The organism is Streptomyces actinomycinicus (assembly GCF_016741775.1).
GTDB classification, from domain to species: Bacteria; Actinomycetota; Actinomycetes; order Streptomycetales; family Streptomycetaceae; genus Streptomyces; species Streptomyces actinomycinicus.
In genome coordinates, this window is the sequence record NZ_JAERRK010000017.1 from 56014 (window position 1) to 113684 (window position 57671).

The 57671-nt window shown below is 71.7% G+C and carries 48 protein-coding genes and 1 tRNA gene (2 of these 49 only partly in view); 19 read left to right on the forward strand and 30 right to left on the reverse strand.

Annotated features, from left to right (window positions below; translation table 11 throughout):
• The 6 genes from JK359_RS27265 to JK359_RS27290 all read left to right on the forward strand — a co-directional run.
• Positions 1-1782 carry the 3' portion of a phosphatidylglycerol lysyltransferase domain-containing protein gene (locus JK359_RS27265; protein ID WP_201840970.1) on the forward strand. The gene continues 33 nt to the left of window position 1, outside the view, so only the last 1782 of its 1815 coding nucleotides appear in the window; its start codon lies beyond the left edge, outside the window; the stop codon is at positions 1780-1782.
• 73 nt (positions 1783-1855) lie between these two features.
• Positions 1856-2752: a dihydropteroate synthase gene (gene folP / locus JK359_RS27270; protein WP_201840973.1), complete on the forward strand. Its 897-nt coding sequence runs from the start codon at positions 1856-1858 to the stop codon at positions 2750-2752.
• The gene (locus tag JK359_RS27275; protein ID WP_201840976.1) at positions 2749-3285 is read left to right on the forward strand and encodes a nuclear transport factor 2 family protein; all 537 of its coding nucleotides are present in this window, start codon (positions 2749-2751) and stop codon (positions 3283-3285) included. The genes folP and JK359_RS27275 overlap by 4 nt, the downstream gene beginning before the upstream one ends.
• A 280-nt stretch (positions 3286-3565) precedes the next feature.
• Entirely contained in the window at positions 3566-3925 is a 360-nt protein-coding gene (gene folB / locus JK359_RS27280; RefSeq protein WP_201840979.1) for a dihydroneopterin aldolase, read from the forward strand.
• Positions 3922-4533: a 2-amino-4-hydroxy-6-hydroxymethyldihydropteridine diphosphokinase gene (folK, locus tag JK359_RS27285; RefSeq protein WP_201840983.1), complete on the forward strand. Its 612-nt coding sequence runs from the start codon at positions 3922-3924 to the stop codon at positions 4531-4533. The genes folB and folK overlap by 4 nt, the downstream gene beginning before the upstream one ends.
• Before the next feature lie 79 nt (positions 4534-4612).
• Positions 4613-5101 (forward strand): DUF3180 domain-containing protein, encoded by a 489-nt coding sequence (locus JK359_RS27290; protein WP_201840986.1) that lies wholly within the window; start codon positions 4613-4615, stop codon positions 5099-5101.
• Between the two features lie 25 nt (positions 5102-5126).
• On the opposite strand, the gene folE is transcribed toward JK359_RS27290, so the two are convergent.
• The 6 genes from folE to dacB form a co-directional block, all read right to left on the reverse strand.
• On the reverse strand, positions 5127-5732 hold the full coding sequence (folE, locus tag JK359_RS27295) for a GTP cyclohydrolase I FolE (protein ID WP_201840988.1): 606 nt from the start codon (positions 5730-5732) through the stop codon (positions 5127-5129).
• 134 nt (positions 5733-5866) lie between these two features.
• Positions 5867-7903: an ATP-dependent zinc metalloprotease FtsH gene (gene ftsH / locus JK359_RS27300; protein ID WP_201840990.1), complete on the reverse strand. Its 2037-nt coding sequence runs from the start codon at positions 7901-7903 to the stop codon at positions 5867-5869.
• Positions 7904-8097: 194 nt separating this feature from the next.
• Positions 8098-8658, reverse strand: a complete 561-nt coding sequence (hpt, locus tag JK359_RS27305) for a hypoxanthine phosphoribosyltransferase (RefSeq protein ID WP_030342680.1) — start codon at positions 8656-8658, stop codon at positions 8098-8100.
• An 87-nt stretch (positions 8659-8745) separates the two neighbouring features.
• Complete coding sequence (gene tilS / locus JK359_RS27310) at positions 8746-9804, reverse strand: tRNA lysidine(34) synthetase TilS (protein ID WP_201840991.1); 1059 nt, start codon at positions 9802-9804, stop codon at positions 8746-8748.
• A 192-nt stretch (positions 9805-9996) separates the two neighbouring features.
• Positions 9997-11133, reverse strand: a complete 1137-nt coding sequence (locus JK359_RS27315) for an Rv3626c family coenzyme F420 biosynthesis-associated protein (RefSeq protein WP_201840993.1) — start codon at positions 11131-11133, stop codon at positions 9997-9999.
• An 89-nt stretch (positions 11134-11222) separates the two neighbouring features.
• On the reverse strand, positions 11223-12869 hold the full coding sequence (gene dacB, locus JK359_RS27320) for a D-alanyl-D-alanine carboxypeptidase/D-alanyl-D-alanine endopeptidase (protein ID WP_372445491.1): 1647 nt from the start codon (positions 12867-12869) through the stop codon (positions 11223-11225).
• 79 nt (positions 12870-12948) lie between these two features.
• Between dacB and JK359_RS27325 the strand changes: the two genes are divergently transcribed.
• A complete protein-coding gene (locus tag JK359_RS27325) occupies positions 12949-13440 on the forward strand; it encodes an inorganic diphosphatase (RefSeq protein ID WP_184975399.1) in 492 nt (163 codons plus the stop codon).
• A gap of 136 nt (positions 13441-13576) precedes the next feature.
• On the forward strand, positions 13577-15232 hold the full coding sequence (locus JK359_RS27330) for a threonine/serine exporter family protein (protein ID WP_201840995.1): 1656 nt from the start codon (positions 13577-13579) through the stop codon (positions 15230-15232).
• Between the two features lie 24 nt (positions 15233-15256).
• Here JK359_RS27330 and JK359_RS27335 read toward each other — a convergent pair whose 3' ends face one another.
• Together JK359_RS27335 and JK359_RS27340 are read right to left on the reverse strand one after the other, a co-directional pair.
• The gene (locus JK359_RS27335) at positions 15257-16270 is read right to left on the reverse strand and encodes a DedA family protein (RefSeq protein WP_236678548.1); all 1014 of its coding nucleotides are present in this window, start codon (positions 16268-16270) and stop codon (positions 15257-15259) included.
• 212 nt (positions 16271-16482) lie between these two features.
• On the reverse strand, positions 16483-17247 hold the full coding sequence (locus tag JK359_RS27340; protein ID WP_201841000.1) for a MerR family transcriptional regulator: 765 nt from the start codon (positions 17245-17247) through the stop codon (positions 16483-16485).
• Between the two features lie 133 nt (positions 17248-17380).
• Here JK359_RS27340 and JK359_RS27345 point away from each other — a divergent pair, with 133 nt between their 5' ends.
• Both JK359_RS27345 and gad read left to right on the forward strand, forming a co-directional pair.
• Positions 17381-18667 carry an ion channel protein gene (locus JK359_RS27345; RefSeq protein WP_201841002.1) on the forward strand — a complete coding sequence of 429 codons (1287 nt, stop codon included), beginning with the start codon at positions 17381-17383 and terminating at the stop codon, positions 18665-18667.
• A gap of 27 nt (positions 18668-18694) precedes the next feature.
• Positions 18695-20101, forward strand: a complete 1407-nt coding sequence (gene gad / locus JK359_RS27350) for a glutamate decarboxylase (protein ID WP_201841005.1) — start codon at positions 18695-18697, stop codon at positions 20099-20101.
• A 52-nt stretch (positions 20102-20153) separates the two neighbouring features.
• On the opposite strand, the gene JK359_RS27355 is transcribed toward gad, so the two are convergent.
• From JK359_RS27355 to JK359_RS27365, 3 genes are all read right to left on the reverse strand, one after another.
• Positions 20154-20693, reverse strand: a complete 540-nt coding sequence (locus tag JK359_RS27355; RefSeq protein WP_201841007.1) for a DinB family protein — start codon at positions 20691-20693, stop codon at positions 20154-20156.
• Positions 20694-20869: 176 nt separating this feature from the next.
• Positions 20870-22330 (reverse strand): aldehyde dehydrogenase family protein, encoded by a 1461-nt coding sequence (locus JK359_RS27360; protein WP_201841009.1) that lies wholly within the window; start codon positions 22328-22330, stop codon positions 20870-20872.
• Positions 22331-22422: 92 nt separating this feature from the next.
• Complete coding sequence (locus JK359_RS27365; protein ID WP_504739958.1) at positions 22423-23259, reverse strand: Sco1979 family transcriptional regulator; 837 nt, start codon at positions 23257-23259, stop codon at positions 22423-22425.
• A gap of 332 nt (positions 23260-23591) precedes the next feature.
• On the opposite strand from JK359_RS27365, the gene JK359_RS27370 reads away from it, so the two are divergent.
• A complete protein-coding gene (locus JK359_RS27370) occupies positions 23592-24089 on the forward strand; it encodes an ATP-binding protein (protein ID WP_201841011.1) in 498 nt (165 codons plus the stop codon).
• Positions 24090-24224: 135 nt separating this feature from the next.
• Here the strand turns inward: JK359_RS27370 and JK359_RS27375 are convergent, their stop codons facing one another.
• The 4 genes from JK359_RS27375 to JK359_RS27390 all read right to left on the reverse strand — a co-directional run bounded on the left by JK359_RS27375 (position 24225) and on the right by JK359_RS27390 (position 25828).
• Positions 24225-24494, reverse strand: coding sequence for a DUF397 domain-containing protein (locus JK359_RS27375; RefSeq protein WP_201841013.1), 270 nt, complete (start codon positions 24492-24494; stop codon positions 24225-24227).
• A gap of 146 nt (positions 24495-24640) precedes the next feature.
• Entirely contained in the window at positions 24641-25102 is a 462-nt protein-coding gene (locus JK359_RS27380; protein WP_201841015.1) for an SRPBCC family protein, read from the reverse strand.
• Positions 25099-25446 (reverse strand): ArsR/SmtB family transcription factor, encoded by a 348-nt coding sequence (locus JK359_RS27385; RefSeq protein WP_201841017.1) that lies wholly within the window; start codon positions 25444-25446, stop codon positions 25099-25101. The genes JK359_RS27380 and JK359_RS27385 overlap by 4 nt, the downstream gene beginning before the upstream one ends.
• Positions 25447-25453: 7 nt before the next feature.
• On the reverse strand, positions 25454-25828 hold the full coding sequence (locus JK359_RS27390; protein ID WP_201841020.1) for a VOC family protein: 375 nt from the start codon (positions 25826-25828) through the stop codon (positions 25454-25456).
• A gap of 625 nt (positions 25829-26453) precedes the next feature.
• Here JK359_RS27390 and JK359_RS27400 point away from each other — a divergent pair.
• Together JK359_RS27400 and JK359_RS27405 are read left to right on the forward strand one after the other, a co-directional pair.
• Positions 26454-26921 (forward strand): hypothetical protein, encoded by a 468-nt coding sequence (locus tag JK359_RS27400; RefSeq protein WP_372445493.1) that lies wholly within the window; start codon positions 26454-26456, stop codon positions 26919-26921.
• Positions 26922-27109: 188 nt separating this feature from the next.
• Positions 27110-27625 carry a DUF4232 domain-containing protein gene (locus JK359_RS27405; protein ID WP_201841197.1) on the forward strand — a complete coding sequence of 172 codons (516 nt, stop codon included), beginning with the start codon at positions 27110-27112 and terminating at the stop codon, positions 27623-27625.
• 3 nt (positions 27626-27628) lie between these two features.
• Here the strand turns inward: JK359_RS27405 and JK359_RS27410 are convergent, their stop codons facing one another.
• Positions 27629-28738 carry a DUF2786 domain-containing protein gene (locus JK359_RS27410; protein WP_201841024.1) on the reverse strand — a complete coding sequence of 370 codons (1110 nt, stop codon included), beginning with the start codon at positions 28736-28738 and terminating at the stop codon, positions 27629-27631.
• A 150-nt stretch (positions 28739-28888) separates the two neighbouring features.
• Here JK359_RS27410 and JK359_RS27415 point away from each other — a divergent pair, with 150 nt between their 5' ends.
• Together JK359_RS27415 and JK359_RS27420 are read left to right on the forward strand one after the other, a co-directional pair.
• Complete coding sequence (locus JK359_RS27415) at positions 28889-29635, forward strand: Clp protease N-terminal domain-containing protein (protein WP_201841027.1); 747 nt, start codon at positions 28889-28891, stop codon at positions 29633-29635.
• A gap of 280 nt (positions 29636-29915) precedes the next feature.
• A complete protein-coding gene (locus tag JK359_RS27420; protein WP_201841030.1) occupies positions 29916-31604 on the forward strand; it encodes a bifunctional 3'-5' exonuclease/DNA polymerase in 1689 nt (562 codons plus the stop codon).
• A 19-nt stretch (positions 31605-31623) separates the two neighbouring features.
• On the opposite strand, the gene JK359_RS27425 is transcribed toward JK359_RS27420, so the two are convergent.
• Both JK359_RS27425 and JK359_RS27430 read right to left on the reverse strand, forming a co-directional pair.
• A complete protein-coding gene (locus JK359_RS27425; RefSeq protein WP_236678529.1) occupies positions 31624-35061 on the reverse strand; it encodes an AfsR/SARP family transcriptional regulator in 3438 nt (1145 codons plus the stop codon).
• Between the two features lie 407 nt (positions 35062-35468).
• Positions 35469-36362, reverse strand: a complete 894-nt coding sequence (locus JK359_RS27430; protein WP_201841033.1) for a glycosyltransferase family 2 protein — start codon at positions 36360-36362, stop codon at positions 35469-35471.
• Positions 36363-36503: 141 nt separating this feature from the next.
• On the opposite strand from JK359_RS27430, the gene JK359_RS39355 reads away from it, so the two are divergent.
• On the forward strand, positions 36504-36785 hold the full coding sequence (locus JK359_RS39355) for a GntR family transcriptional regulator (RefSeq protein WP_236678553.1): 282 nt from the start codon (positions 36504-36506) through the stop codon (positions 36783-36785).
• Positions 36786-36880: 95 nt separating this feature from the next.
• Here the strand turns inward: JK359_RS39355 and JK359_RS27440 are convergent, their stop codons facing one another.
• On the reverse strand, positions 36881-37468 hold the full coding sequence (locus tag JK359_RS27440; protein ID WP_201841036.1) for a TetR/AcrR family transcriptional regulator: 588 nt from the start codon (positions 37466-37468) through the stop codon (positions 36881-36883).
• 123 nt (positions 37469-37591) lie between these two features.
• Here JK359_RS27440 and JK359_RS27445 point away from each other — a divergent pair, with 123 nt between their 5' ends.
• Positions 37592-38617 carry a hypothetical protein gene (locus JK359_RS27445; RefSeq protein WP_201841039.1) on the forward strand — a complete coding sequence of 342 codons (1026 nt, stop codon included), beginning with the start codon at positions 37592-37594 and terminating at the stop codon, positions 38615-38617.
• Between the two features lie 85 nt (positions 38618-38702).
• Here the strand turns inward: JK359_RS27445 and JK359_RS27450 are convergent, their stop codons facing one another.
• Together JK359_RS27450 and JK359_RS27455 are read right to left on the reverse strand one after the other, a co-directional pair.
• Positions 38703-39632 (reverse strand): NmrA family NAD(P)-binding protein, encoded by a 930-nt coding sequence (locus tag JK359_RS27450; protein WP_201841041.1) that lies wholly within the window; start codon positions 39630-39632, stop codon positions 38703-38705.
• A 334-nt stretch (positions 39633-39966) separates the two neighbouring features.
• On the reverse strand, positions 39967-40797 hold the full coding sequence (locus JK359_RS27455; RefSeq protein ID WP_201841042.1) for an alpha/beta fold hydrolase: 831 nt from the start codon (positions 40795-40797) through the stop codon (positions 39967-39969).
• Between the two features lie 204 nt (positions 40798-41001).
• Between JK359_RS27455 and JK359_RS27460 the strand changes: the two genes are divergently transcribed.
• Both JK359_RS27460 and JK359_RS27465 read left to right on the forward strand, forming a co-directional pair.
• On the forward strand, positions 41002-41205 hold the full coding sequence (locus JK359_RS27460; protein WP_201841044.1) for a hypothetical protein: 204 nt from the start codon (positions 41002-41004) through the stop codon (positions 41203-41205).
• Between the two features lie 230 nt (positions 41206-41435).
• Entirely contained in the window at positions 41436-41891 is a 456-nt protein-coding gene (locus JK359_RS27465) for a tyrosine-type recombinase/integrase (protein ID WP_372445492.1), read from the forward strand.
• Between the two features lie 717 nt (positions 41892-42608).
• On the opposite strand, the gene JK359_RS27470 is transcribed toward JK359_RS27465, so the two are convergent.
• The 9 genes from JK359_RS27470 to JK359_RS27510 all read right to left on the reverse strand — a co-directional run.
• Positions 42609-42685, reverse strand: a tRNA-Thr gene (locus JK359_RS27470).
• Positions 42686-42792: 107 nt separating this feature from the next.
• Positions 42793-44394, reverse strand: a complete 1602-nt coding sequence (locus tag JK359_RS27475; protein WP_201841048.1) for an alpha/beta hydrolase — start codon at positions 44392-44394, stop codon at positions 42793-42795.
• 115 nt (positions 44395-44509) lie between these two features.
• Positions 44510-45715, reverse strand: a complete 1206-nt coding sequence (locus tag JK359_RS27480) for a DNA polymerase III subunit delta' (protein WP_201841050.1) — start codon at positions 45713-45715, stop codon at positions 44510-44512.
• Between the two features lie 409 nt (positions 45716-46124).
• A complete protein-coding gene (gene tmk / locus JK359_RS27485; RefSeq protein WP_201841052.1) occupies positions 46125-49844 on the reverse strand; it encodes a dTMP kinase in 3720 nt (1239 codons plus the stop codon).
• A 345-nt stretch (positions 49845-50189) separates the two neighbouring features.
• The gene (gene topA, locus JK359_RS27490) at positions 50190-53006 is read right to left on the reverse strand and encodes a type I DNA topoisomerase (RefSeq protein WP_201841055.1); all 2817 of its coding nucleotides are present in this window, start codon (positions 53004-53006) and stop codon (positions 50190-50192) included.
• Positions 53007-53265: 259 nt separating this feature from the next.
• A complete protein-coding gene (locus JK359_RS27495) occupies positions 53266-53463 on the reverse strand; it encodes a hypothetical protein (protein WP_201841058.1) in 198 nt (65 codons plus the stop codon).
• 377 nt (positions 53464-53840) lie between these two features.
• A complete protein-coding gene (locus JK359_RS27500; RefSeq protein WP_201841060.1) occupies positions 53841-55361 on the reverse strand; it encodes a N5-glutamine methyltransferase family protein in 1521 nt (506 codons plus the stop codon).
• A gap of 202 nt (positions 55362-55563) precedes the next feature.
• Positions 55564-56202: a small secreted protein gene (locus JK359_RS27505; RefSeq protein WP_201841062.1), complete on the reverse strand. Its 639-nt coding sequence runs from the start codon at positions 56200-56202 to the stop codon at positions 55564-55566.
• Positions 56203-56398: 196 nt separating this feature from the next.
• Positions 56399-57671, reverse strand: partial view of a sodium-translocating pyrophosphatase gene (locus JK359_RS27510; protein WP_201841064.1) — the 3' portion only. 1133 nt of this gene lie beyond the right edge of the window; only the last 1273 of its 2406 coding nucleotides appear in the window; its start codon lies off the right edge, out of view; it ends in the stop codon at positions 56399-56401.

The window sequence follows — 57671 nt, forward strand, 5'->3', positions numbered from 1 at the left end:
GCGCGGCGCGTGCTGCGCGGCCCGCGCCCCGAGGCTGTTCCCGCTCTGGTCGGCCGGGCGGCCGCTCTCGTGGGCCTCCTGGACATCGCCGGGGGTGTGTTCCCGCGCTTCCGTCACAGCCGTATGCACGCCATCGCCGAGGTGCTGCCAGGCTCCTTCGGGCCCTTCGCCGCGGCCCTCTCGCTCAGCGCCGGCGTGCTGTTGCTGCTGCTGGCCCACGGGCTGAAGCGGCGCAAGCGCCGGGCGTGGCGTGCCGCGGTGGCGCTGCTGCCGGCGGGTGCGGCGGCGCAGTTCGCCTACCGGCACTCGCTCGTCGGGGTGTTCATCGCGGTCGCGCTGCTGGTGCCGCTGCTGCGGCACCGGGACCAGTTCGCGGCCCTGCCCGACCCGCGCAGCAGGTGGCGCGCGCTCGCCAACTTCGTGCTCATGGGCGCGGGTTCCCTCGCCCTCGGGCTGGTCATCGTCAGCGTCCACCCGGACCGGACGATCGGTAACCCGAGCCTGGCCGACCGGCTCACCCACGTCGTCTACGGCCTGTTCGGCTTCGAAGGCCCGGTCGACTACCTGGGCAACACCTCCTGGACGGTGGCCTTCTCCCTCGGTGCCCTCGGCTGGATCACCGCGGTCACCACCATCTACCTGGCGTTCCGCCCCGAGCACCCGGCCGCGCGCCTGACCGAGGACGACGAGGCCAAACTGCGCACGCTGCTGGAGAAGCACGGCGGGCGCGACTCGCTCGGCCACTTCGCGCTGCGCCGCGACAAGGCCGTGGTCTTCTCGCCGAGCGGCAAGGCCGCGGTCACCTACCGGGTCGTCTCCGGCGTGATGCTCGCCAGCGGCGACCCGATCGGGGACGTCGAGGCCTGGCCGGGCGCCATCGAGCGGTTCATGGACGAGGCCAGGGCCCACTCCTGGACCCCGGCGGTCATGGGCTGTTCGGAGACCGGCGGCGAGGTGTGGACCCGCGAGACCGGTCTGGACGCCCTGGAACTGGGCGACGAGGCGGTGGTGGACGTGGCGGATTTCTCGCTCGCCGGACGCGCGATGCGCAACGTGCGCCAGATGGTCAAGCGCATCGAGCGGGCCGGCTACGAAACCCGGGTGCGGCGCATCCGTGACCTCGGCGACGCCGAGCTGGAGCGGATCCGCCAGGCGGCGGAGGACTGGCGCGGCACCGACACAGAGCGCGGTTTCTCCATGGCGCTCGGCCGCATCGGCGACGCCGCCGACAGCGACTGCCTGATCGCCACCGCGCACAAGGCCGACGAGGAGCCGGGCGAGTACGGAGACCTGAAGGCGATCCTCCACTTCGTGCCGTGGGGCAAGGACGGCGTGTCGCTGGACCTGATGCGCCGTGACCGTGCCGCCGACCCGGGCATGAACGAGCTGCTGATCGTGGCCGCCCTGCAGGCCGCCCCGAAGTTCGGCATCAACCGGATCTCGCTGAACTTCGCCATGTTCCGCTCGGCCCTGGCCCGCGGCGAGAAGATCGGCGCCGGCCCGGTGCTGCGCGCCTGGCGCGGGCTGCTGGTGTTCCTCTCCCGCTGGTTCCAGATCGAGTCGCTGTACAAGTTCAACGCCAAGTTCCAGCCGCGCTGGGAGCCGCGCTTCGTGGTCTACCGGGCCTCCGGTGACCTGCCCCGCATCGGCTTCGCCGCCATGCAGGCGGAGGGCTTCGTCAACCTCGCCCTGCCGCTGCCGCGATTCCTGCGCCGGCGCCGGGCGGCCGCCCAGCGCCCGTGCGCCCACGCCATGGGTGAACGGGATGTCCGGGCGGCCTGACCCGGACGGCCGGCCGGTGCGGCAGCCCGGCCACCGCGCGGTTCCGCTACCGCCCTGGGCCTACGCTGAACGTATGAACAACCTCAGCGGGCGGGGCCGAGTGGCCGGCCTTCCGGCATGGGACCGGTGTGCCGTCATGGGCGTCGTGAACGTGACTCCGGACTCCTTCTCCGACGGCGGTCACTGGTTCGACACGACCGCCGCCGTCAAGCACGGCCTGGACCTGGTCGCCGAGGGCGCGGACCTCGTCGACGTGGGCGGCGAGTCCACCCGGCCCGGCGCCACGCGCGTGGACGAGGCCGAGGAACTGCGCCGGGTCATCCCCGTCGTGCGCGGCCTCGCCTCCGAGGGGGCCGTCGTCTCCGTCGACACCATGCGCGCCTCCGTCGCCGAACAGTCGCTCGCGGCCGGCGCCTCCCTCGTCAACGATGTCAGCGGCGGCCTCGCCGACCCCGCGATGATCCCGGTGGTCGCCGCGGCGGGCGCCCCCTTCGTCGTCATGCACTGGCGCGGCTTCCTGGAGGGCGGCAACGTGCGGGGCGTCTACGAGGACGTCGTCGCCGAGGTCGTGGACGAGCTGCACGCGCGCGTGGAGGCCGTTCTCGCCGGCGGCATCGCCCCCGACCGCATCGTCGTCGATCCCGGACTCGGCTTCTCCAAGGACGCCGACCACGACCTCGCCCTCCTCGCCCGCCTCGACCGCCTGCACGCCCTCGGCCACCCCCTCCTGGTCGCCGCCTCCCGCAAGCGGTTCCTCGGCCGGGTCCTGGCGGGCCCCGAGGCGGCGCCGCCGCCCGCACGGGAGCGCGACGCGGCCACGGCCGCCGTCTCCGCGCTCGCGGCGCACGCCGGCGCGTGGGCGGTGCGCGTGCACGAGGTACGCGCCACCGCGGACGCGGTACGGGTGGCACGAGCCGTGGAGGGGGCGCGTACGACGGCACCGGCGCCCCGCGCGGAAGGCGACCGGTGAGCGCCCCGCACACCGACGTCGAGCACGTGGAGGCCGCCAACACCGCCTTCTACGAGGCACTCGAGCGCGGCGACTTCGAGGAGGTGTCGTCCCTCTGGCTCACCCCCGCCGACCTGGGCGTGGACGAGACGTACCACGACCCCGCGGACGCCGGCGTGATCTCCTGCGTGCACCCCGGCTGGCCGGTGCTCACCGGCCGCGGCGAGGTCCTCAGGTCGTACGCACTGATCATGGCCAACACCGACTACATCCAGTTCTTCCTCACCGACGTGCACGTCTCGGTGACCGGCGACACCGCCCTCGTCACCTGCACCGAGAACATCCTCAGCGGCGGCCCCGCCCCGCAGGACGGCGCGGAACTCGGCCCCCTGGTCGGCCAGCTCGTGGTCGCCACCAACGTGTTCCGGCGTACGCCCTCCGGCTGGAAGATCTGGGCGCACCACGCCTCCCCCGTGCTGGCCGAGAGCGACGACGGCGACGAGGACGACACCGGCGTGAACGGTGTGAACCCGGACGACGATCCCCTCGCCTGAGGGGGCGGACACACCCCGGCCGTGCCACGGGGCGGCCGGGACCGGGCAGGGGGGCGAGGAGTGGTTGGAATCACCTACCCGCGGGTATGAGCGGCTACCAGTCCATGACACGGCCGGGTTCCCCAGGGGAAACAGCCGGTGAACCCTCCAGAGACCCGCCCGGCCGCACGCCCCGGTGGCCCGGCTTTGTCAGTGTCCGCAGGTAGATTCGTCTGAGGCCGGTGTTCCGCCCGCACGCGGTACGCACCAGCCGTTCCCGACGATTGCAGGAGTGATTCGCGTGGATCGTGTCGCGCTGCGCGGCCTGAAGGCCCGCGGGCACCACGGTGTGTTCCCCAAGGAGCGCGAGGAGGGCCAGACCTTCATCGTGGACCTCGTCCTGGGTCTGGACACCCGGCCGGCCGCGGCGGACGACGACCTGACGAAGACCGTGCACTACGGCATCGTGGCCGAGGAGGTCGTGGCCGCGGTCGAGGGCGAGCCGGTGAACCTCATCGAGACGCTGGCCGAGCGGATCGCCCAGACCTGTCTGAAGCACGAAGGGGTTCAGCAGGTCGAGGTCTGCGTCCACAAGCCGGACGCGCCGATCACCGTCCCCTTCGACGACGTGACCGTCACCATCACCCGGAGCCGAGTATGACCCGACCTTTCAGCCAGGGTCACAGCGACCCGACCGTCCAGCCGGTGCCCGCCTCCGTCGTCGAGCAGGTGGACGCCGCCGACACGACCCTGCACAACCCGCAGTGGGCCGTCATCTCCATCGGCTCCAACCTCGGCAACCGCCTGGAGACCCTCCAGGGTGCCGTCGACGCCCTGGAGGACACCCCGGGTGTCCGCGTGAAGGGCGTCTCCCCGGTGTACGAGACCGAGCCCTGGGGCGTCGAGCCGGGCAGCCAGCCGTCGTACTACAACGCCGTCGTGGTCCTCAAGACGACCCTGCCCCCCGCCTCCCTGCTGGAGCGGGCGCACGCGGTCGAGGAGGCCTTCAACCGGGTCCGGGACGAGCGCTGGGGCCCGCGCACCCTGGACGTCGACATCGTCGCCTACGCCGACGTCACCTCCGACGACCCGCAGCTCACCCTGCCCCACCCGCGCGCCCACGAGCGCGCCTTCGTCCTCGCCCCCTGGCACGACGTGGACCCCCAGGCGCAGCTCCCGGGCCGTGGCACGGTGGCCCAGCTGCTGTCGGCGGTCACCCGCGAGGGTGTGGAACCCCGCAAGGACCTGGAACTCCGGCTGCCCGAGTAGTCGTTAAGGTCGAGGCGGGTCAAGACCGATACGCCGCGACGACCACACCGGGACGGTCCGGGGGAACTGAAGGGACACCGTGAGAGAGCTGCGCATCAGGGTGCTGGCCGGCGTGTTCGTCGTGGCCGGAGTCCTGTCCTGGGCGGGCGCCCGCCTCTGGAACTCGATCGGGACCCTCCCCAGCGTCCCCCTGGCCGCCCCCGTCGTGCTCGCGCTGATCGCGGTGGTCCTGCTGTCGACGGCGCTCTCGCTGCGCGCCCGCTTCAGGGCCCAGCGCGAGCGCCGGCCCGGCGCGAAGGGCGTCGATCCGCTGATGGCCGCCCGCGCGGTCGTCTTCGGCCAGGCCAGCGCCCTGGTCGCGGCCCTCGTCGCCGGCATGTACGGCGGCACGGGCGTCTTCCTGCTGGAGCTGCTGGACATCCCGGCCCGCCGCGACCAGGCGATCTACGCCGGCCTCTCGGTGCTCACCGGCCTCGGCGTGATAGCGGCGGCCCTGTTCCTGGAGCGGGTCTGCAAGCTCCCCGAGGACGACGACCAGAACCACACGGGCGCGGAGCCGGTGGCCTGACCGCCGGCCCCGCTCGGCGGCGCGGTCAGCGCGCCATGATGAGGCTCATCGCCTCGTTCCGGGTCGCGGCGTCCCGCAGCTGACCGCGCACGGCGGACGTTATGGTCTTCGCGCCCGGCTTGCGGATGCCCCGCATGGACATGCACATGTGCTCGCACTCGACGACCACGATGACCCCGCGCGGCTCCAGGATCTCCATCAGGGAGTCCGCGATCTGCGTGGTGAGTCGTTCCTGCACCTGCGGACGGCGGGCGTAGACGTCGACCAGCCGGGCCAGCTTGGACAGGCCGGTGATCTTGCCGGCCTCGGACGGGATGTAGCCGACGTGGGCGACGCCCCGGAACGGCACCAGATGGTGCTCGCAGGTCGAGTACACCTCGATGTCCTTCACCAGGACCATCTCGTCGTGTCCCAGGTCGAACGTCGTGGTCAGGACGTCCTCGGGCTTCTGCCACAGACCGGCGAAGATCTCCTTGTACGCGCGTGCCACCCGCGCCGGCGTCTCCAGCAGCCCCTCACGGTCCGGGTCCTCGCCGACCGCGATCAGCAGCTCCCGCACAGCGTTCTCGGCACGCTTCTCGTCGAACTCACCGATGGTGCCTTCGCCGTCGAGCGTCACGGGGTCGGTCATCTGGTTCCTCGTTCCTGTGCCTTCATGCGTGGGCGGCCACACGTTGTCTCTGTGGTCATCCGAAAATGCCGCGCCCCCCAGCGTAGAACCTGGGGGGCGCGGCATTCATTCCGGCCCTGTCGGCCGGCCCACACTCAGCTGTCGGAGCGGTCCTCCGGAGTCTCCGTGACCGGAGCGGACTCGGTGGCGGTGGACTTGGCCGTGCTGATCGCCGCCGTCGCGCCGTTCGCACCGTTGGTCAGTGCCAGCTCCTTCGGGGAGAGCACCGGCGGACGGGTGGACGGGGTGCGGCGGGAGGAGCCGGTCCAGGCGGGCCGCGGCGGGCGCTTGACGATGGGGGCGAAGATCTCGGCGATCTCCTCCTTGCCCAGCGTCTCCTTCTCCAGCAGCTGCAGGACCAGGTTGTCGAGCACGTCGCGGTTCTCGACCAGGATCTCCCAGGCCTCGTTGTGCGCGGTCTCGATGAGCTTCTTGACCTCTTCGTCGACCAGCGCGGCGACCTCTTCCGAGTAGTCGCGCTGGTGAGCCATCTCACGGCCGAGGAAGGGCTCGCTGTTGTCGCCGCCGAACTTGATCGCACCGAGCCGCTCGGTCATGCCGTACTGCGTGACCATCGCGCGGGCCAGGTTGGTGGCCTTCTCGATGTCGTTGGCGGCACCGGTGGTCGGGTCGTGGAAGACCAGTTCCTCGGCCGCGCGGCCGCCCAGCATGTAGGCGAGCTGGTCGAGCATCTCGTTGCGCGTGGTCGAGTACTTGTCCTCGTCCGGCAGGACCATTGTGTAGCCGAGGGCACGGCCACGGGACAGGATCGTGATCTTGTGGACCGGGTCGGCGTTCGGAGAGGCCGCCGCGACCAGGGCGTGACCGCCCTCGTGGTACGCGGTGATCTTCTTCTCCTTGTCCGACATGATCCGGGTCCGCTTCTGCGGGCCCGCGACCACACGGTCGATCGCCTCGTCCAGCGCCTTGTTGTCGATCAGCTTCTGGTCACCGCGGGCGGTCAGGAGCGCCGCCTCGTTCAGGACGTTGGCCAGGTCGGCACCCGTCATGCCCGGGGTACGGCGGGCGACGGCGGACAGGTCGACGTCGGTCGCGACCGGCTTGCCCTTCTGGTGGACCTTGAGGATCTCCATACGGCCCTGCAGGTCCGGCGGGTCGACCGCGATCTGGCGGTCGAAGCGGCCGGGGCGCAGCAGCGCCGGGTCCAGGATGTCCGGGCGGTTGGTGGCGGCGATCAGGATGACGCCGCCCTTGACGTCGAAGCCGTCCATCTCGACGAGCAGCTGGTTCAGGGTCTGCTCGCGCTCGTCGTGACCGCCGCCGAGGCCGGCGCCGCGGTGACGGCCGACCGCGTCGATCTCGTCGACGAAGACGATCGCCGGGGCGTTCGCCTTGGCCTGCTCGAACAGGTCACGGACTCGGGAGGCACCGACACCGACGAACATCTCGACGAAGTCGGAACCGGAGATCGAGTAGAAGGGGACCCCCGCCTCGCCGGCGACGGCGCGCGCGAGGAGCGTCTTGCCGGTACCGGGACGGCCGTAGAGCAGCACGCCCTTGGGGATCTTGGCGCCGACGGCCTGGAACTTGGCCGGCTCCTGGAGGAACTCCTTGATCTCCTGGAGTTCCTCGACGGCCTCGTCGCAGCCGGCGACGTCGGAGAAGGTCGTCTTGGGGGTGTCCTTGGTGATGAGCTTGGCCTTGGACTTGCCGAAGTTCATGACCCGGGAGCCGCCGCCCTGCATCTGATTCATCAGGAACAGGAAGACGACCACGATCAGGACGAAGGGCAGCAGGGAGAGCAGGACGCCGAGGAACGGGTTCTGCTTGGACGGCGAGACCGTGTAGCCGTCGGGGATCTGCTTGTCCTGGTACTTGGTCTGCAGCTGGCCGGCGATGGTGACGCCCTGGTCGCCGATGTAGCTCGCCTGGATCTTCGAGCTGCCCTCGACCTTGACGCCGTCCTTGAGCGTGACCTTGATGCTCTGCTCGTCACCGGTGGTGAGTTTGGCCGACTCGACCTTGTTGTCGTTGATCGCCGCCACGACCTGGCCGGTGTCCACCGTCTTGTAGCCGCCGGACGAGCCGACGACCTGCATCAACACGACCACGGCAAGGACGGCCAGCACGATCCACATGACCGGCCCACGGAAGTATCGCTTCACGTCCATCCATACGGAGCGGTGACGCCCCGTCCCTCCTGCCATAGTGAGTTTGATAAGACAGTTCTTCTGACGGTACCCCAGCAATGTTGCCCGAAGCTGCACGGAGCCGTTTCGACGGCTGGGAAACCCGTCTCTGCATGCTTCAACGGAACGGAACCCGCTGGGGTTCCCGATCGTCCTACCGGCTTGGGCCGAGTGGCTCAGCCGCCGTAGACGTGAGGCGCGAGCGTACCGACGAACGGCAGGTTGCGGTACTTCTCGGCGTAGTCGAGGCCGTAACCGACGACGAACTCGTTCGGGATGTCGAAGCCGACCCACTCCACGTCGATGGCGACCTTGGCGGCGTCAGGCTTGCGCAGCAGCGTGCACACCTTCAGGGAGGCGGGCTCGCGGGAGCCGAGGTTGTTGATCAGCCAGGACAGGGTCAGGCCGGAGTCGATGATGTCCTCGACGATCAGGACGTGCCTGCCCTTGATGTCGGTGTCGAGGTCCTTGAGGATGCGCACGACGCCGGAGGACTGGGTGCCCGCCCCGTAGGAGGACACGGCCATCCAGTCCATCGTGACGGGGGTGGACAGCGCCCGCGCGAGGTCCGCCATGACCATCACGGCGCCCTTGAGGACACCGACGATCAGCAGATCCTTCCCCGCGTACTCCGCGTCGATCTTCGCGGCCAGCTCGGCCAGCTTCGCGTCGATCTCTTCCTTGGTGATGAGTACCTGCTGGAGGTCGGCACCCATGTCTTTCGCGTCCACCCGCATCACTTTCGGTCGTCCCGCTCTTACGGCCGCATGCACGGCCTCCGGCTGCCCCGACCCGCCGGAGGGTCACTCCGGGAGGCGTCGGATTCAGCCTTGCCGAATCACCAGTCTGCCACCCTGTCGCTGGGCCACGACTTTGCCGGGGAGATTGATGGCTCCCTGGCCGCGCCAGCCGGTGATCAGGCGGTCGACTTCCTCGATGTGGCGGGCGAACAGCGAGCCGGCCGGAGCACCGGCCCGGATGGCCGCGCGGCGCAGGATCCGGCGGCGTACGGCGGGCGGGAGGGCGTACAGCTTGGCGCACTCCAGCAGGCCGGTGGCGTCCCGTACGGAGGCCTCGGCCTGGCTGGCCCAGGTGTCGAGGGCGTCGGCGTCGTCGCGGGAGAGCTGGGCGGTGCGGGCGAGCGCCTCCACCACGCCCTTGCCCAGGGCCTTCTCCAGGGCGGGCAGGCCCTCGTGCCGGAGCCGGGAGCGGGTGTAGGCGGGATCGGCGTTGTGCGGGTCGTCCCAGACGGGCAGCGACTGGACCATGCAGGCCCTGCGGGCGGTCTGCCGGTCCAGGTGGAGGAAGGGACGCCGGTAACGGCCGCCGGCCCCCGAGACCGCGGCCATGCCGGACAGGGAGCGGATGCCGGAGCCGCGGGCGAGGCCGAGCAGTACGGTCTCGGCCTGGTCGTCGCGGGTGTGGCCGAGCAGGACCGCGGTGGCGCCGTGGCGTTCGGCGATGGCGTCCAGAGCGGCGTAGCGGGCGTCGCGGGCGGCGGCTTCGGGTCCGCCCTCCCGGCCGACGGTCACGGCAACGGACACGACGGGGTCGAGGCCCAGTTCGCGCAGTCTCAGGGTGACCTCGTCGGCGCGCAGGTCGGAGCCGGGCTGGAGGCCGTGGTCGACGGTGACGCCGCCGGCGCGGATGCCGAGCTTGGGGGCCTCGAAGGCGAGGGCGGAGGCGAGTGCCATGGAGTCGGCGCCGCCGGAGCATGCGACGAGGACGAGCGGAGAGGGGGGCCGCTCGGCCGCGCGGTCCGGGTGCGCGCCCGGGGCCGGTAGCCCCGTGTGCCCGCCGGAGGGCTGGTGGTCGTTCAGGATGTCGTGGAGGACGCGGCGGACCGCCAGGCGTATCGCCGCGACCGCAGGATGGGGACCCATGTCCGGTTCCCTTCATGAAGTTTTTCGGGGGGTGAGCCCGAGCCGGTCACTCAGAGTGTGTAGATGGTGACAGAAGCGGGCCGTTCCCCGAGCATTGCACGCCTACGCATGGCTCACGGTCCCTCGGAAGGGTGATTGGAGGGGCGTTCGCCTGCCGTCGGCCGGATTCGTTTCACGCCTCGCCGGTGCGGTTCACGACTCGGCCTTGCGGTGCACCCGCGCGACCCAGTCCGCCGGTTTGGCGATCTCCGCCTTGGTGGGCAGGGTGTTGGGCGAGGTCCACACGCGGTTGAACCCGTCCACGCCGACCTGCTCCACGACGGCCCGGACGAAGCGTTCGCCGTCCCGGTACTGCCTCAGTTTGGCATCCAGCCCGAGCAGCTTCCGCAGCGCCAGGTCCAGGCGGGAGGCGCCCTTGGCGCGGCGCTGCTGGAACTTCTCGCGGATCTCGGCGACGGTCGGCACGACGCTCGGTCCGACGCCGTCCATGACGTAGTCGGCGTGGCCCTCCAGCAGGGACATCACCGCGGTGAGCCGGCCGAGGATCTCGCGCTGGGCGGGGGTCTGCACCAGCTCCACGAAGGAGCGTCCGCCGTCCTCGCCGTCCTCGCCCTCGGGGCGGCCTCCGGCCAGGGACTGGGCGGCTTCCCGGATGCGCTCCAGGAACGTCATCGGGTCGACGTCGGTCTCCGCCAAGAACGACTGGATTTCGCCCTCGAGGTGGTCGCGCAGCCAGGGCACGGCGGTGAACTGGGTGCGGTGGGTCTCCTCGTGCAGGCACACCCACAGCCGGAAGTCGTGCGGCTCGACGTCGAGTTCGCGCTCCACGTGGACGATGTTGGGCGCGACGAGCAGCAGCCGGCCGCCGCCGTTCTCGCCGGCGGGAAGGTCGCGGCCGGCGGGGGCGAAGGTCTCGTACTGGCCGAGGACGCGCGAGGACAGGAACGACAGGAGCATGCCGAGTTCGACGCCGGTGACCTTGCCGCCGACGGCGCCGAGGACGGCGCTGCCCGGGTTGCTGCCGCGCCGTTCCTGCATCTTCTCCAGCAGCGGCCTGAGGATCTCCCGGAAACCGGCGACGTTGGCCCGGACCCACCCGGGGCGGTCGACGACGAGGACGGGGGTGTCGTGGATCTCCTCGGTGCCCATGCGGGTGAAGCCCCGGACGTGTTCCTCCGAGGCCTTCGCGTGCCGGCGCAGCTCCGCGACGACGGACCTGGCCTCGTCGCGGCTCACCTCGGGGCCGGGTCGTACGAGCCGTGTCGCGGTTGCCACCGCGAGGTTCCAGTCGACCATCCCGGGAGATGCGGTGCCACCGAAGCTCGTCATGCTGTCAACCGTACGTGAGCGCTGCCGGTTGGGGCAGGGAGCGGGAGGCCGGCCCGCCGCGGCGGCGGCACCGCCGGCTCCGCGCGCGGTCAGCGGCAGCCGCACCCGGCGAGTGCGGTCGCCGCTCTGTCCAGTGCCGCCCGGACCTCGTCGGTGTTCCGGCTCTGCGTCGCGTCGAAGGCCAGGAAGGCGAAGGCCAGGAGGCGGCCGTCGCGGTCGACGACGGTCCCCGCCAGGGTGTTGACGCCGCTCAGGCTGCCGGTCTTGGCCCGCACGACGCCGGAGGCACCGTCGGCGTACCGGGTGCTCAGGGTGCCGGTGAAGCCGGCCACGGGGAGGCCGGTGAGGGCCGGGCGGAGGCCCGGGTGGGCGGGGTCGCCCGCCTTGACCAGCAGGGCGGTGAGCAGTCCGGCGCTCAGCCGGTCGTCGCGGTCGAGGCCGCTGCCGTCCTGGAAGACGGCGCCGGACATCGGCAGCCCGAGCTTGCGCAGCTGGGTGGCGATGGCCTTGGCACCGCCGTCGAAGCTCGCCGGTTCACCGCTCGCGATCGCCGTGTGGCGGGCCAGGGCCTCGGCGATGTCGTTGTCGCTCTGGGTGAGCATGCGTTCGACGAGGGTGGACAGCGGGGGTGAGGAGACAGTGGCGAGGGTCTCCGCGCGCGTGGTGGCCTTGGAGGGGCCGGGCGACGTGGTGGTGATGCCCGCGTCCTTCAGGAAGGCCGCGAACTTGGCCGTCGCGTCCGCCGCGGGGTCGCTCACGCGGATCGCCGTGCCGCTGGCGGAGTCGTCGGTACGGCCTTCGTCGGCGGTCAGGGCGACGACCGGGGCGATGTTCTCGTCGTGCCCGATGGGGTGCAGGACGGGGCCGGTGTAGAGGGTCGTGTCGTAGGAGAGGGTGATCTTGTGGATGCCCCGCTTCCGCAGGGCCTCGGCGGTGCCGGTGGCCAGCACCCGCAGGCTCGCCCAGTTTCCCCCGCTCTCGGCCTCGCTCGGGCGGGAGGTGCCCCCGTCCTCCGGGCGCGCGGTGAGGGTGGGGTCGCCGCCGCCGACCAGGACGAGTTCCCCGGTGTCGGGTTCGAGGACGGCGCGGGTGGTGAGGCGGTGGTCGGGACCGAGGGCGGACAGGGCGGCGACCGCAGTGGCGATCTTGGTGGTGGAGGCCGGGGTGAGGGCCTTGCCGGCGTCGGTGTCGTACAGGCGCTCACCGGTCGCGACGTCCACGACGGCGGCGGCCCGGGTGTCGCCGAGCGCGGGGTCGTCCAGGAGGGGCCTCAGGACGTCCGTGAGGGCCTTTTCGTCCGGGGCGGCCCGCTTGGTGCCGACCGCCCCGCCGGTGCCGCCCAGTCCCGTCAGGACCGGCGCGGCGCTCGGGGCGGGCCGGCGTGCCGCAGCGGCCGTACCGGAGCCGTGATCTGCGCCACCTGCCCGCTCCAGGGCGGCGGCCCGGTCCCGCTCGGCCGTACGCTGACCGTTGGCGTCCCAGGGGCCGGCCGCGGTCACCACTCCGGCGGTCAGCGCCAGGCCGGCGGTGGCGGCGCCCGCGGTGTACTGCCAGGTCCTGAGGGTCCGCGGACGGGGGAGACGGGGGAGGTGCGCAGGCCTGAGGGCCTTCGTCACTCGCGCGACCCTCGGCCCCGCGGCCGTCACGGCGCGCGCCAGACGCGGTCGTACGGCGTTCGCGAGCCGCACCACCTGCGGTCTCGCGGCTCGCCAAGGCCTCAGCTCTGGCACGACCACCAGCCCCTTTCGCGATCACACACCTGCGTGAGGGACACTTAACCACCAGAACTATGTGCTGATCATGGAGGAGCCACCGGTGGAGTTCGACGTCACGATCGAGATCCCGAAGGGTTCGCGGAACAAGTACGAGGTGGACCACGAGACCGGCCGGATCCGCCTGGACCGTCGTCTCTTCACCTCGACCGCTTACCCGACCGACTACGGATTCGTCGAGAACACCCTCGGCGAGGACGGCGACCCGCTGGACGCGCTGGTCATCCTGGACGAGCCGACCTTCCCGGGCTGCCTGATCAAGTGCCGCGCGATCGGCATGTTCCGGATGACGGACGAGGCGGGCGGCGACGACAAGCTGCTGTGCGTCCCGGCCACCGACCCGCGCGTGGAGCACCTGCGGGACATCCACCACGTGTCCGAGTTCGACCGCCTGGAGATCCAGCACTTCTTCGAGGTGTACAAGGACCTGGAGCCCGGCAAGTCGGTCGAGGGCGCCAACTGGGTGGGCCGCCAGGACGCCGAGGTGGAGATCGAGCGTTCGTACAAGCGCTTCAAGGAGCAGGGCGGTCACTGACCAGCCCGGTTCTTCGCCGAGCGGGCCGTACGCGTGTGCGTGCGGCCCGCTCGCACGTCTGCACACATGCGTCGGCAGTGGGTACGTGTGCGCATACTGAGGCGTACGGAAGGTGTCGTTCAGGGAGCGGTGCGAGGTGACGGAGGCGGAGGACCGCAAGCCCCGGTCCGACGAGGCGCGGTACGACCCGGAGATCACGTCCGAGTTCGCCGTTCCGGCGGGTCTCGGTGTCCTGAAGCCCGGCGGTGAGCCGGAGACGACGTCCGAGTTCGCGGTGCCGGAGGGGCTGGAGACGCCGCAGCCGCCGAGCGCCGAGCCGGAGGGGTCGGCGTTCAGCACACCGAGCACGTACAGCGCGAAGAGCGCCCCGGCCGCGTTCACGCCGGCCGCGGGGGTGCCGCTGGTCAGCCTGGTCAAGGACGCGCCCTGGCAGGACCGGATGCGCACGATGCTGCGGATGCCGGTGACCGAGCGTCCGGCGCCGGAGTCGGTGCAGCGCACGGAGGAGGGCGGCCCGGCCGTTCCGCGCGTGCTGGACCTGACCCTGCGTATCGGGGAGCTGCTGCTGGCCGGCGGTGAGGGCGCGGAGGACGTGGAGGCCGCGATGTTCGCGGTGTGCCGGTCCTACGGCCTGGACCGGTGCGAGCCCAACGTCACCTTCACACTGCTGTCGATCTCGCACCAGCCGTCGCTGGTGGAGGACCCGGTGACGGCGTCCCGGACGGTACGGCGGCGGGGCACCGACTACACGCGGCTCGCGGCCGTGTTCCGGCTGGTGGACGACCTGACCGACCCGGAGACGCATGTCTCGCTGGAGGAGGCCTACCGGCGGCTGGCGGAGATCCGCCGCAACCGGCACCCCTATCCCGGCTGGGCGCTGACCCTGGCGAGCGGGCTGCTGGCCGGCGCGGCCTCGATGCTGGTCGGCGGCGATCTGATCGTGTTCGTCGCGGCGGCCCTGGGCGCGATGCTCGGCGACCGGCTGGCGTGGCTGTGCGCGGGGCGCGGGCTGCCGGAGTTCTACCAGTTCACGGTGGCCGCCATGCCGCCAGCCGCGATCGGGGTGGCGTTCGCGCTGGCCCATGTGGACCTGAAGGCGTCCGCGGTCGTCACCGGTGGGCTGTTCGCGCTGCTGCCGGGGCGGGCGCTGGTCGCGGGCGTCCAGGACGGCCTGACGGGCTTCTACATCACCGCGTCCGCACGCCTGCTGGAGGTCATGTACTTCTTCGTGGGCATCGTCGCCGGGGTGCTGGTCGTCCTGTACTTCGGGGTGAAGCTGGGCGGCAAGCTGAACCCGGACGCGGCCCTCGGCATCTCCGAACGGCCGCTGATCCAGATCGCGGCCTCGATGCTGCTGTCGCTGACCTTCGCGGTGCTGCTCCAGCAGGAACGTTCGACCGTGCTCTGGGTGACCCTCAACGGAGGGGTCGCCTGGTCCGTGTACGGGGCGATGCACTACGTCGGTGACATCTCGCCGGTGGCGTCCACGGCCGTCGCGGCGGGGCTCGTGGGTCTGTTCGGTCAGCTCCTGTCGCGGTACCGGTTCGCGTCCGCGCTGCCGTACACGACGGCGGCGATCGGGCCGCTGCTGCCCGGTTCGGCGACCTATTTCGGGCTGCTGTCGATCGCGCAGAACGAGGTGGACAAGGGGCTGGTGTCGCTGGCCAAGGCCGCGTCGCTGGCCATGGCCATCGCCATCGGGGTCAATCTGGGTTCGGAGATCTCGCGGCTGTTCCTGCGGGTCGGCTCCGCCGGGAAGCGCAGGGCCGCGAAGCGGACGAGGGGCTTCTGAGAAGGCGCCCCTCCCCCGCGCCCGCTACCGCTGCCGGTGGTCGTACGGGTAGCCGTTTTGGTCGTACTGCTGCTCGGGGTACTGCTCGTGCTGCTGGTACTGCTGCTCGGGGTACTGCTGGTACTGCTCCTGCGGGTACGGCTGCCCGTCGTACTGCTGCTGCGGGTGCTGCTGCGGGTGCTGCTGCTGCGGGTGCTGCTGCTGGCCGTAGTACTGGTTGTCGTGGCCGCCCTGGTTCCAGTACTGCTGCTCGGGCCGCTGCCCGTAGGGCTGTTCCGGCTCGTAGGGCTGTTCCGGCTCGATGCGGCGCAGGCGGGTCGTGGCGTCGTCCATGACCGGGGGCTGCGAGTACTGCGCCTGCTGGTGCTGCGGCTGCTGGGGGGCCTGCCGCTGCGGGGTCTCCGGCCGGGCGGCGGCCTTCTTGTTCTTGCCACGGGCCCGCAGGAACTCGATCGCGATCGGGATCACCGAGACGAGGACGATCAGGATGAGGATCGCCTCGATGTTGTCCTTGACGAAGGCGTGCTTGCCGAGCCAGGAGCCGAGCAGGGTGACGCCCGCGCCCCAGAGGACGCCGCCGACGACGTTGAAGGTCAGGAACGAGCGGTACTTCATGCCGCTGACGCCCGCGATGATCGGCGTGAAGGTGCGCACGACGGGCACGAAGCGGGCGAGGACCAGGGACTTCGGGCCGTACTTCTCGAAGAACTCGTGCGCCTTGGTGACGTTCTCCTGCTTGAACAGCCGCGAGTCCGGGCGGTTGAACAGGGACGGACCGACCTTCTTGCCGAACATGTAGCCCGCCTGGTCACCGAGGATCGCGGCGACGCAGATCAGCGCGATGGCGCCCCACAGCGGGAAGTCCAGGTCCCCGGACGTGATCAGCAGACCGCAGGTGAACAGCAGCGAGTCACCCGGCAGGAAGAAGCCGATGAGCAGGCCGGACTCGGCGAAGACGATGAGCAGCAGGCCCCAGATGCTGTACGTGTCGAGGAGATAGTTGGGATCGAGCCAGCTCGGGCCGAGGGCGAGTGTCATCACGGGTCCGGGCTCCTGACGGGGGAAGGCGGGTGCGGCGGCTGGACGTCGCTGGTGCCGCACAAAGCTACCAACGTGATGCGACCGCCCCAGGTTCCACCGGTGGCTTCCAGGATGCACTCCGCCGGGACCTGGTCAAAGCCGTGACCCGGCCGAGGAGCGCGCTGGGGCACGGCGGTGGTCCCGGCCCGGGGCGAGCCCGGGCCAGGACGTCACGACGGGGTGTGCCGGGCCCCGTTCGCCACGATGGCGTCCCGCATGTACACGGCCAGACCGGCGCGGACGGCCTCGTACGTCGCGGTGAAGCGCTCGTCGGCGACGTACATCTCGCCCAGGCAGGTGTGCATCTCGTGCGAGCAGTCGTAGTACGCGCCCGCGATGAACCTGCGGTGGTCCTCGGCGACGTCCATGGCCGCCTCGGAGTCCGCGGGCACACCCTCGGCCAGCAGGCCGGCCATCCGGCGGTGGATCGCGTCCATCTCGCCGTTGATCCGCTTCCAGTCCTCCTTGGTGTACGAAGCGGTCCGGTGCTGCGACTGCCGGTAGGCCTCGGTGTCGCCCCAGCGCTCCCGGATCTCGTCGGCGTACTGCTCCGGATCGTGGTCGCCGAAGACCTCGAACTTCTCCTCCGGCGTGAGGTCGATGCCCATTTTCTGCGCCTCCATGGCGTGCTCCACGGCCGCGGCCATCTTCTGCAGTTGCTCGATCCGGACGGTCAGCAGCCGGTGCTGGCGGCGCAGGTGCGCCCGCGGGTCCGCGGCCGGATCGTCGAGCAGGACCGCGACCTCGTCGAGCGGGAAGCCGAGTTCCCGGTAGAACAGGATCTGCTGGAGCCGGTCGAGGTCGGCGTCGGTGTAGCGCCGGTGGCCGGCGTGCGTCCGCTCGCCGGGCACGAGCAGGCCGATCTCGTCGTAGTGGTGCAGGGTGCGCACCGTGATGCCGGCGAACCCCGCGACCTGTCCCACGGAGTAGCTCACTTTCCGCTCCTTCGGTCGGTACGCACTCCACGCTGACGCCTTACGCGGCGTGAGGTGCAAGCCGCGTTCCCTTCCGGGGTGCGCTGCGGACATTCGGGATGTTGGGTGCGTTTTGTCCGCTTATGGTGAGCCCGTGGCCCAGGACACGACGCAGCAGGCGCCCCCGAGCGCGCCCACGGCCCCGGCACGGGCCCTGCTGCCGTTCATCCTGCCTGCCGCCGCCGTGGGCGTGACCGCGAGCCTGGTCTTCGTCGGGGCGAGCACGGCGGCGGAGCAGCTCCAGCACCTGCTGTGGGGACCGCTGCCGGACGCGCTCGGAGTGGGGCGCTACTCGGTGCTGTGGATGTTCGTGATGCTCCTCGCGACCGGGATCGCCGTCGGGCTGGTGGTCTGGAAGGTCCCCGGGCACGCGGGTCCCGATCCGGCCACCATCGGCCTGGACGCGCCGGTCATGCCACCGGCGGTGCTGCCCGGCCTGGTACTGGCCACCATGCTGATGCTGGCCGGCGGCCCGAGCCTCGGCCCGGAGAACCCGATCATCGCCGCGAACGTGGGACTCGCGGCCTGGCTCGGCGGGCGGCTGATGCCCCGGACGCCCGGCGCGCTGTGGCCGGCGCTGGCCGAGGCGGCGACGCTCGGCGCGCTGTTCGGCACACCGGTGGCTGCGGCGCTGGTCATCACCGAGGCGCTGACCGGCCGGCCGATGCAGGGCAGGCTGTGGGACAACCTGTTCGCGCCGCTGGCCGCCGGTGCGTTCGGGGCGATGACGACCACCCTGGTGTCCCACCCCACCTTCGAACTGAGCCTCCCGCCCCTGGGCCGGGTCGACGGCGGGGACATGCTGTCGGCCGTCGTGGTCGCCTCGGCGGCCGCGCTGCTCGGCATGTGTGCCGTCCGCGCCTTCCCGTACGTCCACACGGCCTTCCACCGGCTGCGCCACCCGATGCTGATGCTCCCGGCGGGCGGGCTCGTCCTGGGCGCCCTGGCGGCCCTGGGCGGCCGTCTGACGCTGTTCAAGGGACTGTCGGAGGTCGATGAGCTGGCCCGCGACCCGGAGGGGTGGTCGGCCGGGCAGTTCGCCGTGATGACGGTGGTGAAGCTGGCCGCGCTGCTCGTCGCCGCGTCCTGCGGCTTCCGGGGCGGCCGGATCTTCCCCGCGGTCTTCGTCGGCACCGCCTTCGGTCTGTGCGCCCATGCGCTCGTCCCGGGCGTGCAACCCGCGGCGGGCGTTGCGGCAGGAGTGCTGGGCATGCTCCTGGCGGTCACCCGGCAGGGCTGGGTGAGCCTGTTCACGGCCGCGGCACTGATCGAATCGCCCGGGATCCTCGCCCTGTTGTGCGTCGCCTCACTGCCGGCCTGGCTGCTGGTGACGGGCCGTCCGCAGATGCAGTTGCACCCGGACGGCACCCCGGTCCGCTGATCCCTTCTTCCCCCCGGAGGCACACCCATGGCCCTGCACAAAGGTCCCGCCGAGCACGAGGAACGGACGCTGTCGGTCAACCCCTTCTTCGGGGAGGCCAACCCCGTCGGCGGCATGACCGAGGCCCCGCCCACGCACCGGCTCCCGGACACCCCGCTGCCGCCGTCCACGGCGTACCAGCTGGTGCACGACGAGCTGATGCTGGACGGCAACTCGCGGCTGAACCTGGCCACCTTCGTCACCACCTGGATGGAGCCGCAGGCCGGGGTGCTGATGGCGGAGTGCCGGGACAAGAACATGATCGACAAGGACGAGTACCCGCGCACGGCCGAGCTGGAGCGGCGCTGTGTGGCGATGCTCGCCGACCTGTGGAACGCGCCGGACCCGGCGGCGGCCGTGGGCTGTTCGACGACCGGCTCCAGCGAGGCGTGCATGCTCGCCGGGATGGCGTTGAAGCGGCGCTGGGCGACACGGAACGCCGACCGCTACCCCGGCGCGCGGCCCAACCTGGTCATGGGCGTCAACGTCCAGGTGTGCTGGGAGAAGTTCTGCAACTTCTGGGAGGTGGAGGCCCGGCTGGTGCCCATGGAGGGCGACCGCTTCCACCTGGACCCGCAGGCCGCCGCGGAGCTGTGCGACGAGAACACCATCGGCGTGGTCGGCGTCCTCGGCTCGACCTTCGACGGGTCCTACGAGCCGGTCGCCGAGCTGTGCGCCGCCCTGGACGCCCTCCAGGAGCGCACCGGCCTCGACGTCCCGGTGCACGTGGACGCGGCCTCCGGCGGCATGGTGGCGCCCTTCCTGGACCAGGACCTGGTGTGGGACTTCCGGCTGCCGCGAGTGGCGTCGATCAACACCTCCGGGCACAAGTACGGGCTGGTCTACCCCGGGGTGGGCTGGGCGCTGTGGCGGGACAGGGAGGCCCTGCCGGAGGAGCTGGTCTTCCGGGTCAACTACCTGGGCGGGGACATGCCGACCTTCGCGCTCAACTTCTCCCGGCCCGGTGCCCAGGTGGTCGCGCAGTACTACACGTTCCTGCGGCTGGGCCGCGACGGCTACCGGGCGGTGCAGCAGTCGACCCGGGACGTCGCGGTCTCGCTCGCCGGCCGGATCGCGGAACTCGGCGACTTCCGGCTGCTCACGCACGGGGACCAGCTGCCGGTGTTCGCGCTCACCACGGCCGACGACGTCACGTCGTACGACGTGTTCGACGTCTCCCGGCGGCTGCGCGAGAGCGGCTGGCTGGTGCCCGCGTACACCTTCCCGGCCAACCGGGAGGACCTGTCCGTGCTGCGGATCGTGTGCCGCAACGGCTTCTCCCACGACCTGGCCGACCTGTTCCTCGCCGACCTGGCCCGCCTGCTGCCCGCCCTGCGCCGGCAGCCGCACCCCCTGACCCGGGACAAGGAGGCGGCCACCGGGTTCCACCACTAGGTGATGGCCGGGGTCATCGCCGTACGGCCGCCGGCCCGTTCCGGCGCACGGGCTATCCGGCCTGCTCCAGGGCCACCAGTTCGAACGCCGTCTTCCCGTCCAGCGACTCGCGGATGATGTCGGCGTGGCCGGCGTGCCGGGCCGTCTCGCGGATCAGGTGCAGACACAGCCAGCGCAGCGAGACGCGGCCCTCCGGCGGGAACCAGGGGTCCGGCGGCAGCGGGAAGGTGTCGTCCAGGCTGGGCGCGGAGCGGATGAACTTCTCGGTCTCCGCGGCCACCTGCTCCCAGTACGCCAGCTGCGAGGCGACCGTCTCGTCGCCGACCAGCTGGAACGTCTCGTGCCAGTTCGACTCGTCCCGCTGCACCCGCGGCGGCTCCTGCCGGGCCCGGGCGAGCCAGCCCTGTTCCACCTCGGCGACGTGTTTGAGCAGCCCGCCCAGGGACAGCTCGCTGGCGCTCGGCCGGGTACGGGCCTGCTCCTCGGTCAGCCCGAGCAGCGCCCGGCGGATCCCGCCGCGCTGTTCCTCGATGAACGCGAGCAGCGCTCCCCGCTCGTCGCCCTTCGCCTCCGCCGGAACGTGCATGACCATGTCCGCCGCCTTTCGCCGGGCTCTTCGCCGGGACCGTTTCCCCGACACGTACGAAGCTACGGCCCATCGAGGTCAGTTGCTGTCCTAAAGGCCCCGGCGCACCGAAGAAGGTCCTGCGTGCCGAGGATCGGGCCGGCGTATGGGAACCGGCCCGACGGCCCCGGGAACGGGCCCGGCTAGAACGGGAATCCGCTGCGGCCGTGCTGCACGGAGATCCACTTGACCGTGGTGAAGGCCTCCAGCGTCGTCTCGCCGTTGAGGCGCCCCAGACCGGAGTGCTTCTCGCCGCCGAAGGGCACGATCGGCTCGTCGTGCACGGTGCCGTCGTTCACGTGGAACATGCCGGTGTCGATCCGCTTGGCGAAGGCCACGCCCCGCTCGATGTCACCCGTGTGGACGGCGCCGCTGAGGCCGTACGGGGTGTCGTTGACGATCCGGACCGCCTCCTCCTCGCCGTCGAACGGGACGAGGAAGACGACGGGGCCGAAGACCTCCTGCCGGAGCAGCGCGGAGCCGGCCGGCAGGCCGGTCAGCACGGTGGGCTCGACCAGGTTGTCGGTCGTGCCGCCGCGTACCAGGGCGGTGGCGCCCTCGGCGAGCGCCTGGTCCACGGCGCCCGCGACGGCGTTGGCCTGCGCGGAGTTGATCACCGGGCCGATCACGGTCTCCGGGTCGCGCGGGTCGCCGACCTTGAGGGTGCGCACCTTGGCGACGAACCTCTCGGTGAACTCGTCCGCGAGGGAGCGGTCCACCAGGACCCGGTTGGCGGCCATGCAGACCTGGCCCTGGTGCACGAACCGGCTGAAGACCGCCGCGTCCACCGCGTAGTCGACGTCGGCGTCGTCCAGGACCACCAGGGCGCTGTTGCCGCCCAGTTCGAGGATCGAGCGCTTAAAGTTCTTGGCGCAGACGGTGGCGACGTGCCGACCGATCTTGTCCGAACCGGTGAAGGATATGACCTTCGGGACCGGATGCTCGATGAACGCGTCGCCGATCTCGGCGATGTCGGTGACGACGACGTTGAGCAGGCCGCCCGGCAGCCCGGCCTCCTCGAAGATCTTCGCGATCAGGGTGCCGCCGGCGACCGGGGTGTTCTGGTGCGGCTTGAGCACCACGCCGTTGCCGAGCGCGAGGGCCGGGGCGACCGACTTCAGCGACAGCAGGAAGGGGAAGTTGAAGGGGCTGATCACGCCCACGACGCCGACCGGCACCCGGTAGACGCGGTTCTCCTTGCCGTCGGCCGGGGAGGGCAGGATCTTGCCCTCGGGGCGCAGCGCCAGGTGGATCGACTCGCGCAGGAACTCCTTGGCGAGGTGGAGTTCGAAGCCGGCCTTCACGCGCGTGCCGCCCAGCTCCGCGATGATCAGGTCGGCTATCTCCTGCTCACGGTCCTCTATCAGCCGCAGCGCCCGCTCCAGGACCCCGCGGCGGGCGTAGGGGTTGGTCCCGGCCCACTCCTTCTGGGCGCGGGCGGCCGCGCGGTAGGCCTGGTCCACCTCGTCGACCGTGGCCACCGTGATCGAGGCCAGCTTCTCGCCGTCGTAGGGATTGAAGTCGATGACGTCCCAGGAGCCGGTGCCCGGTCGCCACTCACCGTCGATGTACTGCTGGGCCAGGTCGCTGAAGTAGGACGACATGTGATCCCTCAATCACTAGCGGGGCCAGATCCTGGTCACGATCTGATCGCACGTCATCGTACTTGCGCATCAAGAGAGTTGGAGAAGTCGTATCAGGAGAGTTGGAGAAGTCCCCGGAGAAGATCCCGGCTCTCGTCCGGGCCCGGGCTGTCCTGCTGCAGCTCCTTCAGGGCCTGCTCGTACTGGGCGACGTCCTCGCGCTTGTCCAGGTAGAGGGCGCTGGTCAGCTGCTCCAGGTAGACCACGTCGGACAGGTCCGCGTCGGGGAAGCTGAGAACGGTGAAAGCGCCGCTCTCGCCGGAGTGGCCGCCGAAGCTGAACGGCATGACCTGCAACCGCACGTTGGGGCGCTGGGAGACGTCGATCAGGTGCTGGAGCTGGCCGCGCATGACGTCGCGGTCGCCGTAGGGGCGGCGCAGGGCGGCCTCGTCCAGCACGATGTGGAACTCGGGGGCGTTGTCGGAGAGCAGGTACTTCTGCCGCTCCAGACGCAGCGCGACGCGGCGTTCGACGTCGGCGGTGCTCGCGCCCTTCATGCCGCGCCGGACCACCGCGCGGGCGTACTCCTCGGTCTGCAGCAGGCCGTGCACGAACTGCACCTCGTACACGCGGATGAGGGACGCGGCGCCCTCCAGGCCCACGTAGGTCGGGAACCAGCTGGGCAGGACGTCGGTGTAGCTGTGCCACCAGCCCGCCACGTTGGCCTCCCGGGCGAGGGAGAGGAGCGACTCGCGCTCCGCCTCGTCCGTGATGCCGTAGAGCGTCAGCAGGTCTTCGACGTCCCTGGTCTTGAAGCTCACCCGGCCCAGCTCCATCCGGCTGATCTTCGACTCGGAGGCGCGGATCGAGTAGCCCGCCGCCTCGCGCGTGATCCCCCGTGCTTCACGCAGTCGCCTGAGTTGCGAGCCGAGCAGCATCCGCCGCACCACCGATCCGGGCTCTCCCGCGCTCACGTTCGCCAGCCTCCCCAACCGTCTTAGGGCCCGCAGTCTGCCACTAAAACACTTCGAGCAGTACTCGTACGGTTACGGAAACGGAAAGAGCCCGGCCGTTTCTGTCGGGTCCGGACCGGGAAGAGGTCCGGACCTCTGACGGTGGCCGTCGTCAACTTGGCAGAAAAAATGGCCAAGAAGCGGTACGGGCAACCCCATTTCGGTCGCGTGCACGTGCATCTGCCCTTGCATCTGCGTGACGCATCCGAAACCATGGTGCCGCGCCACCGCTGCATCGCAACGACCGCGAATTCCCGGGAGTGCCTCGCATGGGGACGAATGGATCGACCATGCTCAAGCCGTTACGGCAGGGCCTTCCGCCGCTTGATCCCGCGGCCGTGTCCGATGCCGCCTCCTGTGCCCTGCCCGCCCGGTTCGAAGCGGTCCGCGAGGCCCGGCGCTTCACCCGCGGCACCCTCGACCGGTGGGACGTCGGCGACCGTTTCGACGACATATGCCTCGTCGTCTCCGAACTCGTCACCAACGCCCTGCGCCACGCGGTGCCGGCCGGCGAGTGCCGCGGCGGTGAGCAGAGCCCGTGCGTGCGGCTGCATCTGATGCGCTGGAGCGAGCGGCTGGTGTGCGCGGTGCGCGACCCGAGCCACGAGACCCCGGTCCCGCGGGACTCGGACGACTTCTCCGCCGAGTCGGGCCGCGGGCTGTTCCTGGTCGAATCCTTCGCCGACAGCTGGGGCTGGCACCCGCTCGCGGGCAGCCTCGACGGCAAGGTGGTCTGGGCGCTGTTCCGGCTCCGGACGGCCTGCTGACCGGGTACGGACGCCTGCGGACGCCCGGGTCTACGCGCGTACACCCGTCGCAGGAAGCTCCCACTGCAGCGGAGCGCCCGGCGGAGCCACGCCCGACATCGTTGCCACCCGGCTCTCGCGACGGGCGCGCCGCCCTCAGCTCACTATCAGATGGTCGAACTCGCCGTCCTTGATCCCGAGCAGCATCGCCTCGATCTCCGCACGCGTGTAGACGAGCGCCGGCCCGTCCGGGAAGCGCGAGTTGCGCACGGCGACGTCACCCCCCGGCAGCCGCGCGAACTCCACGCAGGAGCCCTGCGAGTTGCTGTGCCTGCTCTTCTGCCAGGCCACGCCGCCCAGCTGCGTGGCAGCCATGCCGTTGTACACGTCGTACCCCCCGTACACGCCGTCAACGTCGCGGTCCACAGGTCGCTCCCCGCTGGTGCACTGGCTGGTGTGGCCATAGATGCTGTAGTCAACTGACCCGGATCATAGCTCTGTTCATGTGCACTTGCATGAGCAGATGCACGTGCACGGGGGGTGGTTCCGCGGTTACAGCTTTGACGTCCGCTTTACCCAAGCCGTTCCAGCGCCTGCCCCAGAGCAGGCAGGACATGCTCCCGCCAGCCCCCGCCCATGATCGTGCGAGCCATCATCTGAGCCGGATCGTCCGGATCGAATCCCTCGTGCACTAGGAAGAGACGCGTACCGCGCCCCTCATGTTCCAGGGTCCAGGTGACGGTCCAGTCCGCCGGGTTGGCCGGATCGGCATCCGCCCAGCGGAGGGACAGCATCCGCTCGGTGTCGTAGGCCAGCACCTCGACCTCTACGACACCGGAGAAACGGGAGTTGGGACGCGGGACGGAGGTCATCCGGTACCGGTGGCCGACCTGGAGCCGGAAGTCCTCGGCACCGGGCATCTGCCATTCGGCGAGCAGTCCGGGCTCGGTGAGGGCCCTCCAGACCTTGGCGGGCGGGTGCGGGAAGAACTGGTCGACACGGACGGTGGTCAGGTCGTCAGGGGCTGGGCTCATGGCTGGTCATCGTCGGGCATGCGGTCGAGCAGGGCGCCGAGGCCGGTCAGCCGGCCGCGCCAGAACCGCTCGTACGGATGGAGCCAGTCCTGCACATCGGCGAGCGGGGCCGCTTCGAGGCGGTAGATGCGCTGCCGGCCGGAGCGCTGCTCGGAAACGAGACCGGCCTCCCGGAGCACCTTGAGGTGTTCGGAGAGGCTCGGGCGACGCATGTCGAAGTGCTCGGCGAGCGCCTGCACGGGCTGCGGGCCGCGTTCGCGCAGCAGCCGCAGCACCTCGCGGCGCGTGGCGTTGGCCAGGGCGGCGAAGACACGGTCCTCGGCGGCGGTACCCGTCCCGTTCATGAAGCGCTCAGAAGCCTTCCTTCTCCGTCAGCAGCATCAGACCGTTGCCGTCGGGGTCCGTGAAGGAGGCCATCCGCCCCCAGGGGAGTTCGTCCGGCCCCTGCACGGGGGTGCCGGCCGCGGTGAGCCGGGCGCAGTCCGCGTCGACGTCGGTCGTGACCAACATGATCCCCCGCGCGGAGCCGGCCTCGAAACCGCCCATGCCAGGACCCGAGAGCGTGAAGACGGTCTGCGCACCTTCGGGGGCCACCTGCAGCCAGCGGCCCTGGGGCATGTCCCGGTCGGCGGTCACCTCCATGCCGAGGACGTCCGTGTAGAAGCGCAGGGCGCGGTCCTGGTCGGAGACGGGAAGCGTGACGAAGGAGGCGTGCGTGATGGTCATACCGAGAGGATAGGTAGGTATTCTCCTACGCGTCAACCGTAGGAGGATCCCTACCCATACCCCTTCACCTGCCGCTGTACAGCAATAAGGGCCATCTCGCCCGCGTTCCCTCACGGGCCGCGCCGGCAGCCGTTGCTGCTGTGCGGTGATCCGAGTGCCCCGCCGGCCGCGGATGTTGCCGCGGCCGGAGAGCCTCCGCGGCACGCGCGGCGCTAGCGGACTGGCCGCGCGGCCGTCTCAGCCTGCGCCGGCTCGCCCACCGGGGCTTCCTGCCCGGCGTCCGGAAGTCCTCCTGGTGAGTGTGCTGGTAGCTTGCGAGCGGGCCGTCCGGCCAGGGCGGCCGGCCGCTACCGCTCGGGAGCTTCCGGTGACTACTGCGAGTGCTTCAGGTGTTTCGACCGCGTCGGCCGCTGCCGCTTGTGCCGCCGCGTCGGCCGCTGCTGGTTCCGTTTCCGTGTCGGCCGCTGCTGGCTCCGTACCCCTGTCCGCCGCTGCCAATTCCGTTCCCGTGTCGGCCGCTGCCGGTTCCGTTCCCGTGTCGGCTGACGGTGGGTCGGTGACCGCAACGGCTGCTGGCACCTCGGCGGCCGCTCCGGGGAGTGCTGTGGCCGGGGCGCGGCGGCTGGTGCGGGTGGGGGCGCTGGCCGCAGGGCTGGTGGGCGCGGTGGCGCTGACGGCTTGCAGCGGTGACGGCTCCGGGGACGGGGACCGTTCCTCCGCCGCGCCGAGCGCGACCACGGCCACGGGCCCGGCGCCCTCCCCGTCCGTGTCCGGTGCGTCCGCGACGCTCCAGGGCAGCTGGATCACCACCGCCGACGGCAAGATCGTGGCCCTGGTGATCACCGGCAAGCAGGCGGGAATCCTCGCGACCGGTGGGAGCATGTGCAGCGGGACCGTGGGCGCCGAGGGCGGCATGCAGATGATCCATCTGGAGTGCGCCGACGGCGGCAAGGACCGGGCCATCGGCATGGTGGACTCGGTGACCGACAAGACCCTCAAGGTCACCTGGTCGGGCAAGGCCGGCCAGGAGACGTACACCAAGGCCGAGGGCGGGAAGCTGCCGTCCGGGTTCCCGAGCCACCTGAAGCAGTGAATTCGGGGAGCCTCCCGAACGCACCGGGCGGTGCCGACGCAGGCCCGGGTACGCCTCGCCCGGGCGGTCGTCGCCGGCCGGGCGGGCACACCGGTTCCGGCTGTCGTCGCAGAGGGGCGCGCGAGCGGGCCCCCGACGCAGGGGCCATGATGCAGGGACACCGTCATCACGTGGACAGGGACCTGCTCATGCGCGCCATTCCGCTCACCGTCACCGCCCTCGCCGCCGCCCTGCTGCTGACCTCCTGTGACGACGGCGGGAGCAAGAACGGCGACAGCGCCGGCTCGGCCTGTGAGATCGGCGGGGTCTCGGTGCAGATCGGGTCGGCGAGCGTGGCCCCCGCCGCCGGGGACACCGGCGAGATCCCCGTCAGCATCACCAACCAGAGCGCCCCCTGCACCCTGGACCACTTCGCGCACGTCTCGCTGGACTCCGGCGCCGCCGACACCGCCGTACCCGTCCTCAAGGGCGCGAAGGCGCAGCAGCTCAAGCTCGCCAAGGGCGACTCCGCGTCCTTCTCCATCGGCTACGTGCGCGGCAAGGACGGCGACAAGAACACCGTGGCGGCGAAGACCGTGAAGATCAGCCTGCCCGGCTCGGACACCACCCGCAGCTTCCCCTGGTCGTACGGCCCGGTCGCGGGCAAGGCCGACGGGAGCGGGCCGGACGCCTCCGTGAGCGCCTTCCAGCAGGTCGGCGACTGACCCTCATTCCAGTCGCGGGCGGGCTCTGACCTGCGCACGGTCCGCGGCGCGGGCGCCCTCGGTCCAGCCCGCCGCGTCGCTGACGCCGCGCAGCCGGGTCGTGGTGGTCTCCGGGAACATGCGCTCCAGCCGGCCGGTGACGGCTATGTCACGGGTGGCCAGCACCGGCAGCAGGTCCTGGGTCACCTGGGTCTCGGCCACGGCGGCGAGCCGGTCGCCGACGCGGTGCACGTAGGCCGCCAGGAACGACTGCCTGAAGGTCTTGGTCCGCTTGCGGCCACCGGCCCGCTGGGCCGCCTCCGCCCTGGTCATCGCATGCGTGGCCTGCACCAGCAGCGAGGTGTAGAGCAGCTCGACCGACTCCAGGTCCGCCTCGAAGCCGACGACCGTGGAGAAGCCGAGCGATTCGTTCCACACGGCGCGGCAGTGGTTCGCCGTCGCCACGGCGTCCAGCAGGACCGCCTTGGCCTGCTCGTACGGCGGCTCGACCCCGATGCGGCAGGCGCCGGGTGCGTCGGGGGCAGGGGCTTCGGCGGCGAGCAGTGCCTCGTCCACGCTGTGCCGGGCCATCAGCTCCTGTGCCTTCGCGCTGAGCGCCTCCGCCTCCTCCGGATAACCGGTCGCCTCGGCCTTGGCGAGCAGCGCGCGGATGCGGGCGAGCATGCGGGAGGCGCCGGGGCCCGGGGCGCGGCGGGACTCGTCCTCCAGGGGCTCCAGCGTGGGCAGCCGCAGCAGCAGCCGGTACAGCTCCAGCGTGGCCGTGGCCCGCGAGAAGCGGTCGGCCGTGCGCTCGGGACCCGTGGGCAGCGCGGCCAGCTGGTCGGCCCAGCGGCGGCCGCGCGGGCGGTCCCGCCCGGACTGGGCGCGGATCAGCGCGGCGGCCAGGCCGGCATGCACGTCGTCCAGCTCGCGCCGCACCAGCCGTACGACATCGGCGGGCTGCCAGCCGCGCTGCCAGGCCGACGCCACGAAGTCCTCGCCGCGGCGCGCGAGTTCGGCGTCGGCGGCCGGGTCGGCGGCGAGCAGGGAGGCGCCCGTGTCGAGGCCGGTGTCGGTGTCGTCGTAGAGGGCGGCCCGGAAGGCCCGCTCGACGGTGCTGGGAGTGCTGGTCACGCCGTCGATCGTGCCATGCGGCACCGACAGCCGGGACGGTCGTCCACAGCCTGTGGACAAGGGGGGCGGCGCGTGGCGCCTCGAGCCGGATGAGAAGCGACTGACAACCATTGGTTGACGCCCCATGAAGCGCAACCTACGGTTGACAGCATGGCGACCAATCCGAACATCACGGCATCCGTACGCCTCGACGACCTCATCAAGGCGATCAAGAAGGTTCACCCCGAACCCCTCGACCAACTCCAGGACGCGGTGATCGCCGCCGATCACCTCGGTGACGTGGCCGACCATCTCATCGGGCACTTCGTCGACCAGGCACGGCGCTCGGGCGCGTCCTGGACCGACATCGGACGGAGCATGGGCGTCACCCGGCAGGCGGCGCAGAAGCGGTTCGTACCCAAGGAGTCCGCCGAGCTGGACCCCGGCCAGGCGTTCGGCCGGTACAGCCAGCGCGCACGGAACGTGGTCATGGCCGCGCACAACGAGGCGCTGGCCGCCCGCAACGCCGAGGGCCGCCCCGAGCATCTGGTCCTCGGCCTGCTGGCCGAGCCGGAGAGCCTGGCCGCGAAGGCGATCACCGATCAGGGTGTCCCGCTGGACTCCGTGCGCCGGGCCGCGACCGCAGCGCTGCCGCCCCCCGCGGCCGACGTCCCCGACCTCGTCCCCTACGGCCCGGAGGCCAAGAAGGCCCTGGAACTGACCTTCCGCGAGGCCCTGCGCCTCGGCCACGACTACATCGGCACCGAGCACCTCCTGCTGGCCCTGCTGGAGCACGAGAACGGCCGGGGCGTCCTCAGCGGTCTCGGCATCACCAAGCCCGCCACCGAGGAGTACGTCAGCAAGGTGCTGGCACTGCTGCTGGAGCAGCAGCCGGGGGCGGACGACTCCTCGAAGTAGCCGGTGATCGTCGGGAGACGGCGCCGGGGAGTGGGGCTCGGCCGGCCGGGAGCGACGGCGGGCGCGCGCGGCCGGCCGAGCCGGGAGTAGCCCTGGACGGTTGCGGGAAGTAGCCGTGGACGGCTTCGGAAGTAGCCGTGGGACGGCATCGAGGAGTAGCCCCGGACGGCTTCGGGAAGTAGCCGTGGACTGCTTCGGCGAGTAGCACCGGAAGTAGCCTCGGAGGGGGCGAAGTCGCAGGTCAGGGCGATTGTCAGACCCTCCTGCCACACTCGCAGTCATGACCGACCGGTGGGCGCTCGCACCGGCCGAGGACGGTGGCGCGGACGTCGCCCCCCTCGGCCCGGACGGGCTGCCCGCCGGTCCGGTGCGGCGGGAGAGCGATCTCGCCGCGGCGGTGCGGAGCCGCCCGGAGGTCACGCGCTGGGTGTGGCGGTCGACCGCCGAGGTCTACCCGCGTCTGCTCGCCACGGGGGTGCGAGTGGAGCGGTGCTACGACATCGAGGACGCCGAGACACTCCTGCTGGGCCACGAGGGCCGGTACGGCGAGCCACGCTCGGCCGCTGCCGCCCTGGCCCGCCTCCGCGGCGGCCCGGTCCCGCCCGACCCGCCGCAGCGCGCGGCCGAACCGGGCGCCCAGTCACCGCTGTTCGAGCCGGCCGGCACCCGCCTGCCCCTGCCGGACCTGCTCGCGGTCTACGCCGAACAGCTCCGGCGGCACGAGAAGACCTCCCACCCCGACCGGATGCGGCTGCTGACCGCCGCCGAGTCGGCCGGGATGCTGGTGGCCGCCGAGATGAACCGGGCGGGCCTGCCCTGGAGCGCCGAGGTCCACCGCGGGCTGCTGCACGACCTGCTCGGCGACCGGTACGCGGGCGGCGGCGAGCCACGCCGGCTGGCCGAACTGGCCGAGGAGGTGTCTGCCGCCTTCGGCCGCCGGGTGCGCCCGGACCTGCCCGCCGACGTGGTCAAGGCCTTCGCACAGGCCGGGATCAAGGTGAAGTCCACCCGCCGCTGGGAGATCCGGACCATCGACCACCCGGCCGTCGAGCCCCTCCTCGAGTACAAGAAGCTTTACCGCATCTGGGTGGCCCACGGCTGGTCCTGGCTGCAGGACTGGGTGCGCGACGGCCGCTTTCGTCCCGAGTTCCTCGCCGGCGGCACGGTCACCGGGCGCTGGGTCACCAACGGCGGGGGCGCACTGCAGATCCCCAAGGTGATCCGGCGGGCCGTGGTGGCCGACCCCGGCTGGCGACTCGTGGTGGCGGACGCCGACCAGATGGAGCCGCGCGTGCTCGCCGCGATCTCCCGCGACCCCGGCCTGATGGAGGTCGCCGGCCGCGCGAGCGACCTCTACCAGGCCGTCTCCGACCGCGCCTTCTCCGGCGACCGGAACCAGGCCAAGCTCGCCGTGCTCGGCGCGGTCTACGGCCAGACCTCCGGGGACGGCCTGAAGAACCTGGCCGCGCTCCGCCGCCGCTTCCCGAAGGCCGTCGCCTACGTCGACGAGGCGGCCCGCGCGGGCGAGGAGGGCCGGCTGGTGCGCACCTGGCTGGGCCGCACCTGCCCGCCGGCCGCCGGCGCGGGCGAGGACACCGCGGAGGAGGCGGGCATCCCGGTCGGCGAGGAGGAGCCGGAGGGCCAGGCCGGCTGGGCCCCCGGGTACGCCTCCACCAACTCCCGCGCGCGAGGCCGCTTCGCGCGGAACTTCGTCGTCCAGGGCAGCGCCGCCGACTGGGCGCTGCTGCTGCTCGCCGCGCTGCGCCGGGCATGTGCGGAGCTGAAGGCCGAGCTGGTCTTCTTCCAGCACGACGAGGTGATCGTGCACTGCCCCGCCGAGGAGGCCGACGCCGTGGCCGAGGCCATCCGGGAGTCCGCCGCCCTCGCCGGCCGGCTGACCTTCGGCGAGACACCGGTGCGCTTCCCGTTCACGACGGCGGTGGTGGAGTGTTATGCCGACGCCAAGTGAACTGCTCCGCAGGGCCTGGTCAGCCTTCCAGAAGCTCGCGCAGCTCGGCCAGGAGTGCCTGTTCGTCCGTGCCGTCGAGCGCCGCGAGCGCCGCGCGCCAGGCGTCGTGCGCCTCCGCCCGCAACCCCTGGGCATGCAGCAGCAGCCCGCGCTGGTGCAGAGCCAGCCCGCCCATGTAGCGGTCGGCGCGGGCGTCGGCGCGGCGCAGCAGCTCGGTGCACTCGCCGGCCGCCCGCTCGGTCTGCCCCAGCCGGCGCAGCGCGCGGATCAGGCCGAGCCGGGTCTGGGACTCCCCGTGCCAGTCGCCGTGGCCGCCCAGGATGCGCAGGCTCTCCTGGAAGTGCCGGGCGGCGGCGGCCGGTTCACCGAGGGCGAGCTGGGCGTATCCGATGTTGCAGTGTGCCGAGTGCTGCACGATGACAGCGCCGATCGTGTCCCCGATCGCCAGCGAGCGCCGGTGCTGCTCGATGGCGGCGCGCGGGTCGGTGTGCTCGTAGAGGTTGCCGAGGTGGCTGTGGGTGACGGCCTCGCCGTAGGGGTCGTTCAGCAGCCGGGAGTACCCGAGGCTCTGCCGCAGCGCCTTCTCCGACTCCTCGAACCGCCCGAGCCCCTCCAGCAGCAGCCCGCGGTTGTTCAGACAGCGCCGGATCCGGGAGAGCGCGCCGAGCCGCCGCCAGATCGCCAGGGCACGGTCGGTGAGGACGAGGGCGTCGTTCTGCCGGCCGGTCAGGAAGTGCAGGCCCGCGAGGTCCCCGAGCGCATACGCCTCGGCCGCCGGGTCCCCCAGTCGCCGCGCGGCACCGAGCGCGGCCTCGCCGAGCACCTCCATCTCGGCGACCCGGCCGCTGCGCTGCACGTACGGGAAGATCAGCCGCGCCAGCACCGAGAGGGCGGCTGCCGTGGGCAGGTCTCCGGTGCCGGCGTTGCGTGCCACCAGGGCGACGACGTTCTCCAGCTCCACCTCGCCCCAGGCGAAGGCCTCCTCGGCCGACTCGAAGGGGTCCAGGGCCGCCACGTCCACCGCGTGCTCCGCCGGCTGGGCGGAGGTCGGCCGCCGCCGGTCGTCGTGGTCGAGCCCGGGCTCCACGACCGCCGTCAGCACCCGCTCGGCGACGGCCGCGTACCAGCGCAGGGCGGTGCGATCGGGGGTGCCGGCGGCCCGGGCGGCGTCCGGGTCCGCGGCGGACGCCGGGTCCGGCCCCGCCAGTTCGCGGGCGAAGTCGCGGACCAGGTCGTGCGGGGCGTAGCGGCCGTACGCCGTCTCCTCCAGGAGGGCCACGTCGACCAGACGGTCCAGGGCGGTCTCGGCCCGGCGTTCGTCGGTGCCGGTGAGGCGCGCGATCAGCGGGGCGCCATAGGTCGGCAGGTCGAGCGCGCCGATGTGGCGCAGGGCGAGGGCCGCGTCCCGGTCGGCCTCGCGCTCGGCGGCGGCGAGCGCGTCGTGGGCGACGGCCAGAGAACGCCGGACGCTCAGGTCGTCGTACTCCAGGTGGTGCAGACGTCCGCCCGTCTCGGCCAGTTGGCTCGCCAGGACGTCGGGGGTGAGCGCACGGCGGGCGGCGAGCCGCGCGGCGACCACGCGCAGCGCCAGCGGCAGCCGGCCGGTCAGCTCGACCAGGGCGTGGCCGGCGTCCAGCCCCTCGCGGCCGCTCACCGCGCGTAGCAGGGCCGCACTGTCCTCACCGGACAGCGGGGACAAGGGGAAGCGCCGGGCGCCGTCCAGCGCGGTCAGCGGGGAGCGGCTGGTGACGATCACGGCACAGCCGGGCCCGGCCGGCAGCAGGGGCCGCACCTGGGCCGCGTTCGCCGCGTCGTCCAGCACCAGCAGGATGCGGGCGGGCGCGAACAGCGAGCGGAGCAACGCCGCGGCGGCATCCGGGTGTTCAGGGATGTTCCGGGGCTCGGCGCCCAGGTCCCGGAGCAACGCGGTGAGGGCCTGGCCGGCGGTCAGCGGGGTCATGCCCGGGGTGGCGCCGTGCAGGTTGACGTAGAGCTGACCATCGGTGAAACGCTCCCTCAGCTCATGGGCGACATGGAGCGCCAGGGCGCTCTTCCCCACGCCCGCCATACCGCTGATCACGGCCACGGCGGGCCCCGGGGCGGGCGGCTCGGTCAGCGCGTGCCGCAGCGCCCGGCGCACCTCGCAGCGACCGGTGAAGTGGGCCGGCGGGGCCGGGAGCTGGGCCGGCCGCGGGGCCACGGCGGACGCGTCACCGTCCCGCACGACGGCAGGAGCCGCCTCACCGGTACCGGACCCGTCCAAGCCCGTTTCCCCGGGCGGCTCTTGCCCGTCACGGCCGGCCGACGGCGTCGGGCCGCCGTGCCCGCCCTCCTGCTGCCGCCGTCCCGTGCCGTCTCCCCGCAGCACCTCGACATGCGCGTCGCGGACCGCCGGCCCCGGTTCGATGCCCAGCTCCTCCACCAGGCGGGCACGCAGATCACGGTGGACGGCGAGGGCCTCGGCCTGGCGGCCGGTGCGGTGCAGGGCGAGCATCAGCTGCCGGTGGTACGCCTCACGCAGCGGATACTCGGCGACCAGGGCCGCCAGCTCCGGCACGAGCGCGGCCAACCGTGTACCGCCGAAAGCGAGTTCGGCGTCGTAGCGCCACTCCAGCAGGAGCAGCCGGGCCTCCTCCAGGCGCTGCACGAGGGCGTAGCCGCCGAGGTCGGCGGGGAGCCCGCTGAGCGGGGTACCGCGCCAGAGCGCCAGCGCGGCGGTGCAGGCACGGACGACGCCCGGCCAGTCCCCTCGGCCGTGCGCGCCACGCGCCTCGGCGACCCGGGCGTCGAAGACGTGCACGTCCAGCTCGCCGTGCTCGACGCGCAGCACATAGCCCGGCGGTACGGCCCTGAGCCGCTCGGGGTCGTCCAGGAGCCGGCGCAGCCGGGCGACATGGTTGTGCAGGGAGGCCTGCGCGGAGACGGGCGGCGCACCGCCCCACAGCGCGTCCTTCAGTGACTCGACCGACACGACCCGCCCCGGCTCGAGCAGCAGCGCGGCGAGCAGGGCACGGGCCTTCGGACTGCCGATGGCCCGGAGGCCGTTGTCGGTGCGGGTGCCGGTGCGGGTGCCGGTGTCGGTGCCTTTGTCGGTGCCGGTGCCGGTGCGGTTGCCGTTGTGGGCGCCGGTGCCGGTGCTGCCGGCCCCGGCCTTGCCGGTCGAGCTGCCGGGAGCGGGATCACGGGTGGCGCCGCGGGGGTGACCTAGGGCGGGGTCACCACTGGTGCCGTGGCCGTCGGCGGCGTCGCGATCACCGGCGGCAACGCGGTCGCCGGTGGCATCGCGATCGCCGGTGGCGTCGTGGTCGCCGGTGGCGTCGTGGGAGGGATCGCCACTGGCGCGGTAGGAGGGATCGCCACCGGCGTCACGGGAGGGGTCGTACGAGATTCCGGACGGCGGTCGGTCGTAGAGGACCGGTGGTCCCAGCAGTCCGAAGCGCAGCTCGCACCGCCGCATCACGCCGCTCCACTGCCTTCCCACGCGGTCGGGGCCGACCGTGCTCCATGACGGGCGGGTGCCCGCCGTCGCTTGGCGGAATTCCGCCCTGCCCACAACGGTTTCCCGCCACCTTCTGCCAGCCGTTCCGGCGCCGGAACCGCCCGTTCCCCGGGCTGTTTCCGTTGCCGCCGGACGACTTCCGGCCAACCGGTCCGCGACCTGCCGACGAACCGTTGGCCACATGTTAGCGATCCGTTGGCGAATCCTGATGTGATCATTCCATCGGATCCGGCCCGACGGCGCGCGCGTATGTCGCGTAACTCGGGGGAGTGTCGCCGCAGGTTGGGTCCGGGGGCGTGAGGGCCCCGGTCGGCGGAGGTGAACGACCGGGGTCCCGTCCCGTACCCGTGCCCGTGGCGTGTCGCTCAGATCACCGGCGGGCGCCCGAGCCGGGTGAGCCGCCACACCGTCCGCCAGCGCATCGGCCGCCGCTCGCCGGCCGGTTCCCGCAGCCCCTCCACGAACCCGCCGCACCACGCCTTCAGCCCCGCGAGGGAACGGGTGCGGGCGAGGGTGAGGAGCATCCACACACCGAGGTGCACCACGACGAGCGGCAGCGGCAGCCGACGGCGGACGAGCCAGACGCGGTTGCGGGCGTTGACGCGGTGGTAGACGGCGTGCCGGGCCGGGGACGTGCGGGGATGGCGCAGCAGCAGTTCGGGGGCGTACAGGATCTTCCAGCCGGCGTCGGCGGCCCGCCAGGCGAGGTCGATCTCCTCGTGCGCGAAGAAGAACTCGGCGGGCCAGTCTCCGGTCTCGGACAGCATCCGCATGCGCAGCGCGTGCCCGCCGCCGAGGAATCCGGTGACGTATCCGCCGCGCAGCGGATCGGACCTGCTCACCCGGGGCACGTGACGCCGCTGGGTCTCGCCGTGTTCGTCGGCGATGCGGAAGGCGACGATGCCGAGGCGGGGATCGGCCTCGTACAGATCCCGTACCCGCCGCAGCACGTCGGGGTCGACGAGCAGCCCGTCGTCGTCCAGTTCCACGACGATGTCGACGTCGCCGAACTCCCGCAGCCGGGCGAGGGCGACGTTACGGCCCCCCGGACAGCCGAGGTTCTCTTCCAGGTCGACGGTGGTGACCTCACCGGGCAGGGAGAGCCGGCGTGCGAACTCGGGCAGCGGGCTGCCGTTGCCGACGATCACGATGCGGGCGGGAGCGAGGTCCTGCCCGGCCACGGACCTCAGCAGGGCGTCGACCTCGTCGGGCCGGTTGCCCATGGTCACCACGGCGACGGCGATCCTCGTCTCCGCCACGCTCTCACCTCATCCGGCCGATGACGACACCGCACCCCGACCGCACGGCGCCCACCGTTCACCAAGATGTTGCCTCGGCTGCGCGGACCGGCATGACTCCGATCAACCTTGCCGGTCCTTTGCGCCACTTTGTCCACACCTTTGCCTGCGGCGCACAGCGCCCTCCAGCACAGCCGCAAGCCCACGACGACGCCGGAACCCCAGCGCTTCACCAAACGAAAAACCCCAGGTCAGACCACTGAAGTCCTTGCTGCGGCGGCGCAATTCCCCAGCGCTTCGGCGCTGGCCGACCGGCTCGGAGTATCGCGTCCGACGGTGGCAAAGGCTCTGGACCGGCTGGAAGCGGCCGGCGTGCTGGCGGGCGGCGGGCAGGGCAAGGTGCGAACGGTGCGCGCCGTGCCGATTCGAGAGGAGCGGTCTTAAGGAGTTCGATCCGAGCGCAGTCCGGCTGCTGCCGACGACTGTTGCGGATCCCGGACGCTGGCGCTGGTGTACGCCCCCGTCCGGCGTCGTTGATGTCAGCAGTGGATGTCGGACACGTGGTTTTGCGGGGTGGGTGACAGCGCGGCGCGGGCGGCGGAGAGGACCTGCTCGGACAACGGGGAGTTCTTGGTGGCGCGGGCCAGGAGGAGGGCGCCGAGCATGGTGCACAGCCGGGCGATGCCGTCCTCGTCGTCGGTGGCGAGCCACTGGGTGAAGTCCTGTACCCCTTGGGCATAGGCGCGGTGCGCTCCGTGGTCGCCACCGTCCCGGGCCATGTCGGTGGCGAGCGCCGCGACGGGGCAGCCCGAGGCGGGGTTGTCCCGGTGCCGGACGGACAGGTACCCGTCGATCAGGGACTGCTGGGCCTCGACACGGTGACCCTCGTGCTCTTCGAGCGTGGTGGCGTGGAAGTCGGCCAGTTCGCCGAACGCGTGGGTGACCGCCTCGTCGATCAGAGCCTCCTTGGAGGCGAACTGCTTGTAGAAGCCGCCGTGCGTCAGGCCGGCCGCCTTCATCAGATCCGCGACGCTCACGCCCGTGCCCTGCTCGCGGAACAGCTGCGAGGCCCGTTCCACGACCCGCTGGCGGTTCGCCTGTGCCTGCGCCTGTGAGACGCGACCCATCGGGCACCTCCCCTTTGGATGCTGGATGACATCTATCGTACAGTGCTGTTTAGATTATTTACATCATCTATTCGGGGCGCATCCCCTCACTCAAGGGCGCGCCCCCTTCACGGGAGACACTTCATGGCCACTCGCCTCGGCCCGGCCGCCGAAGCCGACCTGACCACGGCCACTGCCACCTCCTCCGGAACTGCGCCACCGGTCCGGCTCTGGCTCCAGCCGACCGTGATCGCCTTGGTCGTCGTGGCGGCCTTCATCGGCTGCTACGTCGGTCTCCAGCGCAACCCCCAACCGCACCGGGTGCCGGTGGCCGTGGCCGGCCAGGAGCTTGGGGGCGAGATAAGCCAGGTCCTTGGTGAGAGCGTCGACGTCCGTCCCGTCGCCGACGCCGCCACGGGGCGCGCTGAGGTCGAGCGCCGCGATGTCGTGGCCGCGCTCAGCGGCCGCTCGGGCTCCGACCGGTTGCGCCTGGAGGTCGGCGGGGCCAACGGGCAGTCGACCACGACGGCCGTCAAGAGCCTGATCAGCGCCTATGCCCACGGGTCGGGCCAGCGCCTGACCACGGTGGATGTCGTCCCGTTCGTCCGCTTCGACTCTCGTGGACTGGCCGGGTTCTACTTGGCGTTCGGCGTCACACTGGCCGGCTTCGTCCTCGCCCAGAACGTTCTGGGTCTGGCGAACCATCTGCACCTGCGACACCGTTTCTGGCTGCTGTCCGGCGCCTCTGTGGCCATCGGCATCGTCGCCACCGTCATCGCCGGACCCATCCTCGGGGCGGTGCCCGCGCCGGTGATGCCGCTGGCCTTCGCCCTGACCCTGCTTGCCGGGGCAGCCGCGTTCACCACCAAGCTGCTGGGCACCTACCTCGGCCCGGTCGGCGTGCCCGTCGCCACCCTGTTGCTGCTCACGGTCGGCAACTCCACCAGCGGAGCGGCCATCGGCCCGGACCTCCTGCCCGCCGCCGCACACGCCGTCTCTGCCCTGCTGCCGCCGGGTGCGGCCGTCCGCGCCGTGACCGACCTGAGCTACTTCCACGGCGCGCAGGCGGTGCAGCCATTGGCCACCCTCGCGCTGTGGGCGCTGATCGCCGCCATCCTGGTGGGCCTGCGTCCCCGCCTGAGGCGGCGACGCACGCGGGTTGCCACCTGACCCGACGGTCGGGGTGAAGGTCGTGCCGCAGGCGTGGCACTACGGGCCCGCAGGGTCCTTCGCTTTCTCACGGCGGCTGTCGGCGTCAGCGAGTGAACACCTCGGGGTTCTTGCGGACGAAGTCGGCTACTCCTGCGGCGGACCGCCCGGTGACCTCTGCCATGCCTTCTGCCTGGCGGTCATAGCGGCCGTCCAGGTGCAGGCGAGCCATGGTGGAGATGTGCTGCCGCACATGGGCCGGCAGTTCCAGCGCCGCGAGATCGTTGTCCAGCCATTCCTGCAACGGGACGGCGGTGTAGCCGACCGTGCGGCGCAGAGCATCGGAAATCTCCGCGGCCAGGCCGGCGACGTCCTGTGACCGGGGGCCGGTCAGCTCGTAGCTCCGGCCGATGTGACCGGCCGGATCGGCCAGGATCTCCTCGACGACCGCGGCAACGTCATCGGCCGCGATCGGGGAGGTTCGCGCCTCACCAAAGGGCCACCTGATCACACCGTCCTTGGCGATCGAGGAAAACACGGTCCGGAAGAGCGGGTTCTCCATGAAGACGGTGGGCCTGACCTGAACCACGGGCAGGCCTGACCAGTCGAGAACCTGCTCGACCAGCCACTGCTGTCGATGCTGGTGCGACTCGGAGCCGCTGGTGGCGTCCATCTCGGAGACGGTCAGCTGCGACATGTTCACGAACACCTCCAGCCTTCCGTAGGCGCGCGCGACCGCCGCCGTGGTCACGGCAGCCAGCAGATACTGGTCCGACACGGCCATGCCGAAATACATCCGACCGCAGCCGTCGAGGGCGTCGGCGACATCACGAGCACACGTCAGATCCCCGACCACGACCTCGGCGCCCGTCGCGCGCAGCGCCTGGGCACGGTCGTCATCCCGGCGCACCAGAGCACGGACCTGGAGGCCCCGGCGCCGCAGACCCTGGACCACGGTTCTGCCGACAGCCCCGACACTGCCCGCAGCACCGGTCACCAGAACGGGCCGCATGCCTGCTTCCGGGCTGTAGTCCATGTCGGCAGACTGCGGCCCGCATGGCCAGGACGCAACCGGGGCGTTCGCCCGGCCTTTGGGGCCGGAACGGTGGCCGAAGTGACTACCGCCCGCGTGCGGAGCTGGCGCGGCAAGCTCTTGGCGGCCGGGGCCACAGCAGCTCTCGCCCCGCGCTGATCCCTCAGCGGAGCGCGCTCATTGCGAGGTGAGGACCGGACCTGCCTGAACGGTGGTGTCCGTCGCTGAACGAGACGGAAACGAAACGGCCGGACGTCCGCCTGACCAGGTGCGCTCCCCCATGCGAACGACGGGTACGCCGGGGAACGGGCCGGACGCTGAGGCCGGCCCGCCGGGGTCAGGAACGGATGAACGCGAGGATGTCCGGGTTGAGGACCTCCGGGTGCGTCGACAGCATCCCGTGCGGATAGCCCTCGTAGGACTTGAGGGTCCCGTTCTTCAGAAGCTTGACCGTCAGGGGTGCCGAGTCGTCGTACGGGACGACCTGGTCGTCGGTTCCGTGCGCGACGAGGACGGGCACCTCGATCTGCTGCAAGTCCTCGGTGAAGTCGGTCTCGGAGAACGCCGCAACGCACTCATAGTGCGCGTTCGCCGCGCCCATCATGCCCTGGCGCCACCAGTTGTCGATCAAACCCTGCGACACCTGCGCTCCGGGACGGTTGAAGCCGTAGAACGGCCCCGAGGGAATATCGATGAACGACTGAGCACGGTTGCCGGCAACGCCCGCACGGAAGCCGTCGAAGACCTCCATCGGCAAGCCGCCCGGATTGGCCTCCGTCTTCAGCATCAGCGGTGGCACCGCGCCCACCAGGACCGCCTTTGAGACTCGGCCGGGCTTGGCGCGGGCGACGTAGCGGGCGACCTCGCCACCGCCGGTGGAGTGGCCGATGTGCACGGCGCCCCGCAGGTCGAGTGCGTCGGTCAGGGCGGTCACGTCCGCGGCGTAGGTGTCCATATCGTGGCCGGTCGCGGTCTGGGTGGAGCGTCCGTGGCCACGGCGGTCGTGGGCGATGACCCGGTACCCCTGCGCCAGGAAGAACAACATCTGGTTGTCCCAGTCGTCGGCGCTCAGCGGCCACCCGTGGTGGAAGACGATCGGTTCCCCATCCCGAGGGCCCCAGTCCTTGTAGAAGATCGTGGTGCCGTCGTCGGCCGTGACTGTACCCATCGCAGGTCCTCCGCTCGTCCAAGCGCACCCCCAGCTACGGAGCAACGGGTGCGGGGCACGCGGGACTTCACGCCCAACGGGCGCGGTCCGGATGTATGGCCCACGTTACGCCCTGCCCCTGCGGGCCACATCCCCAGCTTGTCGACGTCCGCCAAGTCGCAGAGATCGTCTCAACTGGCTTGATCCTGCGGCACACGCAGATCAGTGAGACCCGGGCGTGAACGTCTGTCGGACGAGACGGTCGCCGAGTTCCTGGCCCGCTGGCACAAGAAGAAGACCGAACTCAAGCGGACCACCGCCCACGAGCACGACCGCGACATCGAGCTGTACCTGCGGCCGCACCTGGGCGCGCTGAACTTGATGTCGCGGACGCTGTCGGCCTTCGGGTCGTCCTCATGGACCTCGTAGGAGATGGACACCAGCTGCTCGCTGATGTGGATCACCCCTTCGCCCAGGTTCACACCTCGTCCCACGAGAGCGCGGCCAGCTCGCCGCGGCGCAGGCCGTGGAAGAGGACCAGGTGCCAGGCGGGGAAGTAGCGGCCGTCGATGACGTAGTCCAGGAACTCGGCGGCTGAACCGGGAGTCGGTGATGTTGCTGCGGGCCTGGCACGAGAAGCAGGCCGCCGAGCGTGAGCAGTGGGAGTCCGCCGGCGTCCCCGCGCCCGCCGACGCCGCCAGCCGCGTCTTCACCAAGGAAGACGGCTCGGTGTACCACCCGCAGTTCTTCACCGACGGTGGGACCGGCTGGTGGAGCTGTCCGGCCTCCCGCCGATCCGACTCCACGACGGCCGCCACGAGGCCGCGAGTCTCGCCCTGGCCGCCGGCGTCGCCCCGAAGGCCGTACAGGCGATGCTCGGGCACGCCTCCCTGCGGATGACCAGCGACACCTACCAAACCGTCCTGCCCGAGATGCACGCGGCGACGGCTTCTGCATCCCTCGATCTCATCACCGCCTACCGGAAGGCCGAGCAGGCGGCGCAGCTCGGGCACGCCCCGGTAAAGGCGACCGAGAACTACGAGGTGCAGCCGGCCAGGCCCGAGAGGACGACGGCGAAAAGGGCATTGAAGCGGCAGCGCCGCCGGGTCGCCTGACGACGAACCGGAGGCGACATCTCTCTGGGGCGCGACTGGAGAACCCCAAGCCGGGCACAGAGTTGCTGCCACACAGACTGCCGAAGGCGCCGATGGTCGACAGCGTTCATGCTGGTCACAGGCTTGCCCGGTCTAAAGCCGCAGCTCACCGGCATCCGGACTTCGCACTCCTCGTGGTTCGCGGCTAAGCACTTGCCTAACCTCCCTCGAAACGACACGGCACTTGGCGGTCGAGCCCCGAGACGTGGAGGTGATGCCCAGGGGGTCTGTCCGGCGGACCGCTTCTCACATGGGGAGGAGGCAAATTATGAACCGACTTGGGCGCGACCTAGGGACCGGCATCATGGCGGCACTGATCGCGGACGTGATCGTCCACGTCGTGGGGCACGTGATCCCGGCGCTCGCGACCCTTGCGGCGTAGCCATCTGCTACCAGGCTTCGACTACGCCGCAGGGCTCTGCGATACCTCCGAGGAGGTAGGTCGGCGAGGTTACTCGCCCACCGGCCCCCATTCTGCGCCGACTGGCGCGGGATGGGGGCACTTCCATGTGGAGGACCGGCCGCACGACCGGCCGGGTACCCACTGGGCTCCGCGCCGGACCCATCTCGGACCCATCAGGCCGGTTTTCCCGCGTGTGAGGGCGGTGGGCTAGACCACGTACCGATCACGGAAAAGAAGAATGCCCAGGTCAGTGATAGCGACCTGGGCTTTTCTCATGGAGCCGCTTTCGGGATTCGAACCCGAGACCTACGCATTACGAGTGCGTTGCTCTGGCCATCTGAGCTAAAGCGGCGCGCTGCCCGCACCATGGTGCGATCAGCAACGTCGGTAAGTCTACACAGTTTCCGGGGGTGCTTCGTACCCGCCCCGGGCCTGGTGGTTCCGGGGCGGGAGGTGGGGCTATGAGCAGCGCTTTCCCGCGGGCGGCGGGGTGCCGTGGAGCAGGTAGGTGTTGATCGCCGAGTCGATGCAGGCGCTGCCGCGACCGTACGCGGTGTGGCCGTCACCGTCGTACGTCAGCAGGCGGGCCGAGGAGAGCTGACGGGCCAGGGACTGCGCCCAGCGGTACGGCGTCGCCGGGTCGCGGACCGTGCCGACCACCACGATCGGCGCCGCTCCCTTCGCCTCGATGCGGTGCGGCTCACCCGTCGCCCGCACCGGCCAGTACGTGCAGTTCAGCGCGGCCCAGGCCAGGCCCGACCCGAAGACCGGGGACGCCTTCTCGAACTCGGGCAGGGCCTTCTCGACATCCTCCGGGCCGGTGAAGGCGGGCGGCAGGTCCAGGCAGTTCACGGCCGCGTTGGCCATCATCAGGTTGCTGTAGTGGCCCTTCGCGTCACGCTCGTAGTAGCTGTCGGCCAGGGCCAGGAGACCGGAACCGTCCTTCTCCTTCATCGCCAAGGCCAGCGCCTCGCGCAGTTGTTCCCAGGCCCCCTCGTCGTACATCGCCGCGATCACACCGGTGGTGGCCAGCGCCTCCGTCAGCTTGCGGCCGTCCTTGTCGTGCGCCGGGACGGGCCGGGCGTCCAGCTGCCGGAAGAACGCCTTCAGGTGGTCGCCGGCCTGCTCCGGTGTCGTGCCCTTCCCGCCGAGCGGGCAGTCGGAGTGCCGTACGCAGTCCTTCGCGAACGCCTGGAACGCCGTCTCGAAGCCGGCCGTCTGGTCCAGATTCAGCCTGCGGGCGTCGAGGGACGGGTCCATCGCGCCGTCCAGGACCATGCGGCCGACCCGCTCGGGGAACAGTCCTGCGTACGTCGCCCCGAGGAAGGTGCCGTACGACGCCCCGACGTAGTTCAGTTTCGGATCACCGAGCAGCGCACGCAGGATGTCCATGTCCCGGGCCGCCTCGACGGTGGACACGTGCCGCAGCAGCCGCGCCGAGTGGGCCCCGCAGCTCTCCGCGAACTTGCGGTCCGCTGTGACCAGCGCGTCCCGCTCCCGCGTGTCGTCGGGGGTCGTGTCCGTCTGCGTGTACGCGTCCATCTGCCGGCCGTCGAGGCACTCGACGGGCTCGCTGCGGGCGACGCCCCGTGGGTCCATCGCCACCATGTCGTACCGGGCGCGGACCTCCTCCGGGTAGCCGACGCCCGCGTACTGCTGGAGGTAGTCGACCGCCGAGCCACCCGGACCGCCCGGGTTGACCAGCAGCGAACCGAGCGGCTTCTCCTTCCCGGTGGCCTTCTTCCGCGCGACGGCGAGCCGGATGGAGGCCCCCTCGGGCTCGGCGTAGTCCAGCGGGGCCTTCATCGTCGTGCACTGGAAACCGGGGACACCGCAGTCACGCCAGTGCAGCCGCTGGCTGTAGTACGGCATCAGTCCCGAGGGCGTCGAGCGCGGCAGCGCGGCCAGCGCCGCGTCCACCGTGCCGCTTGCCGACGTGGAACTCCCGGAGGAACAGGCGGTCAGGAGCAGGGCGCCGGCCGTGAGCAGGCCGGCGGCGAGACGGGCCGTCCTGCGGGGGCGGAGGCTCCGAATCCGGCGGGGGGATGGCCTGGTGTGCATCAGGTGAGCGTAACGCTGAGCGACGGTCCGGGTGCGATCCGTCGATTTCTTGGCTCGTACGAGGGACACGGTCGGCCTCCTGCCTTCCTCCTCCCCCGGACCTGCTCGCTGATCGTCACCCCGCCCTCAGAGCCATCGTCATCGCCTCCACAGCCAGCAGCGGAGCCACGTTGCGGTCCAGGGCCTCCCGGCAGGCGGCGATCGCCTCGATACGGCGGAGGGTCGATTCCGGGGTGCCGGAGCGGGCCAGCCGTTCCAGGGCGTCCTCGGCGTCGGCGTTGGCGAGCGCCACGCGCGTGCCGAGCTGGAGGGCGAGGACGTCGCGGTAGAAGGCGGTCAGGTCGCCGAGGGCGACGTCGAGGCTGTCCCGCTGCGTACGCGTTCTGCGGCGCTTCTGCATCTCCTCGAGGTCCTTCATCACGCCCGCGGTGCCGCGCGGCAGCCGGCCGCCCTGAGCCGCACCGAGCGCCGCCTTCAGCTCCTCCGTCTCCTTGCCGTCCATCTCCTCGGCGAGCTGCTTGGCGTCCTCGGCCGCCGCGTCGACCAGCTCCTGCGCGGCCTTGAGGCACGCGCCCACCTCGTCGAGCCGCAGCGGCAGCTTCAGCACGGCCGCGCGGCGCTTCCCGGCCGCCGGGTCGGTGGCCAGGCGCCGGGCGCGGTCGGCATGTCCCTGTGTGGCCCGGGCGGCGGCCGCGGCGACCGCGGGTTCGATGCCGTCACGGCGTACCAGCATGTCGGTGACGGCATCCACGGACGGCGTGCTGAGGTTCAGGTGGCGGCAGCGGGAGCGGATGGTCGGCAGGACGTCCTCGACGGAAGGGGCGCAGAGCAGCCAGACCGTACGAGGGGCGGGCTCCTCGACGGCCTTGAGGACGGCGTTCGCCGACTTCTCGTTCAGCCGCTCGGCGTCCTCGACCAGGATGATCTGCCAGCGGCCGTTCGCCGGGGCGGTGAACGACTTGCGGACCGTGTCCCGCATGTCCTTGACCAGGATCTCCGCGCCGACGGCGGCGACCGTCGTGACGTCCGCGTGGGTTCCGAGCAGCGCGGTGTGACAGCCGTCGCAGAAACCGCAGCCGGGGGTTCCGCCGAGGGCGCGGTCGGGGCTCACGCACTGCAGGGCGGCGGCGAAGGCGCGTGCCGCCTGGTTACGGCCCGCACCGGGCGGGCCCGTGAACAGCCAGGCGTGCGTCATCTTCGACGCCTCGGGCGGCGGGGCGTCGGCCGCGGCGGCCGTGACGAGGGCATCGGCGTCCCGCGCGGCGGCATCGAGCACCGCGCTCACCTTCTCCTGCCCGACGAGGTCGTCCCACACGGTCATGGGTCACGCCGCCCTTCCGTCACACTCCGCGTTCCAGCCTCCATTGTGCGGGTGGGCACTGACATCGGGGGCCGTGATGGGCGGGCAGTGGGGAGAGGGGAGGGGAGAGGGGGCGCGAAGGGGGGCGGTGACGCGAAGGGGGGCGGTGAGAGGGATCGCGAAAAGAAGCGGCGGTAGGGCGAGGGTGGTGGCGCAGGGTGGCGGTCAGGAAATCCACGTGTGCCGCCGCCGGCGCAGCCCGCACGGTTGCGCGGGCGGCACCGGCGCCGTCGTCTGCCGGAAGCCGAGCGGCCTCAGCCGGGCGAACCTCAGCCCATCGGGCCTCAGCAGCGTGAACCCTAGCCGTCGGCCTCAGCCACGTGGATCTCAGCCCGACGGTCTCAGCAGCGTGGACCTCGGCCCGTCGGTCTCAGCCGCGTCGGCCCCGCCTGCGGCCCCTGCCGCCCTGCTCCTCCTCGTCGGCCTGGGTGCCGGGCTCCGGCTCGTCGTAGGAACCCAGCAGCTCGTCGGCGAGTGACGGCAGGTCGTCCAGCGGGGTCTCCTCGGCCCAGTCGGAGCGGGGCCGGCGCCGCGGTGTCCCGTCGGCGTCGAGCTGGGGCATCTCGCGCGTACGTGCATCGGAGCCGTCGGGGCCCGCGGCCGGCCTCCCGTCCATGCGGTCACTGCTGTCCCGCTGGTCCCGCTCGTCCCGGAAGAAGCCGGGCGGCACGCGGTCCGCCGGGGCGTCGTTCCGTACCTGAGGCAGTACGGCGGTCTCGTCAGCCGCACCGGGCGCCACCGAGGGCAGCTCGGCCGTCCGCTCGACGGACACCGGAGGCAGGACGGCCGTCTCCTCGGCCGACACCGGAGGCAGCACAGCCGTCTCGTCGGCCGCACCCGGAGTCACCGGCGGCAGCACAGCCGTCTCGTCAGCCGCACCCGGGGTCACCGGCGGCAGTACGGCCGTCTCGTCAGCCGCACCTAGGGACACCGGCGGCAGCACAGCCGTCTCGTCGGCCGGCCCGGAATGCGCCGGCGGCTGCGGCAGCTCGGCGGTCACTTCGGACTCGGCGTGCGAGGGAGCGTCACCGGCGGGACCGTGGGGGTCGTGGGCGTCATGGGCGGCGTCGGCGGAGCCGCTGTGCTCGTCGCCCACCCGGCGCAGCACCGTCGTCTCGTCCGTGCCTCGCGCCGCGCCGGAAACGTCCGAGCCCTGTACGCCCGCGCCGGGAGCCTGCGCGGCCCGCGCGCCGGTGCCGGGAGCGTCCGAGCCCCACGCGTCCGTTCCAGGGGCATCCGCGGCCTGCGCGCCCGCACCAGGAACGTCCGAACCCCGCGCCCCCGTGTCGGAAGCGGCGGCCGCGCCCCGGGCGTCCGTCATCGGCGACACCACCGGCGTCGGGACCGTGATCGCGTCGGACGTCACGCCCGGCGCGTTCGGCCGGGGGGCGCTGGGCCTGCGGGCCGCCGCGTCGGCCGCTGCCGCGGCCTCGGTGGCCTGCCGACGGGCTTCTTCCGCCCGCAGCAACGCCTCCTCCGCCTTGCGCTGCGCCTCCAGGCGCCGGGCCTCCTCCTCGGCCCGTAGCCGGGCCTGCCGCGCCTCTTCCTCGGCCCGCAGCCGGGCCTGCCGCGCCTCTTCCTCGGCGCGGCGCCGGGCCTCTTCCTCCGCCTGCCTGCGGCGCCGTTCCTCCTCGGCCTTGCGGCGGGCCTCCTCCTCGGCACGGGCCTTCTCCTCGGCGAGCAGCCGCTGCCGCTCCTCCTCGGCACGCCGGCGTGCTTCCTCGGCCCGCTGCCGGGCCTCCTCCGCCTGCCGTTCGGCCTCGCGCCGCTGCGCTTCTTCCAGCTCGCGGCGCTTGCGCTCCTCCTCCTCGGCGCGCAGCTTGGCGAGCTGCTCCTGGCGCTCGCGCTCCAGGCGCTCCTCCTCGGCCTTGCGGGCGGCCTCCTCCTCGGCCTTGCGGCGAGCCTCTTCCTCGGCCTTCCGCCGCGCCTCCTCCTGGGCCTTGATCTCGGCCTCGGACAGGGGCAGCACGGTGTCCAGCCGGTGCCGGATCACGGTCGTGACCGACTCGGGCTCCTGCCCGGCGTCCACGACCAGGTAGCGGCCGGGGTCGGCGGCCGCCAGCGTGAGGAAGCCGGACCGCACGCGCGCGTGGAACTCCGCAGGCTCCGACTCCAGCCGGTCCGGTGCCTCGGTGAACCGCTCGCGGGCGGTCGCCGGCGAGACGTCGAGCAGAACGGTGAGGTGCGGGACGAGCCCGTTGGTCGCCCAGCGGTTGATGCGGGCGATCTCGGTGGGCGACAGGTCGCGGCCGGCGCCCTGGTAGGCGACGGAGGAGTCGATGTAGCGGTCGGAGATCACCACCGCGCCGCGCTCGAGGGCGGGGCGTACGACGGTGTCGACGTGTTCCGCACGGTCGGCCGCGTACAGCAGCGCCTCCGCGCGGTGCGACAGGCCCGCCGAGGACACGTCCAGCAGGATCGAGCGCAGCCGCTTGCCGACCGGGGTGGCGCCGGGCTCGCGGGTGAGCACGACCTCGTGGCCCTTGCCGCGGATCCACTCGGCGAGGGCCTCGGCCTGGGTGGACTTGCCGGCGCCGTCGCCGCCCTCGAGGGCGATGAAGAAGCCCTTCCCCGCCGGTGCCTGGAGCGGGTCGTCGCCACCCATGAGGGCGTCCTTGAGGTCTTGGCGCAGCGGTACACCGGACCGGTCGTCGACCTTGGCGAGCACGAGCGCGGCCACCGGCAGCAGCAGCGCGCCGACCAGCATCAGCGTGAATGCCGCGCCGCCGTGCGCGAAGACGAACCTGCCGTTCTCCAGCCGGTGCGGGCCGATCAGCGCCGCGACCACGGGCGCGACCAGGGCGCCGAGCGCTATGAAGACCCGGACGACGGCGTGCAGGTGCTCGGTGGTGCGCGCCCGGCGGTAGTCCTCGGTCTCCTGGTCGAGCAGGGTGTGCCCGGTGTTGGCGGCCACGCCCGCGCAGGCACCGGCCAGCGTGACGATCAGCAGCACCGTGGTGACGTCGGGCACCAGGCCCGCGGCCAGCAGCGCGACACCGGTGAAGGCGATGGCGAGGGCCAGCAGACGGCGGCGCGAGAGGGAGGGCAGCAGTGCCGGGGCCGTACGGATGCCGATGGCGACACCGCCGGTCAGGCCCAGCACCAGCAGGCCGTAGAGCACCGGGCCGCCGCCCAGGTCCTTGGCGTGCAGCACGCACACGGCGACGGCCGCCGCGATCGCGCCGGCGACCCCGGCGCAGGCCGGGACGAGCAGCGGGACGGCGCCCGTGCGGCCCTTGTCGACACCGGCACCGGTGCGCGGACGGCGCAGGCCCTCCAGCGGGGACCGCGCGCGCGGGGTGCGCGTGTCGGGCAGTTCCAGGTAGGTCAGCACGGACAGGGAGGCGGCGAACAGGCCCGCCGCGACGTACGACGCGAGGGCCGCCTGATGCTGGTCGAACCAGGCCACGCCGGTGCCGAGCAGGTTGTTCAGCAGGGCGGCGACGACCAGTGCGGCGGCGGCCAGCGGGACCGCGAGGAAGGTCGTGCGCAGCGAGAGGCGGCGCAGGGCGTCCATGTGGTCCGGCAGCGGTCGGACCGTCGCGCCCTCCGGCGGCGGGGCCGGCAGCAGGGCGGGGGCGGCGCCCTCCCGGCACACCGTCCACAGCCGCTCGGCGACGCCGGTGACGAACGCGGTGACCAGCAGGACGGCGAGCGCGTCACCCGGGATCCAGTCGATCCACAGGGGCGCGACGATCAGCAGCGCGGCGCGCACGCCGTCGGCTCCGACCATCGTCCAGCGGCGGTCGAGCGGACCTTCCGGAGCGGTGAGCGAGTTCAGCGGTCCGAGGAGGACGGCACCGAAGAGCAGCGCGGCGAGGACGCGGGCGGCGAAGACCGTCGCCACTGCGAACGCGACGCCTCGGTAGCCACCGCCGAAAGCCCCCTCGGTGATCGCCGCCTGCAGGACCAGGAGGACCAGTACGAGGAGGGAGAGGGTGTCGCCGACACCGCTCACCAGTTGCGCGCTCCACAGGCGCCGCAACTGGGGCCGGCGCAGCAGGGAACGGACGGCGCGCTCGCGGGAATCCGCGACCAGGGCGTCGTCCGGTGCTGTGGGGTGGGCCGTTGGCTGCTCGGCTCGCGTCATGCGTTCAGCCTATCCGCAGGCGCTGACAGCACACCTCGCGTGTACGGCGGGCGCAGGCGCTGACAGCGCGTCCGGCGTGCCGGGACACGCGCACGCCCCGGCACACCGAAGTGCTGCCGGGGCGTTCGTTTCGCGAAGCCGCGGGCCACGGAGCCGACGAGCCGTGGCCCAGGGGGCCACCGAGCCGCGGGCTTCGAAGCCGGCGGCCGTGGGCTCCGGAGCCACCGAGCCGCGGGCTCCGAGGCCGACAGCCGTGGGCTCCGGAGCCACCGAGCCGCGGGCTCCGTGGCTCCCGGCCGGGGGCTACGGAGCAGACAAGCCGCAGGCTGAGGAGCCGACGGGGTGTCAGTCCTCCGTGCCGGAAGCGGTCGCCTTGGAGGCCGTCGTCTTCTTCGCGGTGGTCTTCTTGGCAGCCGTCGTCTTCTTCGCGGCCGTCTTCTTGGCGGCGGTCTTCTTCGCCGGTGCGGTCTTCTTGGCCGCCGCCTTCTTCGCGGTCTTCTTGGCGGGAGCCTTCGCACGCTTCTCGGCGAGCAGTTCGAAGCCGCGCTCCGGAGTGATCGTTTCGACGCTGTCACCCGAGCGGAGGGTGGCGTTGGTCTCCCCGTCGGTGACGTACGGGCCGAAGCGGCCGTCCTTGACCACGACCGGCTTTCCGGAGACCGGGTCCTCGCCCAGCTCCTTCAGCGGCGGCTTGGCCGCGGCCCGGCCACGCTGCTTCGGCTGGGCGTAGATCGCCTGCGCCTCCTCCAGCGTGATCGTGAAGATCTGGTCCTCGGACTGCAGCGAGCGCGAGTCCGTGCCCTTCTTCAGGTACGGGCCGTACCGGCCGTTCTGCGCGGTGATCTCCACGCCCTCGGCGTCGGTGCCGACGATCCGCGGCAAGGACATCAGCCGCAGCGCGTCCTCGAGGGTGACCGTGTCGAGCGCCATGGACTTGAAGAGGGACGCCGTCCGCGGCTTGACCGCGTTCTTGCCCGTCTTCGGGGTGCCCTCGGGGAGGATCTCCGTCACGTACGGGCCGTAGCGGCCGTCCTTGGCGACGATCGTGTGGCCGGTGGCCGGGTCGGTGCCCAGCTCGAAGTCGCCGCTGGGCTTGGCCAGCAGCTCCTCGGCCAGTTCGACGGTCAGCTCGTCGGGCGCCAGGTCGTCGGGGATGTCGGCGCGCTGGTGCTGCTCGGTGTCCTTCTCGCCGCGCTCGATGTAGGGGCCGTAGCGGCCGACGCGGAGCACGATGTCGTTGCCCACCGGGAACGACGAGACCTCGCGCGCGTCGATCGCGCCCAGGTCGGTCACCAGCTCCTTGAGGCCGCCGAGGTGGTCACCGTCGCCGTTGCCGGCTTCCGCGGCGCTGCCGATGCCGTCGTGGCCCTCGCCGAAGTAGAAGCGCTTCAGCCACGGCACGGCCTTGGCCTCACCCGCCGCGATGCGGTCGAGGTCGTCCTCCATCTTGGCGGTGAAGTCGTAGTCGACGAGCCGCCCGAAGTGCTTCTCCAAGAGGTTCACCACGGCGAACGACAGGAAGGACGGGACGAGTGCCGTGCCCTTCTTGAAGACGTAGCCGCGGTCGAGGATCGTGCCGATGATCGACGCGTACGTCGACGGGCGGCCGATCTCGCGCTCTTCCAGCTCCTTGACCAGGGAGGCCTCGGTGTAGCGGGCCGGGGGCTTGGTCGCGTGGCCGTCGACCGTGATCTCCTCGGCGGACAGCGCGTCGCCCTCGGCGACCTGCGGCAGCCGGCGCTCGCGGTCGTCCAGCTCGGCGTTCGGGTCGTCGGCACCCTCGACGTAGGCCTTCAGGAAGCCGTGGAAGGTGATCGTCTTGCCGGAGGCGCTGAACTCGACGTCCCGGCCGTCGGCGGCGGCGCCACCGATCTTCACGGTGACGGAGTTACCGGTCGCGTCCTTCATCTGGGAGGCGACGGTCCGCTTCCAGATCAGCTCGTAGAGCTTGAACTGGTCGCCGGTCAGGCCGGTTTCCGCGGGCGTGCGGAAACGATCACCCGACGGGCGGATCGCCTCGTGCGCCTCCTGCGCGTTCTTGACCTTGGCGGCGTACGTGCGCGGCTGCGGCGGCAGGTAGTCGGCGCCGTACAGCTGCGTGACCTGCGCGCGGGCCGCCGCGATCGCCGTGTCGCTCAGCGTCGTGGAGTCCGTACGCATGTACGTGATGTAGCCGTTCTCGTACAGCTTCTGCGCGATCTGCATGGTCGCCTTGGCACCGAAGCCGAGCTTGCGGCTCGCCTCCTGCTGCAGCGTCGTCGTACGGAACGGGGCGTACGGCGAGCGGCGGTACGGCTTGGACTCGACGGAGCGCACGGAGAAGCGGGTGCTCTCCAGCGCGGCGGCGAGGCCGCGGGCGGTCGCCTCGTCGAGGTGGAGGGTGTTCGCGCTCTTGAGCTGTCCCAGCGAGTCGAAGTCACGGCCCTGCGCGACCCGCCTGCCGTCGACGGTCTGCAGGCGGGCGACCAGCGACGACGGATCCGACGGGTCTCCCGCGCGCCCGGTCGCGAAGGTGCCCGTCAGGTCCCAGTACTCAGCGGAACGAAACGCCATGCGCTCGCGTTCCCGCTCCACCACGAGGCGGGTGGCGACGGACTGCACGCGACCGGCCGACAGCCGGGGCATGACCTTCTTCCACAGCACGGGGGAGACCTCGTAGCCGTAGAGGCGGTCGAGGATGCGGCGGGTCTCCTGGGCGTCGACCAGCTTCTGGTTGAGCTGGCGCGGGTTGGCGACGGCCTCGCGGATCGCGTCCTTGGTGATCTCGTGGAAGACCATCCGCTTGACGGGGATCTTCGGCTTGAGGACCTCCTGGAGGTGCCAGGCGATCGCCTCGCCCTCCCGGTCCTCATCGGTGGCGAGGAACAGCTCGTCGGACTCCTTCAGCAGGTCCTTGAGCTTCTTGACCTGGGCCTTCTTGTCGGCGTTGACCACATAGATCGGCTGGAAGTCGTGTTCGACGTCCACACCGAGGCGGCGGACCTCGCCGGTGTACTTCTCCGGCACCTCCGCGGCGCCGTTGGGAAGGTCACGGATGTGCCCGACGCTCGCCTCGACGATGTAGCCGGGGCCGAGGTAGCCCTTGATCGTCTTCGCCTTGGCAGGCGACTCGACGATGACGAGTCGGCGGCCGCCCTGTGCGGTCTCGCTGGTCGGGGACAACTTCGCTCTTCTCTCCGGTCGACGCTGGGGCCTCCCCAGGGGCCTTCGTCCCGGGGTCGCGGCGTACTGCTGGCTCGTGTGACGCTGCGGAGTGTGACGCTACATCCCGCCCCCGTGTCAAACGGGAAAAGCCCACAACGGCCACTCGAACGGTAACCCGACTACCGCCATTCCTGCCGCCCGGACTGCCGCGCAAACCCTGTACCCCTGTCCGGAGCGTGACACTCCCCTTACCCGGTGAACACGGCTTCCGCCGCCGTCACAGGCGGGTCAGGCAGTACAGACCGAGGGCCAGTGAGACCGTACCGGCCACGCTCGCGAAGGCGGCCGATGCGACCCGACTCACACCGTGGGCCACCGGTTCCCCACGCCGCAGACGCGTGCCGGTCCAGGCCAGCAGGGCCGCTCCGAACAGGGCGAACACCAATCCCGCGAAGATCGCCGGCCCGCTCTCCATCGCCCGCCCACCCTTCCCTGCCGTCCGGCTCCGCCCAGCGCCCGGAGGGTGCCACGCGCGAGAGGCCGGGAGGCGACATCGGGGTGAACGGAAGGCCGACAAGCTGCCGAACACAAGTTCGAGAAACATGGGCTCGAATTCGATACCCATATTTTTCCGGCCGTTTTCCGATCACGGGTGCCGGGCGGGCCGGCCCGCGCGCGTTCGCCCGGCACACCCGCCCAGCGCGCTCGCCCAGCGCGCCAGCCCAGCGCACCGGCCCAGCGTGCCCGCCCAGCGCACGGGCCCAGCACACCCGCCCAGCGCACCCGCCCAGCGCACCGGCTCAGCGTGCCCGCCCAGCGCACCGGCTCAGCGCGCCGGCCCAGCGCACCGGCTCAGCGCGCCGGCTCCAGGAAGCCCTGCTCCACCAGCAGCCGGATCTGCGCGGGCGTCCGGTCGCGGAGCAGCACGGGGTCCTCGCCGACGAGCTGCGCGATGGCGTCCAGGATCCGACCCGCGCTCAGCGTGCCGTCGCACACGCCCGCGAAGCCGGCACCGACCGTGTCCACCTTGGTCGCCCGGCGCATCCCGCGGTGCTGGCGCAGCACCACGTGCTCCGGGTCCTCGGCGCCGGGCAGCCCGACCTGCTCCTGGACCACCTCGGTGGTGAGCTTGAAATAGCCGTCCAGCAGCGCCGCGTCGTCGCTCTCCCGGAGGTAGTCGAGACGTTCGAAGTGCGCCCGGATCGTGTCCCCGAGGGGCTGCTCGACCGGGTGTGGCCACTCCTCCACCGTGACGGAGGGCTCCGCGGCCCCGGTCCGGCGCAGGGTGATCCAGCCGAAGCCGACCGCCTTGACCTTGCGCGCCTCGAACTCGTCGAGCCAGGCGTCGTACCGCGCCTGGTACTCCGCCGGATCCCCGCGATGGTCCCCGGCGTCCCTCAGCCACAGCTCGGCGTACTGCGTGACGTCCTGCACCTCGCGCTGCACGATCCAGGCATCGCACCCGCGCGGCACCCACGACCTGAGTCTGTCCTGCCAGTCCTCCCCCGCCACGTGCTGCCAGTTCGCGAGGAACTGCGCGAACCCGCCCTCGTTCAGCCGTTCCCCCGCCTGCTGAACGAGCGAGCGGCACAGATCGTCCCCGCCCATGCCACCGTCCCGGTACGTCAGCCGGGCACCCGGGGAGATCACGAACGGCGGGTTGGACACGATCAGGTCGAACGTCTCGTCGTCCCGGACCGGCTCGAACAGCGACCCCTCGCGCAGGTCGGCGGCGGGCGCGCCGGAGAGCGCCAGGGTGAGCGCCGTGATGTGCAGCGCGCGCGGGTTGAGGTCGGTCGCCGTCACGCGCGTGGCGTGCTGGACGGCGTGCAGCGCCTGGATGCCGGAGCCGGTACCGAGGTCCAGGGCGGACGCGACGGGCGTACGGACGGTGATGCCGGCGAGGGTGGTGGAGGCGCCGCCGACGCCGAGGACGACGCCCTCGTCGCGCTGCCCGATGCCGCCGGCACCGCCGACCGCGCAGCCGAGGTCGGAGACGATGAACCAGTCCTCACCGTCGGGACCGCCGTAGGGCCGTACGTCCACGGTCGCGGCCACCTCGTCGCCGCCCACGCGCGTGAGCCAGCCGGCCTCCAGCGCCTCCTCGACCGGCAGAACGGCCGCCACGCGCGCGTGGGGCACCGGCTGCTGGAGCAGGAACAGCCGTACGAGCGTCTCCAGCGGCGTGTCGCCGCGGGTGGCCCGGAGGGCAGGCACGGTCTCGCTGCGGGCCAGCGCCGCGTAGGCGGGGGCGCCGAGCAGGTCGAGCAGCCCGTCGGCGGAGAAGGAGGCGGCCAGCAGCGCGTCCCGCAGGCGCGCGGCGGCGTCGGGCCGGTCGGAAGCGGGCAGGGGAGCGAGTCCGGAGTCAGTCACGCCCCCATTGTGGCCCGCAGCGCCGGTCGGGGGCGGCCCGAGCGGCTTCCCCGGGGGACGGTTGGGGCGGGTGCGGCGACAGAGCCGCGGGAACCGGCCGGGGGAGCGCCCCCGAGCCCGCCGTAGCCGGTCCCGGACCGGCGTCGAAGCGGCCCCCTGGAGCGGCCCCCTCCGGACGCCACCCGGCCCGGTCGGGCTCGGCTCAGCCCTGCGCGGACCCCGTCGTCGTACCCGTCGAAGGCGCGGCCGAGGACGCGACCTTCTTGCAGCTGGCCTGCTCGGCGATGGCTTCCTTGACCTCGCCCTGCTGCAGGTTCTTCAGCGCCTCGACGCCGCTCTTGTGCTGCTTCTCCAGCTCGGTCATCTGCGTGGCGACGTCGCGCAGCCCGGCGGCGAACTTGCCCTGGTCCTTGGTGTTCAGCGCGTCGACCTGCTTCTTCAGGTCGGCGTAGGAGTCGGCGAGGCTGTTGAGGTTCTTCACCACGTCCTGCTGCCGCTTGGCACCGCCCTCGACCCCGGGAGGCGTGCCGGCACCGCTGATGGCGGCGGCGATCGCCTTGTAACCGTCGGCCATGTCCTGGAAGGCCTTCGAGTCCGTCTTCTGCAGCGTCTCGGGCTTGGCGGTGTCGGCGGCCGTCGTGCTGATCGCCGCGTTCGCCGCCTTGATCTTCGCGTCCTGCACGGGCACCGCGTCGCACACCGTCTTGGCCCAGGCCACCAGCTTGGGGTCGGGCCCCTTGGCCTCGCTGTCGCTGCTGCATCCCGACAACGCCACTACCAGTACCGCACCGCCGGACAGTGCGGCCGCGAGCTTCTTGTTCACCGGATCGGTCCCTTCCATGGCTCTCGGCCCCCGGAATCTACACGGCGGGCGGACTCCCTCCCCCCTTCCAACGGAGCAAAAGTCAGCTTTTGTGAGTTTTCGCACCAAGAGAGAGAAGGCTCACGGCGTGGGGGAGCACACAGAAGGAAGCGGGCGGGCGGCACGTCAGCACGTGCCGCCCGCCCGCCCGTTGACCAGGCCTTCTCGGCCCCTCCTACGAAACCACTGCCGCGTCGGGCGAGTTGGCGACCCGCTCGGCACTCTCCTCGTCCCCGACGGCGATCCCGCGCCGCTTGGAGACGTACACGGAGACGACGATCACCAGCAGCGCGAGGATCGCGATCCCGATCCGCAGGCCCAGGTTCTTGTCGTTGCCGTAGGAGAACTTGATCACTGCCGGTGCGATGAGCAGCGAGACCAGGTTCATGACCTTCAGCAGAGGGTTGATCGCGGGTCCGGCGGTGTCCTTGAAGGGGTCGCCGACCGTGTCGCCGATCACCGTGGCCGCATGGGCCTCACTGCCCTTGCCACCGTGGTGGCCGTCCTCCACCAGCTTCTTGGCGTTGTCCCAGGCGCCACCGGAGTTGGCCAGGAACACCGCCATCAGCGTGCCGGCGCCGATCGCTCCGGCGAGGTAGGAACCGAGCGCTCCGACACCGAGGGTGAACCCGATGAAGATCGGCGCCATGACGGCGAGCAGACCAGGCGTGGCCAGCTCCCGCAGGGCGTCCTTGGTGCAGATGTCGACGACCTTGCCGTACTCGGGCTTCTCGGTGAAGTCCATGATCCCGGGCTTCTCGCGGAACTGCCGCCGCACCTCGAAGACGACCGAACCCGCCGACCGGGACACAGCGTTGATGGCCAGTCCGGAGAACAGGAAGACGACCGCGGCACCCGCGATGAGGCCGACGAGGTTGTTGGGCTGCGAGATGTCCAGCGACAGGCTCATCGGCGAACCCGGCCCGGTGAGCTTGGCACCGACGTCCTGCACGTTGGTGGTGATCGCGTCCCGGTACGACCCGAACAGCGCCGACGCCGCGAGGACGGCGGTGGCGATCGCGATGCCCTTGGTGATGGCCTTGGTCGTGTTGCCGACCGCGTCCAGGTTGGTGAGCACCTGGGCGCCCGCGCCCTCGACGTCGCCGGACATCTCGGCGATGCCCTGCGCGTTGTCCGAGACCGGCCCGAAAGTGTCCATGGCGACGATCACGCCGACCGTGGTGAGCAGGCCGGTGCCGGCCAGCGCCACCGCGAACAGCGCCAGCATGATCGACGTACCTCCGAGGAGGAACGCGCCGTACACGCCGAGCCCGATGAGCAGCGCGGTGTAGACGGCCGACTCCAGGCCGACGGAGATGCCGGAGAGGACGACGGTGGCCGGGCCCGTGAGGGAGGTCTTGCCGATGTCCCGGACCGGACGGCGGTTGGTCTCGGTGAAGTAGCCGGTCAGCTGCTGGATGACCGCGGCGAGCAGGATGCCGATGGCC

Excerpts from the sequence above, each read along its gene's own strand:
- folP (WP_201840973.1), top strand. The coding sequence starts at position 1,856 with ATGAACAACCTCAGCGGGCGGGGCCGAGTGGCCGGCCTTCCGGCATGG.
- folK (WP_201840983.1), top strand. The coding sequence starts at position 3,922 with ATGACCCGACCTTTCAGCCAGGGTCACAGCGACCCGACCGTCCAGCCG.
- folE (WP_201840988.1), bottom strand. The coding sequence starts at position 5,732 with ATGACCGACCCCGTGACGCTCGACGGCGAAGGCACCATCGGTGAGTTC.
- ftsH (WP_201840990.1), bottom strand. The coding sequence starts at position 7,903 with ATGGACGTGAAGCGATACTTCCGTGGGCCGGTCATGTGGATCGTGCTG.
- hpt (WP_030342680.1), bottom strand. The coding sequence starts at position 8,658 with ATGCGGGTGGACGCGAAAGACATGGGTGCCGACCTCCAGCAGGTACTC.
- tilS (WP_201840991.1), bottom strand. The coding sequence starts at position 9,804 with ATGGGTCCCCATCCTGCGGTCGCGGCGATACGCCTGGCGGTCCGCCGC.
- JK359_RS27315 (WP_201840993.1), bottom strand. The coding sequence starts at position 11,133 with ATGACGAGCTTCGGTGGCACCGCATCTCCCGGGATGGTCGACTGGAAC.
- JK359_RS27335 (WP_236678548.1), bottom strand. The coding sequence starts at position 16,270 with ATGACACTCGCCCTCGGCCCGAGCTGGCTCGATCCCAACTATCTCCTC.
- gad (WP_201841005.1), top strand. The coding sequence starts at position 18,695 with ATGGCCCTGCACAAAGGTCCCGCCGAGCACGAGGAACGGACGCTGTCG.
- JK359_RS27355 (WP_201841007.1), bottom strand. The coding sequence starts at position 20,693 with ATGGTCATGCACGTTCCGGCGGAGGCGAAGGGCGACGAGCGGGGAGCG.
- JK359_RS27360 (WP_201841009.1), bottom strand. The coding sequence starts at position 22,330 with ATGTCGTCCTACTTCAGCGACCTGGCCCAGCAGTACATCGACGGTGAG.
- JK359_RS27370 (WP_201841011.1), top strand. The coding sequence starts at position 23,592 with ATGGGGACGAATGGATCGACCATGCTCAAGCCGTTACGGCAGGGCCTT.
- JK359_RS27380 (WP_201841015.1), bottom strand. The coding sequence starts at position 25,102 with ATGAGCCCAGCCCCTGACGACCTGACCACCGTCCGTGTCGACCAGTTC.
- JK359_RS27385 (WP_201841017.1), bottom strand. The coding sequence starts at position 25,446 with ATGAACGGGACGGGTACCGCCGCCGAGGACCGTGTCTTCGCCGCCCTG.
- JK359_RS27390 (WP_201841020.1), bottom strand. The coding sequence starts at position 25,828 with ATGACCATCACGCACGCCTCCTTCGTCACGCTTCCCGTCTCCGACCAG.
- JK359_RS27405 (WP_201841197.1), top strand. The coding sequence starts at position 27,110 with ATGCGCGCCATTCCGCTCACCGTCACCGCCCTCGCCGCCGCCCTGCTG.
- JK359_RS27415 (WP_201841027.1), top strand. The coding sequence starts at position 28,889 with ATGGCGACCAATCCGAACATCACGGCATCCGTACGCCTCGACGACCTC.
- JK359_RS27420 (WP_201841030.1), top strand. The coding sequence starts at position 29,916 with ATGACCGACCGGTGGGCGCTCGCACCGGCCGAGGACGGTGGCGCGGAC.
- JK359_RS27425 (WP_236678529.1), bottom strand. The coding sequence starts at position 35,061 with ATGCGGCGGTGCGAGCTGCGCTTCGGACTGCTGGGACCACCGGTCCTC.
- JK359_RS27440 (WP_201841036.1), bottom strand. The coding sequence starts at position 37,468 with ATGGGTCGCGTCTCACAGGCGCAGGCACAGGCGAACCGCCAGCGGGTC.
- JK359_RS27445 (WP_201841039.1), top strand. The coding sequence starts at position 37,592 with ATGGCCACTCGCCTCGGCCCGGCCGCCGAAGCCGACCTGACCACGGCC.
- JK359_RS27450 (WP_201841041.1), bottom strand. The coding sequence starts at position 39,632 with ATGGACTACAGCCCGGAAGCAGGCATGCGGCCCGTTCTGGTGACCGGT.
- JK359_RS27455 (WP_201841042.1), bottom strand. The coding sequence starts at position 40,797 with ATGGGTACAGTCACGGCCGACGACGGCACCACGATCTTCTACAAGGAC.
- JK359_RS27475 (WP_201841048.1), bottom strand. The coding sequence starts at position 44,394 with ATGCACACCAGGCCATCCCCCCGCCGGATTCGGAGCCTCCGCCCCCGC.
- JK359_RS27480 (WP_201841050.1), bottom strand. The coding sequence starts at position 45,715 with ATGACCGTGTGGGACGACCTCGTCGGGCAGGAGAAGGTGAGCGCGGTG.
- tmk (WP_201841052.1), bottom strand. The coding sequence starts at position 49,844 with ATGACGCGAGCCGAGCAGCCAACGGCCCACCCCACAGCACCGGACGAC.
- JK359_RS27495 (WP_201841058.1), bottom strand. The coding sequence starts at position 53,463 with ATGGAGAGCGGGCCGGCGATCTTCGCGGGATTGGTGTTCGCCCTGTTC.
- JK359_RS27505 (WP_201841062.1), bottom strand. The coding sequence starts at position 56,202 with ATGGAAGGGACCGATCCGGTGAACAAGAAGCTCGCGGCCGCACTGTCC.